Origin of the sequence: Nostoc sp. UHCC 0252, assembly GCF_034931145.1 — a bacterium.
In the GTDB taxonomy this organism is placed as follows: domain Bacteria; phylum Cyanobacteriota; class Cyanobacteriia; order Cyanobacteriales; family Nostocaceae; genus Nostoc.
Genome location: NZ_JAYGHE010000030.1, coordinates 35,760 through 81,993, shown reverse-complemented (window position 1 = coordinate 81,993; position 46,234 = coordinate 35,760). Strand labels below are relative to the sequence as shown.

The following is a 46,234-nucleotide window of genomic DNA, read 5'->3' as shown; positions in this document are numbered from 1 at the left end:
AAGCAAAGCAAATCATTCCCCAGTCTCAACTTTATTCACCAGAAATTGAAGCCAGTATTACCTTGGGTTCATTTGCCACAACTGTAAATGAAGGTGTTGGTAGTATAAGCGTCACTTTGCTAAAAAGTGGTGATTTAAGTGGCACATCGACAATTAAGTATGCGACCATAGCTGGTACTGCTACAGCAGGGAGTGACTATGGAAGTGAAGGCCGTGAATCCGCCGGAACAGTTACTTTTGCACCAGGAGAAAGCAGCAAGCAGGTATCTATTTTGATCAATGACGATTCTTTAGGAGAAACAGATGAAACCTTTAGTTTTGTCATCGATCAGGCACAAGGGGCAACACTGGGACTGCAAAGAACTCTGGAAATTACGATTCAAGATAACGATCGCTCTGGTCTCACTTTCACTCGGCCAGCAGTTAATGAGGATAACGGTACTGCTACAGTCACAGTTACACGGGGTAACAGTACAGGGGCTGCGAGCGTGGACTACGCAACCGTGGATGGAACTGCTAAGGCGGGATCTGACTACCAGACTGTATCTGAAACCTTAGCCTTTGCAGCCGGACAAACCAGCAAGAGCATTGTTATCCCCATTATTAATGACAACGTAGGGGAGGAAAATGAAACATTTACTTTGAAGTTCAGTAACGCAGTAGGAGTAGAACTAAATACTCAACAGACAACTATCACTATTTACGATAACGACTCTGGTAAGTTTACTCTAGATACAGTAGCTTCTGGTTTGACTGAACCCACAGCTTTTGACACGACATCTGACGGTAACACCATGTTCGTTGCTCAGAAAAATGGGGTAGTGCGAGTCTTGAACAACGATACCTTATTAGCAACACCATTTATCGATATTTCTGCACAGGTAAACGATACCCGCGATCGCGGTTTATTAGGCATTGCCGTACATCCAGATTTTGGTAAACCCAACGGTAACAACTACGTTTACCTTTTGTATACCTACGATCCACCAGAGACCGATCCAAACAATCCTAAGAACAATCCTAATACCATATTGGACAATCGCGATCAGTCGGGCAATAGAACTGCACGGCTAACTCGCGTGACAGCCGATCCCAACACTAATTACACTACTGCTATTGCTGGTAGCGAATTTGTGCTACTAGGTACTAATGGCACTTGGGATAATATCAACCGCCCAGATAGTAATAGCACAAATGTCACACTTGGCTATGCACCATCAGGAATTATCAACAAAGATACTGGTAAGCGGTTTACTAGCTTACAAGATTATGTCGATAATCTCGATAAAGTCCAAAATATCGAGAATTATATAGCTAATGATAGTGAAGCTCACTCAGTTGGTGCTGTGCGCTTTGGTACTGATGGTACTCTGTTTGTGAGTTTAGGAGATGGCACTTCCTACAATGGAATAGATCCGCGAGCAGTGCGCGTCCAGGATCTCAATAATCTGTCCGGTAAGATTCTGCATATTGATGCCATTACTGGTCAAGGGTTATCAAGTAATCCTTTCTATAATGGCGATCCCGATAGCAATATTTCCAAAGTCTATAATTACGGTCTGCGTAACGCTTTCCGCTTCACAATTGATCAGGAAACCAATACCCCTGTTATCGGTGATGTTGGCTTCAATCGTTATGAAGAGGTGAATATCGGAAAACCAGGAGCGAACTTTGGCTGGCCATTCTATGAAGGTGGTCTTGATAGCGAAGGGAACATCGTCAATCTCCAACAACCACTATACTCTTCCCTAGATGCAGCGCAAGACTTTTATAATAGTGGCAAAACTGTTACAGCACCAGTTTACACTTACAAGAATGATGGGTCTAATTCGATTACGATGGGTGACTTTTACACAGGTAGTACTTTCCCTTCAATCTATGAAGGTGCTTTATTTGTTGGTGATTTCAGCGAAGGAACTATCGATGCTTTGAAATTCGATAGTAACTATACACTTATCTCTGTCAATCGCTTTGCTTCCGAAGAAGACACACCTAATCTAGGAGTGCCTGTACAAATAACCACTGGAGAGGATGGTAATCTGTACTACGCAGACTTGACAGGAGGCGCAATTAAACGTTTCCGACCTGTTTAGAGATCATGTGACATAACAGTTATTACTTATCGAATAGAATTCAGGAGTCAGAATTCAGCAATGTTTTCTGTGTGAGTGGCGGATGGATAACCAGGTTTAAGACCCCCTTCAAGACGCTCGCGGACTCGCTAACGCTACGCAATCCTGCGCCTGTCTGAATCCCCGACTGATTGATTCTGACTTCTGAATTCTTCTTCATCAGTGAACAGTTGTCTGATATCATGTTCGGTTAAATAATTGTCATTGCGTACCGCCCTTGGCGTTCCCGCAGGGTACGAAGTGAAGCAATCGCAAAGGTTTGGGATTGCCGCGCAACGCTTGCAATGACATAAGTATTAGGTCGAACATGATATGACTGTTCACTGATTTTGGTCAAGATAACTTTGTTAGAAATCCCAACAATTTTTTGGTATTGGATGTCAAGAGTGTGCGGCGATAAGCATCAGCCGCTTTTTTAATAGCCTCGGCTTGAGTGGGATAAGGATGAATTACACTACTCAACTTACTCAAACCGAGCTTATTCACTATTGCCGTGGTCACTTCTGAAATCATCTCACCTGCGTGGCTGGCGACAATAGTTGCACCGATAATTTCATCAGACCCCTTTTTATGATGGATTTTGAGAAAACCTGATTCTTCACCATCTGCGATCGCTCGGTCTACACTACTAAAAGGTATTTTGATTGTCGTCACCTCAATACCCAATTTCTGCGCCTCGTGTTCGTACATCCCTACGTGGGCAATTTCGGGATCAGTATAAGTTACCCAAGGCATCACCAGACTACTGAGTTTCGAGCGTCCTATGCCAAAGGGAGAAAACAGCGTATTTTTAATTACAATCCGCGCCGCAGCATCAGCAGCATGGGTAAATTTCCAGTTCATGCAGATATCGCCAGCCGCATAAATTTTGGGATTGGTCGTCTGGAGGTAATCATTTACCTTCACACCTTGGCGTAAGTCGTATTCTACACCCACTGATTCTAAATTTAAACCTTCCACATTTGGCGATCGCCCCGCACCGATTAAAATTTCATCTACTGTCACCGAATCTCGATGACCATTAGAAGAAAAGTAAAGCCGTTTCCCTTCAGTCACAGTTACTACTTCTTCTAATTTGGAATTCAACACTACGCGAATTCCTTCTCTAATCAAAACCTTTTGCAGAATTTCAGCAGCCTCAGCGTCTTCTTTATTCAGAAGATGCGAACCGCTATGAAAAAGTATCACCTCAGAACCCAAGCGCCGGAAAGCTTGTGCCAATTCGCAACCAATGGGGCCGCCACCAATCACCGCTAAACGTTCCGGTCGTTGAATTAGGGAAAAAACCGTCTCATTCGTTAGATAACCCGCCTTTTCAATTCCCGGAATCGACAGTTGTGCGGCTCTCGCGCCTGTCGCAATTACAGCTTTTTTAAACCGCAGGGTTTTACCGCCAACTTCCACAGTATTTTTACTCGCAAATCGACCGCTACCCAAAAAGACATCGACACCCAACTTTTGAAACCGCTCCGCCGAGTCGTTAGGACTGATATCAGCCCTGATTCGCCGCATCCTTGCCATGACTTTGGGAAAATCAACATCTATATTATGTTGGGAAATATTAACTCCCAAGGCTTTAGCATCCCAGATTTCGCCAACTACACGGGCAGACCTAATAATAGTTTTAGACGGTACACAACCAACATTTAAGCAATCTCCACCCATGAGATGCTTTTCAACTATCGCCACTTTTAAACCCAAATCTAGGCCCGCAGCCCCCGCCGCCACCACTAATCCCGCCGTACCAGCCCCAATTACTACCAAATCGTAAACATCTGCGGGTTGAGGATTAACCCAATTTGGCGGATGGACATAAGATACCAACTTTTGATTATACTCATCCGTTGGGCGAACTGTGACTCTCTCTAAATCTGAATTAGTCATTGGTGAAACCTCTTTTAAAAGTTGAAAATACTAAAGTTAACTACCTTTGGGAGAGATTGAAAATTAAGAATCCTGATAAATTTAGGCGGCTCAGTCTCTTGTTTTTTATGTTTGTTTAATAATAAATACAGCTTTTGAATTGTTTTGTCCGTTTGGGAATTGACAGATACAATTAAAGTTTTCCTGTATAACCTTTCAACAATGGAGAATTTACAGCAATTTGCTGTTGAATAAACCACAGTAAAGTAGCATAAGGGATACCTGTGCTATCCTACAATTCTTCTTCTAAAGCTTTGCGTGCAATCCGGGTTATATAAACTGTAACGGCTACTGTTGCAATCAAACCTAAAATCCGAATTGCCCATTGTAAAGTCGGGTTAGTAGGTTGAGCTTCAGTACCAATCATGGCAAGATTACCTGCAAGGGAACCAATATAAACGTACATAATGGTTCCGGGAATCATCCCTATAGAGCCGATGAAATAATCTTTCAGTGAAACTCCCGTGATGCCAAAGGCATAATTGAGCAAATTAAAAGGAAATATTGGGGATAGTCGCGTTAACAGGACAATTTTTAATCCTTCTTTACCAACTGCTTGGTCAATGGCGGCAAATTTTTTGTTATTTGCGATTTTACCAGCAACCCAGCCCCTTGCTAAATAACGTCCCACGAGGAAGGCAGCAGTAGCGCCAAGGGTTGCACCGATAAACACGTAGAGAGAACCCCAAACTGCGCCAAAAATTACACCTGCTCCCAAGGTGAGAATAGAACCGGGGAAAAAAGCGACGGTGGCGATAATGTAAAGTGCAATAAAAGCTATAGCTCCCGACGCACCCAAGCTATTAATCCACTGTAAGGCTTCGCGTAAAATAGCTTGGGGATTGAAATAATTGGGATTTACAGATTCTTGTGCAAAAGCCGATTCTGTATTTAATGAAAAGGCGCTCAATGATATCAGTAATATTAATGCGCCTAAACTCAAAAACTTTTGCAAATTCCTGAAATTAATACTTTTAAATATCTGGATGATTGTTAGTTTCATCATGGATTATTATTTTTTCTATTACCACACTTTGAGCTAATGCTTTTTGAGCAATTTTTGTGATGTAAACAGTCACAGCAACCGTAGCAATTAACCCAACCACTTGCATTATCCATTGCCAGGCTTGAGTTTCTGAAGTAGTTGGTTGATGAGATGTATTAATCATGGCAAGATTCCCAGCTAAAGAACCAATATAAACGTACATTACAGTACCGGGAATAATGCCAAAGGAACCTAATATATAGTCTTTCAGAGAAACTTGTGTTACTCCAAAAGCATAATTTAATAAATTGAAAGGAAAAATGGGGGAGAGACGAGTTAAAAAGACAATTTTCCATCCCTCTTTAGCAACTGCTAAATCAATGGCTTTAAATTTAGGATGTTTGTCTATTTGTCGAGAAACCCAATCTCGTGAAAGGTAGCGTCCAATGATAAAAGCCAAGGTTGCTCCGACTATTGCAGCAATTAGCACATATATTGACCCCCAAAATACTCCAAACAGACAACCACCTTTTAGAGTTAGGAGAGAACCCGGTATAAATAGTAATGTTGCCAAGTTGTAAATGACTATGTAGGCAATAGGCCCTAAAACTCCAAGACTCTCAACCCAAATGATTGAGGTTTGTAAAAGTCCCTGAAAGTTAAATTGTTTAGCGACAATTATGAGAGTGATAATTAGGCAACTTAAGAGTAGTAGTTTGAGTTTGGGATTTAATAAACGCTTCTTCATTTTTATAAGTTTGACCTTCTGAGGCTCGACGTTGACCTTCTGAGGCTCAATGTTGACCTTCTGAGGCTCGATGTTGACCTTCTGAGGCTCAATGTTGACCTTCTGAGGCTCAATGTTGACCTTCTGAGGCTCGATGTTGACCTTCTGAGGCTCGAAGTTGACCTTCTGAGGCTCGATGTTGATCTTCTGAGGCTCGATGTTGACCTTCTGAGGCTCAATGTTGACCTTTTGAGGCTCAAGTTTGAAACCTACACCTTAAATTTACTGCTCCTAAGATATAGTACCCAGATGAGAAACAGCTTAAATTCTCTTAAATTTTTCTCGGCGATACCAGCAACGAATTCGCTCAGGTGAAACGCCGAGTAAATAAGCAATAATTATTAATTGATTAAGTAGCGTGGTTTTGAATACTCCCTTTTGCAACCATCTACGCGCTGAAGTAAGAACAGGTGTAGGGATAATTACAATGCGTCCGATGCCTTTTAATCGGTGCATGAGTTCAAAGTCTTCCATGATAGGCAATTCAGGAAAACCACCAATTTGCTGAAATACTGTTTTTGTTAAAAAAATTGCTTGGTCGCCGTAGGGCATTTGGCAAAACTGCGATCGCAAATTTACACCCAACTCCACCCATCGTAAACTTAAAAGTGACGCATCAATCCGCAACTTAAAAGCACCAGCAACAATTCCAGACTGTTGTAGCGCTGTGCGAACCATCTCATCAAACCCAATCGGTAAACGTGTATCTGCATGGAGAAACAGCAGAATCTCACCGCTAGCCGCTACAGCACCCGCGTTCATTTGCACAGCACGACCGGGAGATGATGAAATAACTTTGACACCTAAAGACTGAGCGATCGCTACAGTATCATCTTGAGAGCCACCATCTACCACAATTACTTCTATATTTGTACTGGGTTGAGTAGTTGCAATTGCCTCTTTAATATTCTTTGCTTCATTAAGAGTCGGAATAATAATCGAAATTCTAGCTGCGTCAATATTCTGACTCATGATTGCTTACAATTTAGCTAAAGTTGATGTCATCCTCAAGATAACCCCCATGACAGCTATCACAATCAACTTGAATCCCATCATCCAACTCACCGACAACCAATTTTATCAACTCTGTCGGGAAAACCCAGAAGTTAAATTTGAACGCAATGCAGAGGGAAAACTACTAATAATGCCACCCACAGGCGGAGAGACTGGAAATCGTAACTCAGAAATTTCGGCAGATTTTGTGATTTGGAATCGCCAAACTCAACTAGGAATTTGCTTTGATTCTTCCACCTGCTTTAAATTTCCCAATGGTGCAAACCGTTCTCCTGATGTCGCTTGGATAAAAAAAGAGAGATGGAATGCACTCACACCCGAAGAACAAGAAAAGTTTCCGCCCATTGCTCCAGATTTTGTCTTAGAGTTAATGTCACCAAGCGATAGTTTGCGAGAAACGCAAGCCAAAATGCAGGAATATATCGATAACGGAGTTAAATTAGGCTGGTTAATTAATCCGAAAATACGTCAGGTAGAAATCTATCGTATTGGTAAACCAGTAGAAATATTAGCATCTCCTCAAGAATTATCAGGAGAGGACATCTTACCAGGATTTATTTTAAATTTGCAGATATTCTGGTGATAAAAATTTATTGATTTCGGATAGCCTGCTCAAATTGAACAACAGCGTCGTATTGGTCAGGCATGGCGACATAATTCAGCAGCAAAGCTGGATCTAAATCTGGAAAAAACACACTCCGGTCTACTTGTTCATACTCGCCCTGTTCGCTAAGACGGAATATTTCGATAGAGTTAGATTTCCAAAACCAGACTTCAGGCACTTTTTTAGGTTTGTATAACTCCTTCCTGTTAATGGTTCCACTGGTGACAATAATTTCAATTACAATGTCAGGAACTTCTTTTTCTGTGCCAATGCTGTAAGATTCATCTGGCGTACCAGAAGCATAGCCAGGTTCTTCCAAAGTGAAACCACCACGTCTGTAAAACCGGATGCCTAACTTTTTCATGTAAGCTTCTAGTAGCAAGCCAACAGTACTTTTCACTTTCTCATGTTTATCTCCAATTGGAGACATAATTTCTAAAATTCCTGACAAATAAGATAGTCTGACATTGCGGTTTTCCTGAAGTTGTGTTTCGATACCTTTAAATTGCTCCCAAGAAACATCCTTGAGAGTTACCAGTTTTTCTTCTGTGGGCTGTTCTACTAGTGGGATGCTCATAAAAACACTTTCCTTATCCGCTCACTAATTTTACTATTTACCAAATGTTTGCAAGCGATCGCGCTACCTATGGAAACCACCAGTGACTTCTATTACTGTAAAACTGAAATCGTCCAAAGCCGAGAAATTGCCCGTGGGATTTCTCACCCACCGGGAATGCTGTTACACCTAGTAAGTAGACACCAGAAAAGCTGGGATTACTCACAGGACGGAGGGCGATTGTCACTGTTTGTCCGGGAGTTACAGGCGGTTCAAAATTTACAGTAACGGTTCGTGTCTTGCGTTCTGCTGTGACTGCACCTAGTGTTAGCCGAGATTCTTTGCGTAGGCGTAGCCCGCCGTAGGCATCGCGCTTTCCGACAAAGGCGCGGGTATCATTAAGATGATAGCGGATGTTTTCTGATCCTTCCCTTTGTGCGATCGTTACCTTCTGAAGAGATTCTCCAGCATTTTCCGGCAGGTTGATAGTGAAATAGTAAGTTCCACCCCAAACATTCACATCTTTATAAGTAGTCGTTGCACTCACAAGTTTCGGTGGTTGGACAAAGTAGACTGTACCATCTCTAAGCTGCACCGCTTGAGTTACCGGAAGCGTTACTCCCCCAATACCGATTGCTAACGAAAGGGTTATCCCAAATAAAGTTGCAATACGCATAATTCAAATATAAAAAACCCACTCATTTCAATTTTAATTCTTTGGGAATGAGTGATTTGGGAATGATAGAAGCTTGTTTTTCCCAATCAGAAGATTTCGTGTACCACCAAGCCCAAGCAATTAAAACTGCTTGCAAGGGAAGCCTGACTACGTGTACCCAAGGTGAATTTGGTATATGTTCAATCTTAATCAGATTAACCGCCATATTAATATTGGCAGGATAAACAGCAATAAAAAGAGCAAGAAGTCCCCAAGCAGCAGCTTGACTTACAGGCGGGACTAATAACCCAATACCACCCAAAATTTCATAAAAACCACTGAGATAAACTAATCCTAAAGGGTAGGGTAGTTGCGGCGGCACGATTTTGACATATTCTCCTGGAACAACAAAATGTGTCACTCCCACCACAATGATGGATATGGCAAGGATGACACGTAATGTTTCCTTATGCTTATTCATGGTTTTTGCCTCTTTATATACTTGCTCTATTACTTCAGTTTGACTGACGGATGTTAATCTGCATTGAGTCAATAGGAGTAAAAATCGACAAAATTTTTCAAAGTACTTACAAAAGCGATCGCAACCCCTAAATATAACTGATGCTCCGGGCTTATTAACTTATGTCACGGCTAGCTTAATGAAGCAAAACAACCTTTTTATCAAAAATCTTCTTAACTACGCTTGCAATTTTAACTACTATCGTACTAGTATAACTACGACAGCCCAAAACAGTAATATTTGCTGCTTCACAGTACTTTTGCCAAAATACCCTAGACAAGCGCTTGCTTGACTACTCGCAGAACATAGAATCTGCACTCAGAGATACACGACAGTTAAAACTACTTCTACAAAACCATACAGAACAGAATTTTCTTGACTGAATTTTTTGTTACATGGAAAAGAGAGGTATTTATTATGTAGGTTTGTTCTATGTCAAGCCTCGTAATTTGGCGAAAGTATTGTTAATTGTGGGTAATTTTTTCCGAAATCAAATTGGATTGCTATAGATTCACTTTGACTAAACAATCAAAACTTTGGAGGAAAACAATGACAGCTACAACAACCACTAATGCTAATAATCTATACAATGTACAAAATCAGTGGGGTGGTGCCTCTGCTCCGTGGAATCCTGGTGGAGTATGGGTAATTGGAGCTAGAGCAGATCAGCGCATTGTCGAACTTAAAGTTTCATCAAGTGACAACGGCAAGACACTGAATGGAACCACAACTTATGCTGGTGAAGGCCCCATCGGTTTTAAAGGTACTTTAACTGGAAGCGACACCTACAACGTAGAAAACCAGTGGGGAGGGTCATCTGCTGCGTGGAATCCTGGTGGGACTTGGGTACTTGGCGCTCGGGGAAATCAAAATGTTGTTGCGATCGATGTTACATCGAGCGACGGCGGTAAAACCCTGACTGGAACTATCACTTATGCTGGTGAAGGCCCCATCGGTTTTAAGAGTGCTGCTGCTGATGGCCGTGTCTATAATGTGGAAAATCAATGGGGAGGCTCATCTGCTCCGTGGAATCCCGGCGGGGCTTGGGTACTTGGCTCTCGGGCAAATCAAAATGTTGTTGCGATCGATATTACATCAAACGACGACGGTAAAACCCTGACTGGAACTATCACATACTCTGGTGAAGGCCCCATCGGCTTTAAAGGTAACATTGTCGCCGGCAACAACTACACAGTAGAAAACCAGTGGGGTGGTAATACAGCGCCGTGGAATCCTGGTGGAACTTGGATAATCGGTGGTCGTACAGGACAGAATGTAGTGGCGCTCAACGTCACATCTAGCGATGGCGGAAAGACCCTAACTGGAACCACAACATATTCTGGTGAAGGCCCTATCGGCTTCCGATCGAACCAAATCTAAAAAGGCGATCGCGCTATATCGGTTCTCGGTTAAGTAGGTACTGAACCCCACTGTCAACCCCCTGCCCACGAAACAGTGGGCAGGGGGTTATGATGTACTTGTATGATTAGAAAACGCTATAATAACGCCAAATAATATAGTTTCCCCTAGTTTTAACTATGGGGTAACTCAGCACGGGCTTTACTCAGCACGCCTGAAGCTAAATCTAATTTTTCTCGAACTATTCCCTCATCTCTAAAGCCAACCAACACAGCTGTTCCATCTTTGACGAAAAGTGGACGTTTGAGCAGCATTGCATCGTAAGTGAATGCATCAACCCACCGTTCATCAGCCCAAGTCTTCTTTTCATCTCCTAAAGCGCGGTAGGATTGACCGGATGTGTTTCGCATGGGAGCAAAACCCAAAGACTTTACCCAGTTTTGAATCATCTCACGAGTTGGTGGATTATCTTTGGTGTTGATAAATTCATGGTCAATGTTGTTGTGTTGAAGCCACGTCAAAGCTTTTTTACAAGTGCTGCAATTGGGAATTCCGTAGACTTGAATAGACATAAAATAATTAAGCAACAATCTCCATATATGACATAGTAGGTGGAACTTCTGCCATCAATGCTCTTGTCGTTGAATCTCTACGGCAGAAATTTAAGAGTAGCGATCGCTAATTTCAAGCATGAAATTCGTTGATCCATGATTCGGGAGTTATGAAATACCAAGGAGTAGCTATAAAAAATATGAGCGATGCCTTTAGCCGACTTGCACCATTCATCCAAGAATATATTTATCATCACCAGTGGACTGAATTACGACCAGTCCAAATTGCCGCTTGTCAAGTTATATTTGACACCGATGCTCATTTGCTAGTTACTGCTGCAACTGCTGCGGGTAAAACAGAAGCAGCTTTTCTGCCAATTTTGACTTTATTACATGCTAACCCTGCTGCAACTATAGGGGCATTATATATTAGCCCAATTAAAGCTTTAATTAACGATCAATTTGAGCGTCTCAACGACTTACTTAAAGAAGCAGATATTCCAGTTTGGCATTGGCACGGTGATGTTTCTCAAAGTCGAAAAAACAAACTTTTAAAGAATCCTCAAGGTATTCTCCAAATTACACCAGAATCTCTAGAAAGTTTGTTAATCAACAAAAATAACGACCTCCTCCGCTTATTTGGTGATTTAAGATTTGTCATCATTGATGAGATTCACGCCTTCATGGGTTCAGAACGTGGTTGTCAAATTATTTGCCAATTACAACGTTTAGCAAAGTTGACGCAAAAGCAACCGCGCCGTATTGGTTTGTCGGCAACTCTTGGTGATTACTCACTAGCTGAAGATTGGCTGCGTTCAGGGACAGATAAGCCAGTCATTACACCTCAAACTGATGGGATAAAACGCCAAATTAAACTAGCTGTAGAACACTTTTATATTAATGATGAAGTAGATGAATCAGAGGCGACAGATTATGAACAATATATTTTCAACCTCAGCAAATCTCGTAAATGCCTAATATTTGCTAATAATCGCACCCGCACTGAATCTGTAATAGCATCTTTGCGACAAATTGCCACAGAACAAGGACTACCAGATATATATCATGTGCATCATGGGAGTATATCTGCTAGCTTGCGCCAAACTGCTGAAGATGCGATGCGTGAACCCAACAAGCCAGCAGTTACCGCCGCTACTCTAACTTTAGAATTAGGTATAGATATCGGTTATTTAGAGCGAGTTATTCAGTTAGAATCACCCTTGTCTGTAGCTAGTTTTTTACAGCGTTTAGGACGTAGTGGTAGAAGAGGTGAAGCTGCCGATATGCGCTTTATATGTGCTGAAGGTAAACCATTATCAGAAGCTTCTCTCCCAGAGCAAATACCCTGGCAATTGTTGCAGTCTATCGCTATTATTCAACTTTATTTGGAGGAGCAATGGATTGAACCAATCAGACCGATTAAATATCCTTTGAGTTTGCTTTATCACCAGACAATGAGTATCTTAACAGCAACAGGAGAACTTTCACCTAATGCCTTAGCTAAACAAATTTTTAGTCTGCCGCCCTTTGCTGCTATTTCCAAAGAAGATTTCCAATTATTACTTCGCTATTTAATTGATATTGGTCATATTCAGCATACTGAGCAAGGTAAATTAATCCTGGGTTTAATAGGAGAAAAAATTGTAAGAAAATTTCAGTTTTATGCTGTTTTTGCTGAACAGCAAGAATATATTGTTAAGCAAGGTGCAACGCAAATTGGCAGTATCGTCACGCCCCCTGCTGTTGGTAATCAGTTTGCTTTAGCTGGGAGAACTTGGGAAGTCGTAGAAGTTGACTTTAAAAAAAAGTCTATTTTTGTTAAACAAGCCGAGGGTAAATCTAGTATTTATTGGCGTGGTAGCGGTGGTAGTATTCACACCAAAGTTTTGCAACGAATGCAACAGGTTCTATATGAAAATATCGAGTATAGCTACTTGCAAAAAAATGCTCTGCAACGTTTACGTCAAGTTCGCCAATTAGTACAGCAGGTTGGATTAGATAAACAAAATATCGTACAATTAGAAAAAGGTAAATGCTGCATTTTTCCCTGGATGGGTACGGTTGCTTACCGCACCCTAGAAAGATTACTCAATTCCTACTGCCGAGAATCATTGGAAATTACAAGTATCGGCGGATTAAATCCTTACTATTTCACAATAAAATTAGGCAAAGATAAATTTAAATATCTTTATCCTGAAATTGCTTCATTGTGTGAGCAAAGAATTAGCTCAGAAGGTTTACTAAGTAATTCAGAAGCACCGGAAATTCAAAAATACGATCAATTTATTCCTCATCCACTTTTACGAAAAGCTTTTGCTAGCGATTATTTAGATATGAAAGAACTCAAGCAGCAAGTGGCGCTGTGGAGATAATAAACAATAGTAGAGTCACACATCTGTGATTCCCCACCATATAGTTTGATTACCAGAAAATTATTATAATTCCTCAAAAGCATGAGTAGGTAATCCAGTAACATCAGTTTGGAGAGCAAATAAATCACCGGAGTGGAAACTTTTTTCGATCTCTGCTTGGCTAAGTCCAACTGAAGCAGTGGTAATGTAGAGTGTTTGTAAATCATCGCCCCCAAAAGTACAGCTACTTGGTACTTGCACAGGTAGCTTTATCCGCAATACTTCTTCACCGTTGGGGTTGAAACGAATCACACACCATCCATCCCACATAGCTGACCAAATATGTCCTTCACTGTCTATTGTCAACCCATCTGGATAGAAAGATTCATGAGTTAAATCAACAAAAATCCGGCGATTACTAATATTTCCTGTTATTGAATTAAAATCGTAAGCATATATTTTTTGCTGAGGAGAATCTGTTAAGTAAAATGTCTGTTGATCTGGACTCCACCCCAAACCATTAGAAATAGTCAATCCCGTTTCCATCACATGCAATGAACCATCTTTATCATAGCGATAGAGGCTAGCCTGGGGTTTTTCCAAAGAACACATTGAACCGAACCAAAAACGTCCTTGAGGGTCACATTTCCCATCATTAAGACGGTTATCTGGAAGATTTGCTTCAACTTCCAAAATGGGGGCAACTACACCTGTCTGAGTGTTGAGGAATGCCAGGTGATGACGCAACAACATAATTAATCTATCTGCACCTGCTGTTGCGATCGCACCGACGACATCTCCCACATCAAAAAAGCTGTTTTCCCCCGTAGCAGGATTGAACTGATGCACCCGATGGTTAAAAATATCGACCCAGTACAATAGGTTTTTGGTTGAGTCCCAAATGGGGCCTTCACCTAAGCGGGCCCTGGCTTTTAGAACATTTTGGAGTGGATATTGTGCCATAAACAGTTAATTTAAGTATTAAATCTTCAAAAAATATACCTAAATGGTTGCTTTCATTAGGTAAAACATTTACGACACATTTATACCACTTCTTCTTTATTCAAGTTCAGGGTTTGTATACCATTTCTAAATTCCTGTTCCAGTAAAAGCTAAAGACGCGATAAATTGCATCTTTCCCAGGTATAAGAAAAAATATTTTCTTTTGACTTTGGTCAAACCTTTATCGTGATCCGTTAACTTAAAGTTAGTCGGTCAGGATTGCTCTTATGTACCAAACAGACCCGCCGCGCCCTCCAAAAGAAACCCTACCCACCATGTATGATCTTCCCAGTGAATACCCGGAGGACTCTGGTTTGCCTGACGAATTTCACCTTTTTCAACCCCAACTTCTGCGCGAAACCTTTTGCCCACCTAACTATCCACCAGAGGAAGTATTTGTTGCCACTGACTTAAATCTTTACTATGACCTCCGGCATACACTGTGGTACAAACGCCCAGACTGGTTTGCTGCTGTGGGAGTTTCGCGTCTCTACGAACAGCAAAACTTGCGTCTGAGTTATGTCATCTGGCAAGAAGGGGTTGCTCCTTTTGTAGTGGTAGAATTGCTTTCTCCTGGCACTGAAAAAGAAGATTTAGGACGAACTCTGCGGGAGATTAACCAACCGCCGACCAAATGGGAAGTTTATGAGCGGATTTTGCGAATTCCTTACTACATTGTGTTTGACCGCTACACTGATAAACTCCAAGCATTCCAATTGGTTGCAGATAGTTACAGCGAATTGGACTTGAGTACCCCAAGGGTGTGGATGCAGGGTTTGGAACTGGGCTTAGGACTTTGGCAAGGTTCTTACCAAGAAATTGAGCGGTTGTGGCTACGTTGGTATGATGCATCTGGAAATTGGCTTCCCACGCCGCTAGAAAAACTAGAAAGAGAAAGTCAACGTGCTAACAGATTAGCAGCCCAACTGCGAGAGTTAGGCGTTAACCCTGATGAGTCGTGAAGATGCGATCGCATCAGTAGGTGTCAACTCAACATGAAACGGGCGGTTAGAAACCGCGTCTATACAAACAAAACCCACCTCCGTGGGTTTCAAACCCTTAATTTGACCTTAGTCCGAGGAGGCGGACTTTGCCTGTGTAGCCGCGTGAAGCCTTCGGCATAGCTTCGCTTAACGCGTCAGCGTGCCGGAGGCTCTATTCTATTCGCCCTGGCTTTAAGTTGACACTACTCACAAAGCTTGTAAAATCTCCTCATCTATGGAGAAATCAATATCAGCCTTATCTTTTGCATTAGCCAAATAATCATTTTCCAGAGAGTCTTGTAACCCGGAAATTAAATCATATTCAGGATGCCAGTTTAATTCTGTTTGTGCTTTATTCACCGAAGCAAAGAAATGCTGCACTCGCATCGGAAAAGCTTTGCGTTTGCCGAAATCAAACTTTTTCGGGTCGTAATGGACGATTTTTACAGCATCGGGTGATTTACCAGCCGCTACAGCACTAGCACGGGCTAAACCATCAAAGGTGACAAAGCGATCGCCAGAGATATTATAAATTTGTCCTATGGCTTGTTTATTGCCCAAAACCTGGGTCATGGCTTGTGCCAAGTCTTTTACATGACCTAGCTGGGTGATATGTAACCCATTTCCGGGGATGGGAATGGGGCGATCGCGCACAATCCTATCAAAAAACCAGCCTTCCAACTCATTATAATTACAAGGCCCGTAAATATAAGTAGGACGAATGGAAGTAAAAGGTAATCCCAATTGAGTCAGATAAGCTTCTGTTTCATGTTTACCCTTATGGCGACTTTTAGGATCTACTGGATCACCTTCTACATGGGGTAATTGGTCAGATTTGAGATACACCCCGGCAGAACTCATATACACAAAATGTTGCACTCGGTCTTGAAAAATCTCTGCCAGTGGTTGAGTATCAGTAAGTTCCCGCCCGTTATTGTCAAAAATGACATCAAAGTTTTCTTGTGATAACTTTGCCTTTAATTGAGTAGCATCAGTGCGATCGCCTATAATTTGTCCTACTCCCTGTAAAGAAGGTGCTGGTCGATTTCCACGATTGAACAGCACCACCTCGTGTCCCTGTTCCACTAGTAATTGAGTCAAATAGACACCAATGAACCGAGTACCACCCATAATTAGAATTCGCATAAATTCACCATTTCTATATCAGTTGTCGGCAAGGGAGTAGGGAGTAGGGAAAAAGCAGAGGAGGCAGAGGGAAAGAAAACTATTGGTATTCCCCATTCCCCATTCCCCAATCTGAGATTATCAGGTTGCAGCATCCATCTGGAACCTCTGACGGAAAAATTGCGTCTTGTGTGCTAATCTGGGACGCTTCCCGTTAATTAATCACAAGAGGAAACTTTTTAGTTAACGTCATCAAATTAACCTTTGTATTTTCCATTTATTCAAGTTAGCTGTGCCCTTGAAATATGCTCTGGTTCATGAGTGGCTGACACCCAAAGCCACAGGTGGTTCTGAACTCGTTGTCCGAGAAATTTTGAATCACATTGATGCTGATTTGTATGCTCTAATCGATTTTGAATCCACTAATAGAGAAAGTTATTTATATAAGCGTCAAATTGGCAAGACGTTTCTCCAAAACTTTCCTTATGCCCGTAACGGTATACAAAAGTACTTGCCTTTGTGGCCCTTGGCAATTGAACAACTGGATTTGCGGCATTACGACGTAATTCTGTCTTCATCTCACGCTGTTGCCAAAGGAATCCTTACCACTCCCGAACAGATGCATATTTGCTACTGTCACAGCCCTATGCGCTATGCCTGGGACTTGACTTTTGATTATCTGCGTTACAGCAAACTGGGTAGTGGCTTACCTGGGTGGGTGACACGATATTTATTACATCGTTTGCGCCAGTGGGATGTACTGAGTGCCAATCGCGTTGATTACTTCATTGCTAACTCACAACATACAGCCCGGCGGATTTGGCGTTGCTATCGGCGAGAAGCAACAGTCATTTACCCACCAGTGAATATTGGGGAATTTCCATTTCTATCTGAGAAAGACGACTTTTACCTGACAGTTTCCCGATTAGTGAGTTATAAGCAAATATCGTTGATTGTCAAGGCTTTTAATCAACTCAAGCGGCCATTAGTGGTCATTGGTACAGGAGATGAAATGAATAAAATCCGCGAAATGGCAAACTCCAATATCCAAATACTGGGATGGCAACCCGATAATGTGGTAAAAAAATATATGTCTAGGGCTAAAGCGTTTGTGTATGCAGCTTGTGAAGATTTTGGGATTGCCCTAGTAGAAGCACAAGCCTGTGGCACACCAGTGATTGCTTATGGTGCAGGGGGTGCTTTAGAAACAGTGCGAGATATTCGCTCTTGTGCGGATACAGGGACAGGTATATTCTTCAAGACGCAAACAGAGGCGGCTTTAGTGGAGGCGGTAGAAAAGTTTGAATTGTATGAAGGTTCGTTCAGTTCCGAGTATATGCGATCGCACGCCGCGCAGTTTTCACCGCAAATCTTTGCAGATCGTTATCTAGATTTTGTAAACAAATGCAACGAAAAAGACCGTTTTCGGAATGATGGTCTTGGTTAACGTCTTATTTTTTTAGGCTTTTGGCAATTTCCCCCCAGAAGCACATCATTTTGGCTTTAATATTGGGACTATGTGTGGTGTGGATTATTAAGGAGTATGATGACTGCCCAGAGCTCACTCCTCTCCGGCAAGCGAGGCGTACGGCAAGACACTAGAGCGTCTACGCGTACTTTCTTAAAGCGCGGTCAAAAAACAAAGATGCCAAAAGTTAAGCCCAAAGGTTTATCTTTTCAGGGCTTAAACGGAGAGTTTGCCAAGCGACTGTTTGACATAGTATTTTCGCTGTCGGTGTTAATTTTGTTCTTTCCCGTCTACTTAATCTTGGCCTTGCTGATTGCTCTTAGCTCAGAAGGCCCGATTTTTTATGTCCAGGAACGGGTAGGAAAAAATTACAAAGCGTTCAATTGTATTAAATTCCGAACAATGGTAAGCAATGCAGACGAAATCCTCATGCAAATGATGGAAACATCGCCTGAATTGCGACAAGAGTTTGAAAGCAGTTTTAAGCTAAAACAAGACCCCCGGATTACCAAAATTGGTCAATTTTTGCGAATTACTAGCTTAGATGAATTTCCCCAGTTCTGGAACGTTTTAAAAGGGGACATGAGTGTAGTCGGCCCTCGACCCTTAGTAGCAGAAGAACTCCCAAAATACGGTTGTCACATTGATGAGATTTTAACAATCCGTCCAGGAATTACTGGTTTGTGGCAGGTATCCGGGCGTAATGATATTCCTTACCCTCGAAGAGTTCAAATAGACCTGCATTATGTCAAATTCAGGAATTTTTGGCTTGATTTACGGATCATCTTGAAAACTGTTGATGTAGTTATTCTACCCAAGAACAACGGTGCCTACTGAGTAAATACTTAAGATAGATTTTGTGGGGCAGTTAATGCCCCTAAAAGCCTGTAAATATCTAGATTTTATTCAGTCTTCACAAAACCAGATGAATATGAAATTTTGACTAAAAAAGCAACGAACATAAAAATAATCTTCATCTATCTGGTAAAAGAAAATATACATACTTAAACAATGTTTGTATATCTAAGGTTAAGCTTAGGTATGAAATTAGTTTTTATTAAGTATATTTATTTACGGTAAACAGTCTCATAACAACAAGAACTCGTAGGTTTCCCATTAGGAAATTGAGCGATTAGCTGCTAGGTTGTATCAGATTGGCTGTAACTTTTTAATCAAAGATAAGAAGGGATAATTGAGCATGACGCAACAGAAGCGAGCGTTGATTACTGGTATCACTGGTCAAGATGGTTCATATCTGAGTGAATTTTTGCTGGAACAAGGTTATGAGGTTCATGGCATTATTCGCCGGACTTCTACCTTCAACACAGACCGCATCGATCACATTTACGAAGACCCTCACAAAGATGGGGTGCGGTTATTTCTTCACTACGGCGACTTGACAGATGGTACGACGCTGCGGCGCATTTTAGAAGATGTCAAGCCAGTAGAGATTTACAACCTCGGCGCTCAATCCCATGTCAGAGTAAGCTTTGATTCACCAGAATATACGGTAGATGCCGTAGGAATGGGTACGCTGCGTCTGTTGGAAGCAATTCGAGACTACCAACACCGGACTGGAATTCAGGTGCGATTTTACCAAGCGGGTTCTTCAGAAATGTACGGTTTAGTACAAGCAATACCTCAAACTGAAACAACACCCTTTTATCCTCGCAGTCCTTACGCCTGTGCGAAAGTTTACGCCCATTGGCAAACAGTCAATTATCGTGAGTCTTACGATTTGTTTGCTTGTAACGGCATACTTTTTAACCACGAGTCACCACGACGGGGCGAAACCTTTGTAACCCGCAAAATTACTAGAGCCGTGGCTGGTATCGTTGCTGGTAAGCAGAAAAAGATTTACATGGGTAATCTAGACGCAAAGCGAGATTGGGGCTATGCGAAGGATTACGTCAAAGCAATGTGGTTGATGTTGCAGAAAGATCAGCCAGACGATTACGTAATTGCTACTGGTGAAACCCACTCAGTGCGAGAGTTTTTGGAACTGGCATTTAATTACGTAAATCTCAATTGGCAAGATTACGTAGAGTTTGATGAGCGTTACCTCCGTCCATCTGAGGTAGAATTGTTGATTGGCGATGCTACCAAAGCACGGCAGAATTTGGGCTGGACACCATCAGTAACCTTTGAAGAATTAGTTTCCTTAATGGTAGAAGCAGATTTACAGGCATTGGGTCACACTTCACCCAACGGAAATGGTTCGCAATTTCCATTAGATATTGCAACTATTCGTCAACAACTGGGCGCTTTACACTTCTGATTTGCACCATAAAGGATAAAAATATGACCGCCTTAGAACTAAAAAATCAACGAATCCTCGTCACTGGTGGGTCGGGGTTTCTAGGTCGTCAGGTGATAGATCAACTGTGTATTGCAGGGGCTGATCGTGAGAAGATTACAATAGTGCGATCGCGCGATTGCGATCTGCGTATCTGGGAAAATAGCCAACGGGCAGTTGACCAGCAAGACATAATTATCCACTTAGCGGCTCATGTGGGTGGCATCGGTCTAAACCGCGAAAAACCCGCAGAGTTGTTTTATGATAACTTGATCATGGGTACGCACCTAATTCACGCTGCCTATCAAGCTGGAGTAGAAAAATTCGTTTGTGTTGGTACTATCTGCGCCTATCCTAAATTTACCCCAGTGCCATTTAAAGAAGACGATCTTTGGAATGGCTACCCGGAGGAAACCAATGCTCCCTACGGAATTGCTAAAAAAGCGCTTTTAGTTCAATTGCAATCTTACCGCCAGCAGTACGGTTTTAATGGCATTTACCTTCTGCCAGTGAATTTATATGGCCCAGAAGATAACTTTGACCCTGCAAGTTCCCACGTCATTCCAGCCTTAATTCGCAAAGTTCACGAAGCCCAAATTAAGGGAGAAAAGCAACTCCCAGTTTGGGGTGATGGCAGTCCTACCCGCGAGTTTCTCTATTCAGAAGATGCAGCGCGGGGGATTGTTATGGGGACTCAATTTTATAACGAATCGGAACCAGTTAACTTGGGAACGGGTTACGAAATCTCCATCTTTGATTTAATTACTTTAATTTGTAAATCGATGGAATTTAAGGGTGAAATTGTTTGGCAAACTGACAAGCCGAATGGTCAACCCCGCCGTTGTTTAGATACTGAACGGGCAAAGCAAGCCTTTAATTTCACTGCTCAGGTGGGCTTTGAAGAAGGGTTAAAGAATACCATTGAGTGGTATCGTCAACACGCCACATAACAATGTATTAGTAAATGTAGAGTGTTATAAGCTGGGCAATGCCCAGCTTATTTTTTTGACGCAATATTTCATGGACAAAGTTAATCATCAATTAAATAAAGCAAAAGCAGAACTACGCCGAACTCTACTCAAAACACGTCAATCAATGTCTGTTCGAGAGTGGAGAGAAAAAAGCGATCGCTTATGCTCTCATTTACAAAACTCTACTTCGTTCTCCCAAGCAAAAACAATACTCGCTTATTTCAGCTTTCGTCAAGAACCTGATCTCAGTCCACTATTTGCAAACACCAAATACCATTGGGGATTTCCTCGCTGCATTGATAAATCCCTATGTTGGCATATTTGGACACCTGGCGATTGTGTCCAAAGTGGCGCTTATGGAATTGCCGAACCACACCCTGATGCTCCAATCTTAGATGTTGCTGAAGTAGATTTGATTCTCGTCCCCAGTGTTGCTTGCGACCATCAAGGATATCGTTTGGGCTATGGCGGTGGATATTACGATCGCTTACTCAGTTTACCGCAGTGGCAGACAAAGCCGACTATCGGAATTATCTTTGATTTCGCTTATTTGTCCCAAATACCTATTGAATCTTGGGATAAACCATTACAAGCTATTTCTACGGAAACCGGACTGACTCAAAAAGGCTGAAGGATTCAGATTCTCGAATCTTTCTTCCGAAATTCAAAAAGCCCCTCCTAAGTCAGCATTACTCAAGTCAGCTCTAGTTTCAGTAGATCGAAAACTTTTGGTGCATGGGTGTGTTAGGCATTCACAACGAAAACCTGCTTATTTACTGCACTGCTTCTCTAATCTTGCGCTCCATATCGGGGGTTATTTCGGTCGAGCGAGCGGGAAGCTCCGCCGCCCCCCGTTCTCCGTTCCGCGCAATATCATCGAGGAGCAGCTTCATCACAGCTATTTCGCGGATCTGCGACTCAATTATCTCATCCGCAAGCTCGCGAACACGCGGATCGCTAATGCTCGCCTCCCGCGCGTTGTTAATGGCAATTGAGTGGTGGGGAATCATCGACTTCATGAAGTTGACATCTCCGATCAACACCTGGTTTCTATTCACGGAGAGCAGAATCACGCCGAGCAGGGTAGCCAAACCGAGAACTGCGAACTTGATCCCCACTCCTCGGTACATCGACCACATAAAGGAAAGCATCACAACGGTCATCACGCACCCCATGACTAATGAGGCAACCAGTCGGTTGACACTAAACACCGCGTGGTCAAGTGAGTAGATGAGCTGATACATCAAGAAGAACATGATGAAAGTTGAGGTCGCGATCATCGCCGCGAATCGGCCCCAGCCCATTTCCAACATTTGTTTCTGTTGATCCATATTGCTTCTCCATTGGAACGCCGCTATTTCAGAATAGTGCTTTGGCTCAACTCCCCGCATCACTCCTATGGTCAACTTACGTAGAGGCTAGTTAGTTAAAGAATACCCTCCCTGTCGTTGGTTTAGAAAAAGTTAAAGTGACTGTATTGATGTCAATATAATCAACAGTCCCGTCTACTGTCCTGCCATTTACAGCTATTATTTATATGAAAGTAAGGGCAGGGAATTTTAGTAAAGAAGGTTGTAATAAATATCTACAAAACTCAGAAATTTATTAATCAAATGCTGAACTTAAAAAAATCACGATCGCAAAATCTGCTAATGTATGCGCTATTGGGAGCGATCGCACTGGTGATGCTCTTTCCTTTACTGTGGCTGATTAGCACAGCCTTGAAATCACCTACGGAAAATATCTTGCAGTCGCCGCCACAGCTATTACCTGCGTCACCTACACTGAATAACTTTTTTAGTGTGTGGAACTCTCTACCTTTTGGGCAATACCTGTATAACAGCACTTTGGTGTCAGTGCTAACGGTTGGCTTAAATCTGCTGTTTTGCGCTTTAGCTGCCTATCCATTGGCAAGATTGTCATTTGTGGGGCGAGACTGGATTTTTGTAGCGATTGTCTCGACGATTATGATTCCCTTCCAAATCGTGATGATTCCCCTTTATATTTTGACAGTCCAGTTGGGTTTGAGAAATAGTTATTTAGGAATGATTTTCCCGAGTTTAGCTTCTGCCTTTGGCATTTTTCTGTTGCGCCAAGCTTTCATGAGTGTCCCTAAAGAAATAGAAGAAGCCGCCCGAATGGATGGCAGTTCAGAGTTAGGATTGTGGTGGCATATAATGTTACCAGCAGTTCGCCCAGCATTAGTAACTTTAGCTATTTTTGTATTCATCGGTGCTTGGAGTGACTTTTTGTGGCCTTTAATTGTCATCCAAGACGAAAATTTATACACTCTTCCTTTAGGAGTCGCCAAACTAGCAGGGACATTTTCCCTTGACTGGAGGTTGGTAGCTGCTGGCTCAGTGATTGCGATCGCCCCAGTATTATTACTATTTTTATTTCTGCAACGTTACATTGTACCTACAGAAACAGGTAGCGGTGTCAAAGGTTGAATCAAAAAGTGAAGATGAAGTAGATGCGCTAACGCAAAGAAAAACAAATGATAAATGACTAACGACAAATTCAATAAGCACCAGTTTTTTGGAATACCACCCAGATAGTTTTAAAAATTAGACTCAGATCATAAGTTACAGACCACTTGCGTTGATAATCTATATCCATCTTGACAATGGTTTCAAAGTCTGTGATGCTTGAACGACCATTAGCCTGCCATTCTCCAGTAATGCCTGGTTTGACTCGTAATCTATCCCAGTGGTGCGGATCGTAGTTGCTGACTTCATCAGGAGTGGGTGGACGAGTACCAACCAAACTCATATCTCCTACCAGAACATTCCAAAATTGGGGAAATTCGTCTAAACTAGTACGCCGCAAAAATTTACCTACAGGAGTAATGCGAGGATCGTCAACAGATTTAAAGATGTGACCTTTAGCTTGATTTTGAACCAAATGCTTGAATTTATCAGCATCGACGATCATGGAACGGAATTTCCAGATGCGGAAAGTTTTTCCGTTCAAACCACAGCGAATTTGAGAATAAAATATTGGACTTGGCTCATCAATAAAGGTAGCAATCGCTACAGGAATTGCTATCATAAATGTAATAATCAGCCCCACAATGGCTCCAACAATGTCAATTAACCGTTTTCTCACGCTTAAAGTTGACGGGTGTAAAGGCTGTTGCGAACAATTAATTGAATAAAGATAAAGATTATTCACAAGGGCTAACTTTTTCATAACAAGGATTTTTGCTTTAGAGCCTGTCAAAAAACAACTTTTACAATTTATTATCTAGGAAGCTTACTGAGAAACATTTCTAGCTCAAAATAGGCAAGGTTGTTATATGACATTTTCTTAGTAGTGTAGACGTGGAGTTAATTTTTACGCAGTTTTTACTGTTTTTGTCGCAACCACTTAGTATTAATATACACAGAATTTTTGAAATATAATCACTTAAAACCTAAAGTTTATAGAATCTTTTACTTAAAGTAACATATTGTAAATTTATAGTATTTTCCCATCAGACAAAAAAGATAGTCTTAGAAGTACACTTGCAAAAATTCAAAATGCTTATAATGTAAGCATTTTGAATTTTGAGTAGTATTCTTGTTTCTAGCGTAATGCACTAATCTCAATGAGGAACCGCTAAGGCAAAGTTCACAGTATATGGTTCCTCCAGTGATTGCTGATTACTAGCCTTGATCGCATCTAGATAGCGACGCAAAGATAACAGTTGTCGGGAATTGGGACGATAGGTGAGACTCCCCTGTTTTTCAAAAAGTGGTGTTGTGGCGATCGCTTGATAGTCAGAATTTTCTTGCGAACTCTGAGTGAGCCAAGCCGAATCTGTAACTGAAGGTATCAATCCAGAGGGCAGCTCACCTTCCAAGAAAGCCAGCAGGCGTTGCTGACAAGTGCGAGTATTGATCCCGCGACCCTCAAATAACTGGATAACTTCACCGAAAGATAAGGGCCTTTCTGGTAGCAGCCGCAGCAATTCGGTAAATAAGAAATAATCAGTGTACTGTTGCCTGGGTATATCTAATATCTGGGGATGTAAAGGCAGCATCGCCAAACCATAAGCAACCCGGCTGCAATTGGGAGCGCCATTTTCGCCGAGATATAAATCTTGAATAATCTTGGTGCTGGGGAGCTTTTGCCGTAACCAGCGATTTACCGTCCCGATACAAGCCACCCCACCAGTCAAGATAGCTTGATTAATGGATTCTGTGGGGACACCGCGAGCTACCAACAACTTGTTGAGTTCTCGGTTCAGGCGGCGCACAAAGGGGATAAATACCTGGCTTTCTAAATCTCGTCGTTGCAAAATCCACTGCTGATCGGCTAATTCTAGGGTAAAAGATTCTTGGTGTTGCAAAATCAGCTTTAAAGCTAGTGCGGCATCTAATACCGCCTGTCCCAGTAGAGAACTCTCTAGACGCTGCTGGAGGCGAATCCGTGCGGTAATATCTGGTTCTCCAACTCTGGGTAGTTGTAGTTCTTCCAACCCTAAACTCTGCCAACGCATTTGGTCTAAACCGGGAATTGACGGTTGCCATTGCCAAGGATTACTGCTGATAGTTTTGCTTAGGCGTAGCTCGCCGTAGGCATCGCTTTGTGTTTCTGTGCGTGATTGGCGAGATTTGGGTGGCAATAACAACTGGCAAATAATATCTTGCTCAATTCCCTTGCCAGCATAAGCAAAGCTATGGAGCATGAAATCATTGTATGACAATTGCAGCAGGCTTTCTGGGACATCGACCAGCAACATTTCTGTGGCAGTTGTTCCAATATTAATTACCAGGGTATTACCCACAATGGGATGTTCGCTGGTTTTTGCCGGCTGAGAACCTTGAGGTTGGCTTAATTTTACTTGTTCACCGTTAGCAGCATCAAGTTCCGGGAGTAAACTAGCGATCGCTTCTTCCACAAAAAAGACTTGCTGCGGATGTTGGATAAGTTTGCTAGTGAGTAAAGCTTCGCGCACATTAAAGCGGTATTGTTCCGACCAACTAGATGGACAAGTGCAAATTACACCAGCAATATTATTGATAATCTGCGGAAAATCTTGTTCGCTGATCCCAACAGCAGCAGCCATTAAACTAGGGGTGGTACAAGTTTTTTCGGATTTGAGGGTTAACAGTAGCTTAGAGAGCGATCGCACAATCCAAATTAAAGGCCCTGCCGAAAATTCATTTAATTGCAGAACAGGTTCCCATTTTTGCCGTTCACTTTTGTAAGGGATAGCTACTTGTAAATAAGGCTTTAACTGCGCCGAATAAAGATTGTTTGTCGTCGAATCTGTTGTAGGTGTTGTAGGAGGAGCCGAGTGGTCAGGCGTTTTATCTTGAGCAACAGCCGCCGGTGCTGTCTGCTCATGGACTTCGATACTTTCATTTTCTCCTTGAGGTATAGAAGCTGTAGGAAGATAAACCTCTGTTGGTAAACGAAATGATTGCTGGAATGAACTTGTTTCTGATGGATTTTCTGCTGACCAATATATAGGATGTACAACAAAAGTAGAGCGATTTAATAAGGTAGCAGAAATTCCTGTTGTACCTAAATCAATTCCTAAATACCAAACTGATTCTCGAACATGGAGCGAGACTTCTGGATTTTTGATTGAGTTAGAAATTGAAGGTAAAGAACTGTCTTGAATAGGAGTTGTGACTTCCTTTTCTTCAATTTCTACCTGGGGAACTGCAAAACTCGATAAAGCCGCAGTTGAGGTATTTTCTGTTTGTGGCTCAGGGATAGTTGTGGGAATTGTATCTTGAGTTTTATCAATCAGTTCCGAGGAAATATCAAAGTTAGTAGCTGGCTGCGGCTCAGAATTTAGCTGCTGATCAAAATTAGCTAAATCCCGATCTAATTGCTGCAACTGTTCTTCATCTAAAGAAATATCGGGTACGGCTGGAGACTGGTTTGACTCAACATAAAGCAAGTTTTCTTGAGGCGAAGCAGCAATGTAGTTATCTACAAACGGTTCTGGCTGATCGTTGTTGGGCAATATTTCTGGTGGAGCGATATCTTCGATAGGCTTTGCCAACGCAATTTCTGCTATTTCTGGAGCAACTGGTACTGTAGTTGTACCGCTATCCACAAAGGATGATTCCAGTAATTCCTGCTTACTACTTGTATCAGGCAATAGCTCAGTTAGGGTATTTATTGTATCAACGCTAGCTGGCTGAGTCTCTTGCGTGGGGGAACTGTCCGTTAGTGGTGTAGGAAAGCTAAAAGGCGAATCGAAGTCAGTATCCTCTTCAGAAAAATTAGCTGGCTGTGGGTCTTGCGTGGGGGAGGTGTCTGTTTGTGGGGTAGTAGAAAAGTTAAAAGGTGAATCGAGGTCAGTATCTTCTTCAAAAAATAGTTCTTCCTGTGGCTGTGATGATAAACTTGGGGTTTCTACTAAAGTCTCTTGGGCTGAAATATCTGTATCTGCTGCTACAAACGCAGAATCCTCGGTTGGAGGGACAGATGGACTCTCAGCAATGTCCAACGTTGATTGCGAGGCTGTCAAAGCAGATAAGTCATTCGCCGCTACATCAAAACTGAGATTATTAACATCACCAGTACCAAACAAACTGGCATAAAGTTGATCTACTTCATCACCAACTAATGCAGAAATATCTTGCGTTAATTCGGTTGGGGTTTCAGGAGATTGAGACGAGTCTATACCAAGCTGCAACAGCACTGTATCTAAATCTTCGGTAAGGGTTGTATCCTGTCCCTCAGAATTAATTGTCAGTGGAGATGAAATTTCTGGTGGGGTTTGCTCCAAAGGCTGGAGCGCAACTTCAGCAGCGATCTCGGCTTGCTCAGGCAATGATGGTGGCGTATCAGATTCTACTACTGGGAGAGATGACGAACTAGGAGATTGTTGCTCTAAATGCTGGGTTAAATTATTGAGAAAGCTAGACATCAACTGTTCGCCTTGCATTCCCTTGCTATGCATCCTTGCCAACGCTTGCGACAGTGATTCGTAATAAGTATTAATATTGCGCTGTAGTGCCTCAAAGACTACATTCACAGTCCCATCTAGTGATAATAAGCGTTGATCCAACTCTTTAGCTAGCTGGGTTAACTGCTCCACACGGTCTGCTGATTCTAATAAAGGTTGAGTTACAGAGGTTGCTGATTCTGATACCTGATTAATTACCCCTGAAGAATTGGCAGAATTTTCCCCTGTTTGTGCTATCAGTGGCGTTAAATTTGGTACAAGCCGACTCATGAGTACCTGTAAAAACTCGGTAATCATTTGATCCTGGTTTGTCAACTGCTGCGCTAAGGAGTAGTTTTGTAGTCGCTTTTGCTCCAGCTGCCGAATTTCTTGTACGAGAGTTGCTCGCTCTTGCAACAGCCCTTCTAATTCCGATCGCAATGGCTGTATCAAGCTCGAAAATTCATTTTTTAATGAACTCTGTTCCTGATCGGGTTCGAGGGGCGGTAGTGGATACTGGTTATAACCTCGATCGATAAATTTTGTTAATAAAGGCGATCGCGGTTCTTCAGAAGATTGATTTGAGATACTGCTCTCTAATGCTTCTTTCTCTTGAAGCCTTACCAAGAAGTTACGAATTCGCTCTAAAACCTCTTTAGGCTCCTGCGCCTGACCAGGCAGAAATCTAGACAAGCGTTTGCCACCACTGGCAAGTAAGTTGTCAATGTCTGCGATCAGCTTTTGAATTTCATCTGCACTGGAAGTCACTTTTATTACCTTACCTAAAAACGTATGTTCACTATTGTGACAATCACTTTACAATCACCAAGGCTTGGAGTGGCAAGACCCACTGCTTGGATTTGTGACTGTCATTATGTTATGGATTACTGGGAGTCGTGGCAATCTTCAGTCAGCGTTTGGTTAACGAAAGAGGTAGTTTAAGGGAAAGCAATATTACTTACTGTTTCCTACCGCGACCAGGAATTTAAGTCCCGCACCAAAATCTCCGATTTTGTGGTTTGAAATTAGATGAAGTTGAGATCAATAGATAAATTTCAATCCCCTGCTTCTACCTCCTGCCTCCTTCACAAGTTTTGCCACTCATTGGTTGCCTATTTTTGAAAATCAGTAAAATACCTGAGCAATAATTTACTCCCTTTAGTATCATTGATGTTGTTTGCCTATATTTTTAACTAATCAAGTTTGCAGTGCAGCTAGCCCTTAAGAAATACAACTGTCGGCTATAAACTACTTTATGCAAAACTTTTACCCTGTTTTTACTTATAGGTAAAAATTGTTCAGAAAAACGTTCTTGTCGCTTTCTTATGTAAGATAGTTTATTTTCCTCTTTCAAAGGGAACTGTGCCTTGATGGTTTAGGCTGAAAATGGCGCTCTTGTTTGTTGTGTGTATATAGCAGCTTCAATAAAAATGTCGTAATGGAAGACCGATATAGCTTGCAAGCACAGGCTAATCCCTGGATGATCACCTCCGCTCCCTTTTTTCAAGGGTTGCCAGAACCTGCTGTGGAATCAGCCCTGATTCATCTTGTCACCCGCACTCACCCAGCCAATCAGGTGATTCTGCTAGAAAATGACTGGGGTGGTTCTGTGTATTTTATTTTGGACGGATGGGTAAAAATTCGTACTTACAATTTGGAAGGAAAAGAGGTAACGCTGAATATTATTGGCAAAGGGGAATTGTTCGGTGAAATGGCAGCGTTAGATGAAGTCCCTCGATCCACAGATGTAATTACCTTGGCCCCAACGGTAATTGGCAGTATGCCCGCTCAGGATTTTGTCAAGTTACTTCAGATAGAACCCTTGGCAGGAGTTCGATTAGCGCAATTAATGGCACGACGTTTGCGGCAAGTAAATCGCCGATTGCGGTTGCGAGAATCTGATAGCCAGTCACGGGTGGCAGATACGTTGCTATTTTTAGCAGAAGGACAGGGAAAAAAAGGGCAAACAGGAACCGAAATCCCCAATCTACCTCATCGGGAATTGAGTAGTTTGAGCGGACTGGCACGGGAAACTGTAACACGAGTGTTGACAAGACTAGAAAAAAAAGGCTTGATTAAACGGGATCAAGACACTATTTGTATTCCCGACTTGTCAGCCTTAGAAAGAATGATCGTTTAAGAACTTGTCAAATATGAGTATTTTAGATTCTATGCCAGATGAGCCGGAGGAAGATCCATCGCCTGAATCTTCAACTCCCCACAATCATTGGTTAGACAAAGAACAGCAGTTAATGCCTCCTCAACTCAAGGCTGACGCGCCCTTAAGGATGGTAGAAACGGCATTTTTAGCTAGTACTGCCAGCTTAATTTGGTTTATTAATTTCTACTTTCCCTTGGGCCCAGTTTTGCGGATATTTTTTCCGGTGCCGATCGCTCTAGTTTATTTGCGTTGGGGCAAGCGTGCGGCATGGATGGCAGCACTCACCTCCGGGTTACTGCTGACGGTACTAATGGGGCCAGCCCGCAGTTTGTTGTTTGTCATGCCCTACGGGTTTATGGGCGTGCTTTTGGGAGCGGCATGGTATCGTCGTCGTGTTCCCTGGATTGTTTCTATCAGCTTGGGTACGCTGTTGGGTACTTTGGGAGTTTTTTTTCGGCTGTGGTTGCTATCTGTTTTGTCCGGTGAAGACCTATGGATTTATGTGATTACCCAAGTGACTGAGTTCATTGAGTGGGTATTTTTGAAACTGAGTTTGTTGGCAAGTCCCAGCGTATTTTTGATTCAAGTGGGAGCGATCGCTTTAATTTTACTCAATAATTTTATTTACCTTTTTGTGGTGCACCTCGCAGCATGGTTGCTTTTCGATCGCCTGGGAAACCCTATTCCCCGTCCACCACGCTGGGTACAAGTTCTCATGGATTATGAGGGATAGTCATTTGTCATTTGTCATTTGTCATTAGTTATTCCCTTCTCCCCATTCTCAATTTCCAATTTCCAATTCCCAATGCCCAATTCCCAAATTCGTATTTATACCCAAAAAGAACAGGGCGAAGAATGGCTACGGCGGTATCGTGGTTGCCTACCCCTATTTGCGTGTGTTTTAGGATTTACTGAAACTGGTCTAATTCCAGGGATTTCGGCGGCTGGCCGCACTCCAGAGGATCGGAAATATACCGCTTGTGCTGATGCCGAGTTTTTGTATTACGGCCCAGAACATAAAGCCCAATATCCCTTACCACCATTAACAGCTGGCGCTTCACCTGTGCTGATTTCTCGCGCTGTCTTTGAGTCACTAAAGATACCAGTTCATTTGTTTGATGCTGGTTTACCCCAGCCGCCTGCTGTTCCAGTCATTGATTTAGGTGGCGCTCCTGCTAAGTGTTTAAGTGAAGGTGCTGCTATGGAAATTACAGTGGTACATCACTTGTTTAAGCAAGGGTTACTTTGGGGAGAACGCCTTGCTGCCAATATGCAAGATGGGTATGTAATTCTGGGTGAGTGCGTCGTTGGAGGTACTACAACTGCCCTGGCAATTTTAACTGGTTTAGGTATAGAGGCTGCCGGAAAAGTTAACAGCAGCCATCCTATTTGTAACCACGGTCAAAAATGGGCACTAGTACAAGCTGGGCTAGAGAAGATGAAAGGGAGCAGGGAGCAGGGGGCAGGGAGCAGGGGGCAGGGGGAGATAAACTTCCAATCTTCAATGCAAAATTCTGTAGATCCTTTAGAACTAGCCGCCGCCGTGGGTGATCCCATGCAGGTGGTGGTAGCTGGGATGGCGATCGCAGCTAGTCGTAGTTGCGGTGTAATGCTGGCTGGCGGAACGCAAATGCTGGCGGTTTATGCTCTGATCGGTGCGATCGCTCAGACTTACGCTTTATCATGGCAACCAGAAGCAGTGGTTGTAGGCACAACCCGTTGGGTGGCAGAAGATCCTACTGGCGCTACAGTTGACTTAGCACTCAACTTAGGGAAAGGCAACTTAACTCAGAGTGGAGGAACCCCTACCCTATTAGCAACGAATCTAAGCTTTGCTGATTCTTGTTATCCTCAACTGAGAGCCTATGAGCAGGGCTTTGTGAAAGAAGGTATGGGTGCTGGAGCAGCTTGCATAGCCGCCCATCTGAGCCAAGATTGGCAACAACACCAACTTTTGGCAGCCATTGAATCCCAGCTTAAACGGTTAAGTATGGAGTAAATACAATACGGCTGATCGTCGTAAATAGCTGCTAGTAATGAAAAAATGAAGGTTTCGTATCGACAGAGATATATTTATATTTAAGTGATTTTGTCAATGTGTAATCCCCAGTATCACCAAAGAAATCAGAAAGACCTTCTCAAGGCTTAATTTATATTCATGCTTTCAGGGGATGGAGCTATGACTTTATAAATGTGATTATATATATGTTCTCAAACAATAATTAGTTGCTGTTGTTCCGATAAAAAATCAAATTTTCTCCGAACTAAGTAACTTTGGTTTTTAGCTGATTGTTTGATGCTTTGAGAAGGTAACACAATGAATAATATCCTAAAACGCTCACTCCTACCCAGCCTCATGGCTGCAAGTCTAGTTGGTACAACTTTGGTTCCTGCTAAACCTGCTGCTGCTGATGACCAAGTACTAAGAGATGCAGGCATTGGGGCTGTTACCAATGTCGTCACCGGAGCCGTTAGGGGAAATGGTAGTGTATTAGGCAACGCTGTTAAAGGTGGTGTCACTGGTGCAGCCGTCAATGGTGCAAATGGTCTGAGAAACACTCGCAATCGTCGTAACCGCAATATTGGTCAAGATGTCGGAGTCGGTGCAGGTGCTAGCGCAGTGACTGGCGTAATTACTGGCGATAAGAGAGATACTCTTGGAAATGCTGTTGATGGTGCAGCTGTTGGCGCAGCAATCCATTTGCTGACCAATGGAAAATAATTCCTAACCTAAATTGATTGAGTCGTGAAAATAGTTCCCAATACTTTACAAGTCGCACTTGTTAACATTACGAACTTATCCTTCCCCTAATTCCTCTCCTTGTTAGGATGAGAAAATACAACCCCCTTTCCCTAGTAGGGAAAGGGGGTTGATGGGTTAGGTTTGTATTGATATATATGCTAACCTTACCCTCAGACGACATTAGAATTAAAACTAAACTCTAACCTTTCAATGCCTTTTTAAAGTTTCGACGATAGGATGGATTTGTAATAAACAAAGCTGGCCATAGCAAAGATAAACCAATGCGATTGGTCAAACTTGGATTGAAATTAGTCCGTCCAAAGCCATTCCAAAACTTCCAAACGCCGCCTCCGTAAGCCACTATCAAGACAAAAATAATAAAGTTACCCATTCCTATCAACTCCGTTAGTAACTGACAGAATGTGAACTACCCTGCCGTAAGACGGACAGGGCTTCCCAATTCATCGGGAACAGCCTCCAGAACTCCGCAGTTTTTTTGGTCTTACATTCCCTCCAAGGGCAGAAGTCCTGGTTCCCAAGACCCAAATCTTTCTCTTGCTACACTTACCTATTAGCTTGGTTTTCGCTTATGGCATTGGTGGTCAAGACCCAACAATTCTATTCAGTTTATTTTGGGGATTCGTCATACATCTGGAATTTGTTTTGACTTTGTAAAAAATCAATCCCAGATGCAATCCTCATCCCCCGCTCCCTATCCCCACCTTATGAGTACATTGAAGGCGGGGACTTCCGCGACTAGTTAAACACATTCTCTTATTCCAGTGTAGAATAGCCCCACGCATTGCAGCTACTTGGAGATTCATCTCTTACAATCCGTTAGAAGCTTTGAGGTAAATGCACAAAGCCGCATTTGTGGTTAAAAGCTTGCTGTAATGAGAAAAAAGTACAATTTAAGCACGCTCAGATAATACCAACATCTAATTTTAAGAGATATTTTGAGAGCGATCGCAATCAAAACCCACAAATTGCTACAAGTGGGCAGTAGAGACGTTTATGCTACCGATTATAATTTTCTGGCATACCCACTGGTGATAAGCCTGCGATCGCTCTTAGGTTTTGGCAACGAATCAACTCAGTAAAATTCAAAGCAGAACGCCCTTCTATTTTAGCTACCGCTTCAATTGCAGATAACAAATGTTGCGCTGCTTCAACTTCTGAATAACCACGCCGTTGCGCTATGCGAATTGCTGCTGCATCGGCATTTAACTCTGACTCTTGAGATTTATTAGTCCGCCAGATCCGAAAAGCTGCGATCGCACTTAATCCCCCAGCTATGGCTATACCCACCACATCTGATTGTGATGCTTCTAATAATCCACCTAATAACCCTGCCAGCACCACACCTTGATAAATGTCGGGTTTAAACCACTTCACCCCCGTCAACCAGCTAACCATCTGCAACAGCAGTAAGTCTCGTTGCGGCTTTGCTAGGCGACACCACAAATCGAAATTAATATATATCGGTCGCGCCTGATTCCAGGGTTGGGGAAAGGAGGTGTCAATCACTTTTGCCTGTTCCGGCTTACTAACGATTTTTGTCGTCATCCGACCAGAAGCAGGCATTACATCTAATAGACGACGAATTTCAACATTTGGCTCCATAAATTTAATTATTAGCCATAATGTGCATGGTAAGTATTTTAGTTATCATTAGTGTTAACCTTTGATTTGTAACATGCTCTGGCAATCTTTACTAAATGGTTATTTTATTAGTAAATGGCGGTTCGTGAATAGATTCAAATCAAGCTATAAGAATATTGATCAAGCAGTTTGATAGTGTGGCGGGATTTTATAGTATCCGTTTGCCGCTAAATTCAAAACCTCAAAGTTTTGGATAACCATTGCAACTACACTTGTAACTACATGGACGCTTTTGCTACCCTTCCGCCTGAATGGACTAATAAGGCAATACATGCATACGAATTTTGCTGTCCTAATTGCCACTCAAGTAGCCGAGAAGCTGAAAAAGTTTGGCTCAATCGGCGATCGCCTGTACTTACAGAGAACCGTCGTCGTAAATGGCAAGAGTTTTATTATTGCCACTGTGGTACTGTGTGGTGGGCTTGGAGTAGCGATCGCCCCCCAAAAGATATTACGACGGTTCCCTTAGATTGAAAAATCCAAACAAAACCCCACCTCAAGGTGGGGTTTTGTTTATCTAATTCTGATCGTTATTTCCAATTCTCCGATTTTAGAAGGAGAAAGTAGTACGCAGAGTACCTACATAGACGGTATCGTTGGCATCGTTGTGTTCAGGATTGAAGATAACTAAGAAGCCAGGGGTAATGGCAATATTATCGCTGACCTTTAGGCGATAAAGAGCTTCTGCGTGATAAGAGGTGTCTAGATCCTCTTGCTCTACACCACCGGGAGCGAATTCACTGCTAGTTACTCTGGGTGATTGGCCAAAGATCAAGCCAAGCAAGCTGCCTTCTCTGCCAAAGTCCTTTATACCAAGAGTAGCAGCCCAGTAAAACACATCTGCACTCTGTCCGGCAGCAGCACCAGTTCTAGCTTCCACATTACTGAAGCCTGCCCAACCGCCAATAGTTAACTTAGAGCTAGGTCTAAAGTTAGCCTGTACACCGTAATGATTGGAATCAACACGACCACCTCCAAATGGATCATTGGCTAGGGAGCTACCTGTACTTCCGAAGACATTGGGATCTTCTTGGTAACTGCGAGCATAGGTCAGACCAACGTTCAAGGCTTGGCTTGGCTGGAAAGCTAATTGACCTAAAATAGTACTATCACCATTGAATAGTCCGTTATTTAGATCAGGATCGGTACCACTGGTAGTAGGACTGTTAGCATCGTTGGATAGATAAGCAGCAGACAAGCTGATAGCACCTTTAGGATTGAGTGTAACAGTCAACCCAGCACCACCAGAACCAGGTCGGTAAATTGGGCTGAAACGTCCATAGCGAGAAATAGCGCCGCTACCAGAACTAGCAAAGTCAGGGTTGAAATTGTTGATATTTTCGTATACTTCAGCACCAGTAACATCAACTTTTATACGTGCTGCATTACTAAAGTTGAAAGCGTAGTTAACTTTATCGATTTCAACGCTGTTGCCGTTATTTCCATCAAAACCCAAGCGGGTCATATTGGTACCGGTTACAGCAGAATTGGAAACAATATTCGCAGCATTCAACCGAATTTGCAATCGGTCTGTACCAGTGAAGCTGCTATACAAATTTAAACGAACGCGGTTAGAGAAAACTGTGTTGCTATCTAAATTAGGAAGATTGCCACCGTCATCATCATCATCATCATCATCATCATTTCCGCCAAAAACATCAGACACGTTGAAAATTGCTTCCCCAACCAGCTTAGTGGTAGTAGAGAACTGGTTCGCTTCCAACTCAGCAGTGCGGGCTTCTACCGAATCAACACGACCGCGCAGAGTTGCCAGTTCAGCAGAATATTCTTCTTGTAAGCGCTGTAAAGTAGCTAAATCTTGTTTACTAACCAAATCGGCAGTAGCTGTGGCAATCAGTTCGTTAACCCGATCTAAACAGGCATTCAAACCTGCGGCAAATTCATAACGGGTCAAAGCACGGTTCCCACGATAGGTACTATTGGGATAACCTGCAATACAGCCGTAGCGCTCCACTAAGGATTGTAAAGCTTGAAATGCCCAATCTGTAGGTTGCACATCCGAAAATTGTGAAACTGATGTTACCTGACTGATGCTGTTAGAGTCCTGAGCTTCAGATAACTGGGCAACATTTGTTACCTGTTCATTTACTTCAGCAGCTAATGCACTGTTTGCAGCTAAAAAGGTTGCAGTTAAAACAACCGGACTAATCTTAATAAGATTCCAGAATCGTTTTGTCATGTTTTTACTTCCACTCACACCTATATAATCCAGTAACACTAAAATGCTTGTAGCACTTTACTTTCAGGAATTTTACACACAATCACAGCGAGAATTGTACCTTATATCCTGTGATTATTACAAGCAAGTTCAGTTAGATATTGCTAAACCATAATTTTTTATTAATTGATTTGGTAAACGCAAAATAATGCGGCGTTTGTGACGTAACACTGTTCCTTGTTCTTCCAACTGCTGTAGGAGCCTAGTAACAGTTACTCGTGTGGTATTTAACACTTCAGCAATATCTTGATGAGTAACATTTAAATCAATTAGTTTGCCCTTCTCTACATCACGTCCAAATTTTTCGCTTAACCATACTAAAAACTGCCACAAGCGGAGCGAAGTCGGTTTTTGATGCACAATGCTTAGTAGATTCTCTGCTTGTTGAATATGAGACAACAAAGCATTAATATCTTGATGCCACAGATGAGGTGGCACAATGCTTACTTCTACGCATGTGAGACATTCAATCTGGTAGGGCTTAACTTTAGACAAAGGATAGCCAATCAAATCTCCTAATCCCCAATAACCAAGAGTGATGAATGTTCCATCTTCACTCCACGTTAAGGTACGAACTGCACCATGTTCAATACGCCAAAGTACATCATTTTGAAGTGGAATTACTTCCCTACGGGCGAATATCTGCTGGGTTAATTGTTCGCTTAAAGCAGAGCTATTTGACACGGCAGAAGAGCTTGAAGTAGGACTTGTGGAATACATCATTAACCGTAACTACATAATTATCAGGGAATCTTGCTATTTACAATGATTAAGAAACTCTAATAATTTGTATCAAAATTTACCTACAAAAATCTGCTTGATTTGTGAACTAATTTACCTTAAAAGGCAAGGGGAAAGAAGGATCTTTTTCTTGTACTGAGTTTTTTCAAAAATAAAATTACGATCCAGTATACATTTAAAGGTGTATTTTTCTTGGTCAGAGCTAGAGACTAGCTTAAAGTTTTCTGATGGCAATAACTTATGGTTTAAGGTATCTATCAATGAGATAGACCATAAAATTCTTGTCATCTCTCAGTGATTTCTTTGTTACTTTAATCGTGCAAGTTTAAGAAAAGGTAAGCTTTTAGTAAAATATTTAGTTAACTTTATTTTTAATAATTTAGTATTTTCTTAAGATTCAGGAAGTATGTGGGCACAAAAATTATGAAGATAGTAGGGTGCAATGGCCCTTACTTCAGCTGAGTTTATCACCCCGACTTCTTCAAAAAGCTGGGGTTCGGGGCAACACGTAAATTAAGAGCGTTGACCGGTGACAATATATGCTACTCTCTGACCGATATTAGTGGCATGATCTGCCATCCGTTCTAGACAACGAATTGCTAGTGCTAGCAGCACAATTGGCTCAACTACACCAGGTACATCCCGTTGTTGGGCTAAAGTTTCATAAACGCGATCATAAGCATCGTCTACAGTGTCATCTAAGTGCTTTAAACGGCGACCACCACCCTCATCGAAATCTCCCAAAGCCTTCAAGCTAGTTGCTAACATAGCCTGTGCGTGAAGGGACATGGCTTCAATCTCAGATAGACACGAATGAGGCGCATAAGGAAAAATTTTAATCGCAATTTCAGCTAAATCCTCAGCATAATCGCCGATACGCTCTAAGTCTCTCACCAATTGCATAAAAGCACTCAAGCAGCGCAAATCTTGGGCCGTAGGCGCTTGCAGCGTCATGATTGCCGTACAGTCTGATTCAATTTGACGATAAAAGCGATCAATCTTTTTATCTAATCGAGGAAGTTCCTCAGCTGCTGTTAAGTTACGAGCGAATAACGCTTGGTGGCTGAGGCGAAATGATTGTTCTACCAAAGCGCCCATGCGTAATACGTCTCGTTCTAAGCGCCGAATGGCACGTGCGAGTTGGGGTTTTTGAGGATTGGGACTATGATGAACAGCTTTCACACTTGTGATCTCAAACGTGAAGATATTACTAACTATAGTCTTGGCTTAAGGAGTTTGCCATAACTTCAGGAAATTGGAGTTGCATCCACGCGCCACCAGTTTCTGGATGATTCATAGCTTTGATTGAACCACCATGTGCTAGAAGAATTTGCTCAACGATCGCTAATCCTAAACCATTGCCAACGATCGCGGATACGGAGTTACTATCTTGTGGGGAATGGGTTCGCGCTTTATCTCCTCGATAAAATCGCTCAAAAATGTGGGGTAAATCTGCCTCAGAAAACCCGACTCCAGAATCAATAAGATTTATTTCTAGAATTGGAGAAGTAGGATCGTTATCCTTTGTTGATAAGATTTTTGCTTCAACGTGAATACTTGTAGAAGGAGGACTGTATTTAATACTGTTGTCTAGTAAGTTAAGAAAAACTTGGAAAATCCGGGCTTGATCTGCCTTAATCCAGAGATTTTCTGGGCCAGAATAAGAAAGAGACAGGTGTTGACGCTGTGCTAGAGGTTCTAATGTCTCCCAAACAGATGTAATTAGCGATCGCAATTCTACATCTTTGGTTCGCAATTGCATGGTTGGGTTTGCTTCCATTTGGGTCAGGTCTAGCCAGCTTTGCACTAAGTTAATCAATCGATCAACTTCTTGCATCAAACGGTTAACCCAACGATTTAAAGGTGGTTCCAAGCGGATTTGTAGTGTTTCTGCAACCAAGCGAATCGAAGTCAAGGGGGTTCTGAGTTCGTGGGCTAAATCAGAAAAAGAGCGATCGCGTACTTGATTTATATCTAACAGGGGTTGACGATTTTCTAAAAATACTCCTACTTGTCCATTGGGCAAAGGCAAGCTAGATGCTCGCAAAGCCAGAGATTTTATTGTTTGCATCTCTGCTGCATCATCACAAGATGGATGAAATATCCATTCTCCCGTCTGCGGTTTTTGCCAATCACGAGTTTGCTCAATTAAATGGTCAAGTTCGTAAGACCGCACCAACTCTAATAACAAGCGCACCTGTTGTGGTTGCCACCTTTTGAGATACAAAGTTTCCTGCGCCTGCCGATTACACCAAAGCAGTTGATTTTCCTCATCCACCTGCAAATACCCTACTGGTGCAAAATCTAGCAAGTCTTGGTAGGTTTGCAATGACTCCTGCAAATCATGCTGTTGCTGATTCATCATTGCTATTTTTTGCCGTAACCCAGGAATCAGCAGCAGTCCCATTTTGGAAGAATGCAAGGTTAACGGTCGGGGTAAGTGCCCCAGGTAGCGCTTAAGCTGAACCTGTTGCCAAACCCAAAACCCAATGCCTACCGCTAAACCCAGAAAAAATCCCAATAAAAGCATTTGAGTTGTTAGTTTTTTGGTGATTATTAAAAACTAACAACTATCTAAACTAATTATCCAAACCGATAGCCAAAACCTCGTACAGTCACAATATATTCGGGATGACTGGGGTCTTGCTCTAATTTTTCACGCAACCACCGAATATGAACATCTACGGTTTTACTATCACCAACAAAATCTGGGCCCCAAACCTGATCTAGCAATTGTTCCCGCGACCATACCCTACGGGCGTAACTCATAAACAGTTCCAGCAAGCGGAACTCTTTAGGCGAAAGATTCACCTCTTGACCACGAACCACCACTCGGCATTCTTGAGGGTTCAAGGTGACATCCTTAAATTTTAATACTGGTAGTTGTGGCAAATTACTTAGGCGTTGGCGGCGGAGTAAAGCGCGACAACGAGCTACTAACTCACGCATACTAAAAGGTTTGGTCAGGTAGTCATCTGCTCCCACCTCTAACCCCAAAACACGGTCAGTTTCGCTACCCTTTGCACTAAGCATTAAAATCGGTACTGGGTTTCCTTGATGACGTAGTAAACGGCAAATGTCTAGCCCATTGATTTGCGGCAGCATCAAATCAAGAATGATTAGATCAAAGGGAACTTCCCCTGAGTTGGCTTCAAAACTTTTGAGATACTCTATAGCAGATCGCCCATCGGGTGCAGTTATCACCCTGTAACCTTCCTCTTCCAAGGCTACAGCTAGCATTTCCTGGATTAATTCTTCATCTTCTACTACTAGAATACGGCTGGTTTGTCCAATATCCGTTTTAGTAGAGTATTTGGTCGATTCACTGGTATACATTGATATCACAAAAGTCTGGGACTGTGCTTGTATCAATTAGCATGAGTGAACTACCCTGCCATAAGACGGACAGGGCTTCCCAATTCATCGGGAACAGCCTCCAGAACTCCGCAGTTTTTTTGGTCTTACATTCCCTCCAAGGGCAGAAGTCCTGGTTCCCAAGACCCAAATCTTTCTCTTGCTACACTTACCTATTAGCTTGGTTTTCGCTTATGGCATTGGTGGTCAAGACCCAACAATTCTATTCAGTTTATTTTGGGGATTCGTCATACATCTGGAATTTGTTTTGACTTTGTAAAAAATCAATCCCAGATGCAATCCTCATCCCCCGCTCCCTATCCCCACCTTATGAGTACATTGAAGGCGGTGACTTCCGCGACTAGTTAAATCTATTATCTCGCCTTAGTGCGATCGCGCTTCTGCTAGGGTTAATTCTTTTAGATTTTCTTTACAAAAAGTAATATACATTTTTGTAGCCTCTTAAATCATAAATCACTCTTGCGTAAGTTCTGACTTTATTTATGTAACCCAATTACATAAAGGATTGTCTTGACAAGAAGAGATGAGGTAGGTATATTTATTATAGTATTTTTGTACTACTTTCTCAAAAAGAAAACTTTACCTAGAAAATAGAAAGACATACTTGTGGAAAATTCGTAGCTGCCTAAGTACCCTATATTGATCATTCAGTATTTACACTGCTTAAAAATGTTGATTTAAAAGCTACTGTGATGTCTGCATGGGGTAGTCCTTGGTATGGCTTGCTACCCAATAAATCATTTGCCTATTGAAGGGAGTTGAAAGATGACTACAGTTGGAGTCAAGGACAGCAAACAACAACTAATGCAAGCATTTCAACAAATTATTATCCAAAGAAAAAAGCTGGAATCTAAAATTGCAACCAAACAAGAGGAAGCAGACAAGGCAAAAAGTCAACAGATTCTGCAAGCAGCTTCTTCATATACGGTCGATAGTATTGTTAAAGGTTTAGCTGATTTACAATTGGAGTTTGGTAGTATTCTCAACGGCTTATCTGAAAAACTAGCTCAGGAGAATTCCAAGTTGGATGAATTAAACCGAGCTATAGAAATTGAAACTCAACGCTTACAAGAGCTTCAACAAATAAGAGTTGTAGCGGATACTCTAGACATTTTAAGTCAAGAACACCAAGAAAAATTAAAAACTCTAGAGCAAGATACCATCAGTAAAAGGGAAGCATTAGAAAAAGAAATTGCAATTAAGCGAAAAGAATGGCAAAAAGAGCAAGCAGAGTATGAAGAAAAGCTCCAAGAATATAATGATTTATTAGCTAAAGACCGTCAGCTAGAGCAAGAAGAATTTCAGTATAAATTAGAAAATACTCGTAAACTCAATACAGATAGCTACGAAGCTATCAAACGCCAACAGCAAAGGGAAATCCAAGAAAATTATCAAAATAAAGAGAAAGATTGGGCAGAACGAGAAAAGATATTTGCCGAACGCCAACCACTTTTTGCAGATTATGAACAAAAGGTAACTACATTTCCTAACGAACTCGAAGAAGCCGTTAAGAAAGCTAGAGAAGAGGCAATTAAGGAAACAAGTCAAAAAGCTAAAGTTGAGGCTGATTTATTTGAGAGAGAATGGGAATCTAATAAACAGAGTTATGAGCAAAAGATTCAATCTTTAGAAGAAACAATTAAGAAACAATCTGAACAAATAGAAGGAATTTCTGCTCAATTGCAAACTGCATTAAAACAAGCACAAGACCTAGCTATGAGGGCTTTTGGTAGTTCTAATTCCAAATAGTTACGAGTCTATAGCATATTAAACATTTTTAATTCCTGAAGAGGAGGTTTGTTGTGGTGGTAAAAAAACCGACTGATAAGAATACTAAGGTAGAAATTCTTCAGGCGTATGAGGAGTTAGCCAAAGAGAAAGCAGCGCTGAAATCTGAACTTGACCAAGTTGCCAAAGAAAAACAGTCTGGAACTAAAGAACAGCCTAAACTAGAACAAAAAACAGCTATGAATCAGCTTTCTAATGTCCAACAAAAAATGAACAATACAATTGAAAGCTTGGCGAAGATTCAATTAGGTTTTGGCAGTGCTGCTAATGAATTATCGGAACAGCTAACCACAAAAGCCTCTAATTTAGAAGAAATCAGGCAAAATTTAGAAGTAGAAATCCAACAATTATCGCAGTTGCACAATTTGGAAGTTTCTGACGATATATTGGATACTCTCATCCAAGCTTATGAAGATAATACTAAGGCTTATCAGGAAGAATATAACCAGCGTTCTGAAGTGTTATTCCAAGAAATACTAGAGCAAAAGAATACTTGGGGGAAAGAACAGGAGGAACAGCAACGGGCTATAAAAGAACGAAATGAAAACTCAAATAAAACTCGGCAGCGTGATGCCTCAGAGTATAAGTATAATTTAGAACTCCAACGGCAACTGCAAAGTGACGAATACGAACAAGGGCAAAAAGCACTATATAAGCAACTAGAAGAATTACTACAAGAGACAGAGAAACAGTGGGCTGAACGAGAGAAAGAAATTTCTGAGAGAGAGAAACAATTTGAAGAATTAAAAGTCAAGGTAGAGGCTTTTCCGAAAGATAAAGAAGCTGCTATCAAAAAAGCTATAGAAGAAGGTAAAGGCATTGCCCACTACCAAGCGAAAGTAAAATCAGATTTATACTCTAAAGAAGTGGAAGGGCAAAAGCGTTTTTATGAACAAAGGCTGCAATCTCTAGAGCAAACTATTACTAACCAAGAGACGCGAATTCAAAATCTTTCTAAACAACTTGAATCTGCTCTGAAACAAGTTCAAGATTTGGCGGTTAAAGCGATTGAAGGTAATTCAAATGTTAATTCGTATCAGGCAATCAAAGAAATAGCCTTAGAACAGGCAAAGACTCAAGCAAAAAACAAATAAGTTGATTTATTGTTTTTTAGAGTTGTAGAGACTTAATTTAAATTAAGCCTCTACAAGAAAATATCAAATTCATTCAGTTCTCTTTGGTTTTTTAATGTCTGGAGGAGGTTGTGGTTTCCTCCTCTTCGTTCCAATGGGCTGTGTTTGGTCAAATGCTTGGTTGGAATTTGGTTCTTGACTAGACGTTGGTTCTTGACTAGACATAATAGTGAATTTGAAAATTGACTACAATATTATCTACATCACGGGTATTGTGGATTACGGAAATATATCACAGAAAATTTAAGTTTAACGAACAGAATCCAGGAGTCAGGAGCCAGAATTCAGAATTGAATTCTGTGCGAGTGGCGGATGAATAAACGGGTTTAAGTCCTCCACTGAGACTCGGTATTCCGAGTCAGTGTGTAGAGTGTTCTGCTAAAGACAGAAAATGTTAAGCAAAACTAGAAAAACCTAAATTGGGTGGAATATCCTGAATCCTTCCTGGCCCGATCGCTCGCAACGCTTCTTTGAGTAAAATATCCCCAGTATATAAAGCACGTCCGACAATCACACCAGTCACGCCTTGAGGTTCTAGCGCCAACAGACTCAACAAATCGGTGACAGAACTTACCCCACCAGAGGCAATTATTGGGATGGAAATTACCGATGCAAGTTCTCGTAAAGCCTCTAAATTGGGGCCGATGAGAGTACCATCTCGGTGAATATCTGTGTAAATTATGGCGGCTGCACCCAATTCTTGCATTTGTACAGCCAGTTGAGTTGCTAAAACTTCTGAGGTTTCTAACCAACCGCGAGTTGCTACTTTGCCGTTACGGGCATCAATGCCAATAATAATCTGTCCGGGAAATTCTTCACACAGTTGTTGTACTAGCTGGGGTTGTTCTACGGCGATGGTTCCGAGAATTGCCCACTGTACGCCGAGATTGAATATTTGTTGCAGGCTAGTGCGATCGCGCAACCCTCCACCAATTTCGATGGGCACTGACACCGCATGAGCGATCGCTTCTATTGCCCCCAAGTTTACTACTTTACCTGCTTTAGCACCATCTAAATCAACTATATGCAGTCTAGTAGCACCTTCATCTACCCATTGTTTGGCTACATCAACAGGGTTTTCGCTAAAAACTTGTGAGCGATCGTAGTCTCCCTGATACAGTCGCACACAGCGACCTTCTAGCAAATCAATTGCTGGAATCACATCCATTTACTTCTTCCTCATAACTCAATACAATCAAAGCTCTAGCGATCGCTGGGGTTCCTAGTTTTCATTTTTGATTTTTAATTCTCTGACAGCTTGCCCAAAACCTAGCACAAGCAAGATGTTAGAAAGGGTCAAAAATACTTCTGCACCACCGTGTAACCAATCCACTTCTGCCAAAGACTTGCCATAATGCAATACAGCATAAATTCCGGCGGGGATGGTGATGGCAACAAATACGAGAGTGCCGTAAAATCCATACAGCGCTAAACGCGGCATTTGTGGACTGCGGCTGAGAAACCACAAGAAACCCAAATAGGGAAACAGTGAAAGTGCAAACAGGGTTTCTTTAGAAATCATGGCTCTGATTTAATAGGTTCTGGTTCAACAGTGTTAGAAGATTTGGTAGAACGCCAAATCAAAAACGCCGCTCCCCAAAGGGTAAAATTACCAACTAAGGTCATAGTAGCTTGAAGTGTTACTAGCCATTCTAGAGATTCGGCGTTGTCGAAATAATGCCAAGTACAGGCACACATAGCGCTAACTAAAGCTGGTAACATGGCAAGGGATAATCCCCACCAGCTGCGGTTATTAGTGAGCTCGCCGTAAATCCAGATTAACCAGATGGCGACAATCCACTCAATAACGCTAGAAATATGAATAATCCAGGTGGGAATCGATAGGGCGTGCATAAGAAAGTTAGGAGTTGGGAGAGACGCGATTAATGGCGTTTGTAATAAGACAGGACTTACGCAAACAACAGCCGAAACCCTTATTCTCTGGTAGGGGCAATTCATGAATTGCCCCTACAGCATATAGTTTTGCGTAAGTCCTTTAAGAGAGACGCGATGAATCGCGTCTGTACAAGAGTTAGGAGTAGCGCTGTCAAGGTGAGATGTAGCTTGAATTTTATTTTTATTTAAACAAAATTTTTACTTGTTCTTTTAAAATTTTAAAAATTTCGAGTTCAGAAGGTCAACATCCGAGTTCAGAAGGTCAACATCCGAGTTCAGAAGGTCAACATCCGAGTTCAGAAGGTCAACATCCGAGTTC

Annotated in this window: 41 protein-coding genes; 18 read left to right on the top strand and 23 right to left on the bottom strand. The window is 42.0% G+C overall.

Annotation, left to right across the window (positions count from 1 at the left end; all coding sequences use genetic code 11):
- Positions 1-2,093: PQQ-dependent sugar dehydrogenase (locus VB732_RS17975; RefSeq protein ID WP_323232264.1), on the top strand; the 2,093-nt coding region annotated here is incomplete at its 5' end.
- Positions 2,094-2,465: 372 nt separating this feature from the next.
- Here the strand turns inward: VB732_RS17975 and VB732_RS17970 are convergent.
- The 4 genes from VB732_RS17970 to VB732_RS17955 form a co-directional block, all read right to left on the bottom strand.
- Complete coding sequence (locus VB732_RS17970; RefSeq protein WP_323232263.1) at positions 2,466-4,016, bottom strand: mercuric reductase; 1,551 nt, start codon at positions 4,014-4,016, stop codon at positions 2,466-2,468.
- Positions 4,017-4,287: 271 nt separating this feature from the next.
- A complete protein-coding gene (locus tag VB732_RS17965; RefSeq protein WP_323232262.1) occupies positions 4,288-5,061 on the bottom strand; it encodes a TVP38/TMEM64 family protein in 774 nt (257 codons plus the stop codon).
- The gene (locus tag VB732_RS17960) at positions 5,030-5,788 is read right to left on the bottom strand and encodes a TVP38/TMEM64 family protein (RefSeq protein ID WP_323232261.1); all 759 of its coding nucleotides are present in this window, start codon (positions 5,786-5,788) and stop codon (positions 5,030-5,032) included. The genes VB732_RS17965 and VB732_RS17960 overlap by 32 nt, the downstream gene beginning before the upstream one ends.
- A gap of 300 nt (positions 5,789-6,088) precedes the next feature.
- Positions 6,089-6,799, bottom strand: a complete 711-nt coding sequence (locus tag VB732_RS17955; protein ID WP_323232260.1) for a TIGR04283 family arsenosugar biosynthesis glycosyltransferase — start codon at positions 6,797-6,799, stop codon at positions 6,089-6,091.
- 49 nt (positions 6,800-6,848) lie between these two features.
- Here VB732_RS17955 and VB732_RS17950 point away from each other — a divergent pair, with 49 nt between their 5' ends.
- On the top strand, positions 6,849-7,424 hold the full coding sequence (locus VB732_RS17950) for a Uma2 family endonuclease (RefSeq protein WP_323232269.1): 576 nt from the start codon (positions 6,849-6,851) through the stop codon (positions 7,422-7,424).
- Between the two features lie 7 nt (positions 7,425-7,431).
- Here the strand turns inward: VB732_RS17950 and VB732_RS17945 are convergent, their stop codons facing one another.
- The 3 genes from VB732_RS17945 to VB732_RS17935 all read right to left on the bottom strand — a co-directional run bounded on the left by VB732_RS17945 (position 7,432) and on the right by VB732_RS17935 (position 9,137).
- Positions 7,432-8,022, bottom strand: coding sequence for a Uma2 family endonuclease (locus tag VB732_RS17945; protein WP_323232259.1), 591 nt, complete (start codon positions 8,020-8,022; stop codon positions 7,432-7,434).
- Between the two features lie 67 nt (positions 8,023-8,089).
- Positions 8,090-8,677 (bottom strand): DUF2808 domain-containing protein, encoded by a 588-nt coding sequence (locus VB732_RS17940; protein WP_323232258.1) that lies wholly within the window; start codon positions 8,675-8,677, stop codon positions 8,090-8,092.
- A 22-nt stretch (positions 8,678-8,699) separates the two neighbouring features.
- Positions 8,700-9,137, bottom strand: a complete 438-nt coding sequence (locus VB732_RS17935; protein WP_323232257.1) for a DoxX family protein — start codon at positions 9,135-9,137, stop codon at positions 8,700-8,702.
- A 588-nt stretch (positions 9,138-9,725) separates the two neighbouring features.
- Between VB732_RS17935 and VB732_RS17930 the strand changes: the two genes are divergently transcribed.
- Entirely contained in the window at positions 9,726-10,556 is an 831-nt protein-coding gene (locus tag VB732_RS17930) for a lectin ESA-2 (protein ID WP_323232256.1), read from the top strand.
- Between the two features lie 152 nt (positions 10,557-10,708).
- On the opposite strand, the gene VB732_RS17925 is transcribed toward VB732_RS17930, so the two are convergent.
- Positions 10,709-11,107 carry a Spx/MgsR family RNA polymerase-binding regulatory protein gene (locus VB732_RS17925; protein WP_323232255.1) on the bottom strand — a complete coding sequence of 133 codons (399 nt, stop codon included), beginning with the start codon at positions 11,105-11,107 and terminating at the stop codon, positions 10,709-10,711.
- 179 nt (positions 11,108-11,286) lie between these two features.
- Here VB732_RS17925 and VB732_RS17920 point away from each other — a divergent pair, with 179 nt between their 5' ends.
- On the top strand, positions 11,287-13,458 hold the full coding sequence (locus VB732_RS17920) for a DEAD/DEAH box helicase (RefSeq protein ID WP_323232268.1): 2,172 nt from the start codon (positions 11,287-11,289) through the stop codon (positions 13,456-13,458).
- Between the two features lie 63 nt (positions 13,459-13,521).
- Here the strand turns inward: VB732_RS17920 and VB732_RS17915 are convergent, their stop codons facing one another.
- Complete coding sequence (locus VB732_RS17915; protein ID WP_323232254.1) at positions 13,522-14,400, bottom strand: SMP-30/gluconolactonase/LRE family protein; 879 nt, start codon at positions 14,398-14,400, stop codon at positions 13,522-13,524.
- A 266-nt stretch (positions 14,401-14,666) separates the two neighbouring features.
- Between VB732_RS17915 and VB732_RS17910 the strand changes: the two genes are divergently transcribed.
- The gene (locus VB732_RS17910; protein WP_323232253.1) at positions 14,667-15,401 is read left to right on the top strand and encodes a Uma2 family endonuclease; all 735 of its coding nucleotides are present in this window, start codon (positions 14,667-14,669) and stop codon (positions 15,399-15,401) included.
- 228 nt (positions 15,402-15,629) lie between these two features.
- Here the strand turns inward: VB732_RS17910 and VB732_RS17905 are convergent, their stop codons facing one another.
- The gene (locus tag VB732_RS17905; RefSeq protein WP_323232252.1) at positions 15,630-16,568 is read right to left on the bottom strand and encodes an NAD-dependent epimerase/dehydratase family protein; all 939 of its coding nucleotides are present in this window, start codon (positions 16,566-16,568) and stop codon (positions 15,630-15,632) included.
- 271 nt (positions 16,569-16,839) lie between these two features.
- Between VB732_RS17905 and VB732_RS17900 the strand changes: the two genes are divergently transcribed.
- The 5 genes from VB732_RS17900 to VB732_RS17880 all read left to right on the top strand — a co-directional run bounded on the left by VB732_RS17900 (position 16,840) and on the right by VB732_RS17880 (position 21,913).
- Complete coding sequence (locus tag VB732_RS17900) at positions 16,840-17,994, top strand: glycosyltransferase (RefSeq protein WP_323232251.1); 1,155 nt, start codon at positions 16,840-16,842, stop codon at positions 17,992-17,994.
- 99 nt (positions 17,995-18,093) lie between these two features.
- On the top strand, positions 18,094-18,852 hold the full coding sequence (locus VB732_RS17895) for a sugar transferase (RefSeq protein WP_323232267.1): 759 nt from the start codon (positions 18,094-18,096) through the stop codon (positions 18,850-18,852).
- Between the two features lie 361 nt (positions 18,853-19,213).
- Positions 19,214-20,293: a GDP-mannose 4,6-dehydratase gene (gene gmd, locus VB732_RS17890; protein WP_323232250.1), complete on the top strand. Its 1,080-nt coding sequence runs from the start codon at positions 19,214-19,216 to the stop codon at positions 20,291-20,293.
- Between the two features lie 23 nt (positions 20,294-20,316).
- On the top strand, positions 20,317-21,261 hold the full coding sequence (locus VB732_RS17885; RefSeq protein WP_323232249.1) for a GDP-L-fucose synthase: 945 nt from the start codon (positions 20,317-20,319) through the stop codon (positions 21,259-21,261).
- A 70-nt stretch (positions 21,262-21,331) separates the two neighbouring features.
- Positions 21,332-21,913 (top strand): 5-formyltetrahydrofolate cyclo-ligase, encoded by a 582-nt coding sequence (locus tag VB732_RS17880; protein ID WP_323232248.1) that lies wholly within the window; start codon positions 21,332-21,334, stop codon positions 21,911-21,913.
- A gap of 142 nt (positions 21,914-22,055) precedes the next feature.
- Here VB732_RS17880 and VB732_RS17875 read toward each other — a convergent pair whose 3' ends face one another.
- The gene (locus tag VB732_RS17875) at positions 22,056-22,613 is read right to left on the bottom strand and encodes a DUF305 domain-containing protein (RefSeq protein WP_323232247.1); all 558 of its coding nucleotides are present in this window, start codon (positions 22,611-22,613) and stop codon (positions 22,056-22,058) included.
- Between the two features lie 282 nt (positions 22,614-22,895).
- On the opposite strand from VB732_RS17875, the gene VB732_RS17870 reads away from it, so the two are divergent.
- Complete coding sequence (locus VB732_RS17870) at positions 22,896-23,732, top strand: carbohydrate ABC transporter permease (protein ID WP_323232246.1); 837 nt, start codon at positions 22,896-22,898, stop codon at positions 23,730-23,732.
- Between the two features lie 70 nt (positions 23,733-23,802).
- Here the strand turns inward: VB732_RS17870 and VB732_RS17865 are convergent, their stop codons facing one another.
- Positions 23,803-24,474 carry a sugar transferase gene (locus tag VB732_RS17865; RefSeq protein WP_323232245.1) on the bottom strand — a complete coding sequence of 224 codons (672 nt, stop codon included), beginning with the start codon at positions 24,472-24,474 and terminating at the stop codon, positions 23,803-23,805.
- 394 nt (positions 24,475-24,868) lie between these two features.
- Positions 24,869-28,945, bottom strand: coding sequence for a hypothetical protein (locus VB732_RS17860; protein WP_323232244.1), 4,077 nt, complete (start codon positions 28,943-28,945; stop codon positions 24,869-24,871).
- Positions 28,946-29,615: 670 nt separating this feature from the next.
- Between VB732_RS17860 and VB732_RS17855 the strand changes: the two genes are divergently transcribed.
- From VB732_RS17855 to VB732_RS17840, 4 genes are all read left to right on the top strand, one after another.
- The gene (locus VB732_RS17855) at positions 29,616-30,317 is read left to right on the top strand and encodes a Crp/Fnr family transcriptional regulator (RefSeq protein WP_323232243.1); all 702 of its coding nucleotides are present in this window, start codon (positions 29,616-29,618) and stop codon (positions 30,315-30,317) included.
- A gap of 13 nt (positions 30,318-30,330) precedes the next feature.
- Positions 30,331-31,071, top strand: a complete 741-nt coding sequence (locus VB732_RS17850) for a DUF2232 domain-containing protein (protein ID WP_323232242.1) — start codon at positions 30,331-30,333, stop codon at positions 31,069-31,071.
- A gap of 72 nt (positions 31,072-31,143) precedes the next feature.
- Entirely contained in the window at positions 31,144-32,337 is a 1,194-nt protein-coding gene (gene cobT, locus VB732_RS17845; RefSeq protein WP_323232241.1) for a nicotinate mononucleotide-dependent phosphoribosyltransferase CobT, read from the top strand.
- Between the two features lie 318 nt (positions 32,338-32,655).
- On the top strand, positions 32,656-33,060 hold the full coding sequence (locus VB732_RS17840) for a hypothetical protein (protein ID WP_323232240.1): 405 nt from the start codon (positions 32,656-32,658) through the stop codon (positions 33,058-33,060).
- A gap of 220 nt (positions 33,061-33,280) precedes the next feature.
- Here VB732_RS17840 and VB732_RS17835 read toward each other — a convergent pair whose 3' ends face one another.
- Both VB732_RS17835 and VB732_RS17830 read right to left on the bottom strand, forming a co-directional pair.
- A complete protein-coding gene (locus tag VB732_RS17835) occupies positions 33,281-33,472 on the bottom strand; it encodes a hypothetical protein (RefSeq protein WP_323232239.1) in 192 nt (63 codons plus the stop codon).
- Positions 33,473-34,098: 626 nt separating this feature from the next.
- On the bottom strand, positions 34,099-34,704 hold the full coding sequence (locus VB732_RS17830; RefSeq protein WP_323232238.1) for a DUF3318 domain-containing protein: 606 nt from the start codon (positions 34,702-34,704) through the stop codon (positions 34,099-34,101).
- A 261-nt stretch (positions 34,705-34,965) separates the two neighbouring features.
- Between VB732_RS17830 and VB732_RS17825 the strand changes: the two genes are divergently transcribed.
- Positions 34,966-35,217: a hypothetical protein gene (locus VB732_RS17825; protein ID WP_323232237.1), complete on the top strand. Its 252-nt coding sequence runs from the start codon at positions 34,966-34,968 to the stop codon at positions 35,215-35,217.
- Between the two features lie 76 nt (positions 35,218-35,293).
- Here the strand turns inward: VB732_RS17825 and VB732_RS17820 are convergent, their stop codons facing one another.
- The 5 genes from VB732_RS17820 to VB732_RS17800 form a co-directional block, all read right to left on the bottom strand.
- Positions 35,294-36,943, bottom strand: a complete 1,650-nt coding sequence (locus tag VB732_RS17820) for an iron uptake porin (protein WP_323232236.1) — start codon at positions 36,941-36,943, stop codon at positions 35,294-35,296.
- A 129-nt stretch (positions 36,944-37,072) separates the two neighbouring features.
- Positions 37,073-37,705, bottom strand: a complete 633-nt coding sequence (locus VB732_RS17815) for a Crp/Fnr family transcriptional regulator (RefSeq protein ID WP_323232235.1) — start codon at positions 37,703-37,705, stop codon at positions 37,073-37,075.
- Between the two features lie 531 nt (positions 37,706-38,236).
- Positions 38,237-38,905 carry a phosphate signaling complex protein PhoU gene (phoU, locus tag VB732_RS17810; RefSeq protein ID WP_323232234.1) on the bottom strand — a complete coding sequence of 223 codons (669 nt, stop codon included), beginning with the start codon at positions 38,903-38,905 and terminating at the stop codon, positions 38,237-38,239.
- 28 nt (positions 38,906-38,933) lie between these two features.
- Positions 38,934-40,253, bottom strand: a complete 1,320-nt coding sequence (locus VB732_RS17805) for a PAS domain-containing sensor histidine kinase (RefSeq protein WP_323232233.1) — start codon at positions 40,251-40,253, stop codon at positions 38,934-38,936.
- A gap of 53 nt (positions 40,254-40,306) precedes the next feature.
- Positions 40,307-41,059 (bottom strand): response regulator transcription factor, encoded by a 753-nt coding sequence (locus tag VB732_RS17800; protein WP_323232231.1) that lies wholly within the window; start codon positions 41,057-41,059, stop codon positions 40,307-40,309.
- Positions 41,060-41,863: 804 nt separating this feature from the next.
- Between VB732_RS17800 and VB732_RS17795 the strand changes: the two genes are divergently transcribed.
- Both VB732_RS17795 and VB732_RS17790 read left to right on the top strand, forming a co-directional pair.
- The gene (locus tag VB732_RS17795) at positions 41,864-42,847 is read left to right on the top strand and encodes a hypothetical protein (RefSeq protein ID WP_323232230.1); all 984 of its coding nucleotides are present in this window, start codon (positions 41,864-41,866) and stop codon (positions 42,845-42,847) included.
- Between the two features lie 53 nt (positions 42,848-42,900).
- Positions 42,901-43,980 (top strand): hypothetical protein, encoded by a 1,080-nt coding sequence (locus VB732_RS17790; RefSeq protein WP_323232229.1) that lies wholly within the window; start codon positions 42,901-42,903, stop codon positions 43,978-43,980.
- A gap of 433 nt (positions 43,981-44,413) precedes the next feature.
- Here VB732_RS17790 and hisA read toward each other — a convergent pair whose 3' ends face one another.
- The 3 genes from hisA to VB732_RS17775 are packed head-to-tail and all read right to left on the bottom strand — an operon-like array spanning position 44,414 to position 45,873.
- Positions 44,414-45,187: a 1-(5-phosphoribosyl)-5-[(5-phosphoribosylamino)methylideneamino]imidazole-4-carboxamide isomerase gene (hisA, locus tag VB732_RS17785; RefSeq protein WP_323232228.1), complete on the bottom strand. Its 774-nt coding sequence runs from the start codon at positions 45,185-45,187 to the stop codon at positions 44,414-44,416.
- A 54-nt stretch (positions 45,188-45,241) separates the two neighbouring features.
- The gene (locus VB732_RS17780; protein WP_323232227.1) at positions 45,242-45,541 is read right to left on the bottom strand and encodes a DUF3593 domain-containing protein; all 300 of its coding nucleotides are present in this window, start codon (positions 45,539-45,541) and stop codon (positions 45,242-45,244) included.
- Positions 45,538-45,873 carry a DUF2499 domain-containing protein gene (locus VB732_RS17775; protein ID WP_323232226.1) on the bottom strand — a complete coding sequence of 112 codons (336 nt, stop codon included), beginning with the start codon at positions 45,871-45,873 and terminating at the stop codon, positions 45,538-45,540. Before VB732_RS17775 ends, VB732_RS17780 begins: the two co-directional genes overlap by 4 nt.
- Between the last annotated feature and the right edge of the window lie 361 nt (positions 45,874-46,234).

Coding starts and splice junctions, on each gene's coding strand:
- VB732_RS17970 (WP_323232263.1), bottom strand. CDS start 4,016: ATGACTAATTCAGATTTAGAGAGAGTCACAGTTCGCCCAACGGATGAG.
- VB732_RS17965 (WP_323232262.1), bottom strand. CDS start 5,061: ATGATGAAACTAACAATCATCCAGATATTTAAAAGTATTAATTTCAGG.
- VB732_RS17960 (WP_323232261.1), bottom strand. CDS start 5,788: ATGAAGAAGCGTTTATTAAATCCCAAACTCAAACTACTACTCTTAAGT.
- VB732_RS17955 (WP_323232260.1), bottom strand. CDS start 6,799: ATGAGTCAGAATATTGACGCAGCTAGAATTTCGATTATTATTCCGACT.
- VB732_RS17950 (WP_323232269.1), top strand. CDS start 6,849: ATGACAGCTATCACAATCAACTTGAATCCCATCATCCAACTCACCGAC.
- VB732_RS17945 (WP_323232259.1), bottom strand. CDS start 8,022: ATGAGCATCCCACTAGTAGAACAGCCCACAGAAGAAAAACTGGTAACT.
- VB732_RS17940 (WP_323232258.1), bottom strand. CDS start 8,677: ATGCGTATTGCAACTTTATTTGGGATAACCCTTTCGTTAGCAATCGGT.
- VB732_RS17935 (WP_323232257.1), bottom strand. CDS start 9,137: ATGAATAAGCATAAGGAAACATTACGTGTCATCCTTGCCATATCCATC.
- VB732_RS17930 (WP_323232256.1), top strand. CDS start 9,726: ATGACAGCTACAACAACCACTAATGCTAATAATCTATACAATGTACAA.
- VB732_RS17925 (WP_323232255.1), bottom strand. CDS start 11,107: ATGTCTATTCAAGTCTACGGAATTCCCAATTGCAGCACTTGTAAAAAA.
- VB732_RS17920 (WP_323232268.1), top strand. CDS start 11,287: ATGAGCGATGCCTTTAGCCGACTTGCACCATTCATCCAAGAATATATT.
- VB732_RS17915 (WP_323232254.1), bottom strand. CDS start 14,400: ATGGCACAATATCCACTCCAAAATGTTCTAAAAGCCAGGGCCCGCTTA.
- VB732_RS17910 (WP_323232253.1), top strand. CDS start 14,667: ATGTACCAAACAGACCCGCCGCGCCCTCCAAAAGAAACCCTACCCACC.
- VB732_RS17905 (WP_323232252.1), bottom strand. CDS start 16,568: ATGCGAATTCTAATTATGGGTGGTACTCGGTTCATTGGTGTCTATTTG.
- VB732_RS17895 (WP_323232267.1), top strand. CDS start 18,094: ATGACTGCCCAGAGCTCACTCCTCTCCGGCAAGCGAGGCGTACGGCAA.
- gmd (WP_323232250.1), top strand. CDS start 19,214: ATGACGCAACAGAAGCGAGCGTTGATTACTGGTATCACTGGTCAAGAT.
- VB732_RS17885 (WP_323232249.1), top strand. CDS start 20,317: ATGACCGCCTTAGAACTAAAAAATCAACGAATCCTCGTCACTGGTGGG.
- VB732_RS17880 (WP_323232248.1), top strand. CDS start 21,332: ATGGACAAAGTTAATCATCAATTAAATAAAGCAAAAGCAGAACTACGC.
- VB732_RS17875 (WP_323232247.1), bottom strand. CDS start 22,613: ATGGATCAACAGAAACAAATGTTGGAAATGGGCTGGGGCCGATTCGCG.
- VB732_RS17870 (WP_323232246.1), top strand. CDS start 22,896: ATGCTGAACTTAAAAAAATCACGATCGCAAAATCTGCTAATGTATGCG.
- VB732_RS17865 (WP_323232245.1), bottom strand. CDS start 24,474: ATGAAAAAGTTAGCCCTTGTGAATAATCTTTATCTTTATTCAATTAAT.
- VB732_RS17855 (WP_323232243.1), top strand. CDS start 29,616: ATGGAAGACCGATATAGCTTGCAAGCACAGGCTAATCCCTGGATGATC.
- VB732_RS17850 (WP_323232242.1), top strand. CDS start 30,331: ATGAGTATTTTAGATTCTATGCCAGATGAGCCGGAGGAAGATCCATCG.
- cobT (WP_323232241.1), top strand. CDS start 31,144: ATGCCCAATTCCCAAATTCGTATTTATACCCAAAAAGAACAGGGCGAA.
- VB732_RS17840 (WP_323232240.1), top strand. CDS start 32,656: ATGAATAATATCCTAAAACGCTCACTCCTACCCAGCCTCATGGCTGCA.
- VB732_RS17835 (WP_323232239.1), bottom strand. CDS start 33,472: ATGGGTAACTTTATTATTTTTGTCTTGATAGTGGCTTACGGAGGCGGC.
- VB732_RS17830 (WP_323232238.1), bottom strand. CDS start 34,704: ATGGAGCCAAATGTTGAAATTCGTCGTCTATTAGATGTAATGCCTGCT.
- VB732_RS17825 (WP_323232237.1), top strand. CDS start 34,966: ATGGACGCTTTTGCTACCCTTCCGCCTGAATGGACTAATAAGGCAATA.
- VB732_RS17820 (WP_323232236.1), bottom strand. CDS start 36,943: ATGACAAAACGATTCTGGAATCTTATTAAGATTAGTCCGGTTGTTTTA.
- VB732_RS17815 (WP_323232235.1), bottom strand. CDS start 37,705: ATGATGTATTCCACAAGTCCTACTTCAAGCTCTTCTGCCGTGTCAAAT.
- VB732_RS17805 (WP_323232233.1), bottom strand. CDS start 40,253: ATGCTTTTATTGGGATTTTTTCTGGGTTTAGCGGTAGGCATTGGGTTT.
- VB732_RS17800 (WP_323232231.1), bottom strand. CDS start 41,059: ATGTATACCAGTGAATCGACCAAATACTCTACTAAAACGGATATTGGA.
- VB732_RS17795 (WP_323232230.1), top strand. CDS start 41,864: ATGACTACAGTTGGAGTCAAGGACAGCAAACAACAACTAATGCAAGCA.
- hisA (WP_323232228.1), bottom strand. CDS start 45,187: ATGGATGTGATTCCAGCAATTGATTTGCTAGAAGGTCGCTGTGTGCGA.
- VB732_RS17780 (WP_323232227.1), bottom strand. CDS start 45,541: ATGATTTCTAAAGAAACCCTGTTTGCACTTTCACTGTTTCCCTATTTG.
- VB732_RS17775 (WP_323232226.1), bottom strand. CDS start 45,873: ATGCACGCCCTATCGATTCCCACCTGGATTATTCATATTTCTAGCGTT.